Annotated in this window: 49 protein-coding genes and 1 pseudogene (2 of these 50 running past the window's edge); 27 read left to right on the top strand and 23 right to left on the bottom strand. The window is 63.5% G+C overall.

What is annotated here, in order from left to right:
• A protein-coding gene (locus PF66_RS07305; protein WP_054062288.1) for a PQQ-dependent sugar dehydrogenase crosses the window boundary here: on the top strand, positions 1–827 show its 3' portion. It extends 322 nt beyond the left edge of the window; only the last 827 of its 1,149 coding nucleotides appear in the window; its start codon lies off the left edge, out of view; its stop codon occupies positions 825–827.
• On the opposite strand, the gene PF66_RS07300 is transcribed toward PF66_RS07305, so the two are convergent.
• Positions 806–1,912 carry a GNAT family N-acetyltransferase/peptidase C39 family protein gene (locus tag PF66_RS07300; protein ID WP_054059427.1) on the bottom strand — a complete coding sequence of 369 codons (1,107 nt, stop codon included), beginning with the start codon at positions 1,910–1,912 and terminating at the stop codon, positions 806–808. The two genes, PF66_RS07305 and PF66_RS07300, sit on opposite strands and share 22 nt — an antisense overlap.
• Before the next feature lie 89 nt (positions 1,913–2,001).
• On the opposite strand from PF66_RS07300, the gene PF66_RS07295 reads away from it, so the two are divergent.
• Entirely contained in the window at positions 2,002–3,588 is a 1,587-nt protein-coding gene (locus PF66_RS07295; protein ID WP_054062287.1) for a RimK family protein, read from the top strand.
• Positions 3,589–3,598: 10 nt separating this feature from the next.
• Positions 3,599–4,540, top strand: a complete 942-nt coding sequence (locus PF66_RS07290; RefSeq protein WP_054059429.1) for a magnesium transporter CorA family protein — start codon at positions 3,599–3,601, stop codon at positions 4,538–4,540.
• A gap of 18 nt (positions 4,541–4,558) precedes the next feature.
• On the opposite strand, the gene map is transcribed toward PF66_RS07290, so the two are convergent.
• Positions 4,559–5,347, bottom strand: a complete 789-nt coding sequence (gene map, locus PF66_RS07285; RefSeq protein ID WP_054062286.1) for a type I methionyl aminopeptidase — start codon at positions 5,345–5,347, stop codon at positions 4,559–4,561.
• Complete coding sequence (locus PF66_RS07280; RefSeq protein ID WP_054059431.1) at positions 5,347–5,547, bottom strand: ParD-like family protein; 201 nt, start codon at positions 5,545–5,547, stop codon at positions 5,347–5,349. The genes map and PF66_RS07280 overlap by 1 nt, the downstream gene beginning before the upstream one ends.
• A gap of 262 nt (positions 5,548–5,809) precedes the next feature.
• Here PF66_RS07280 and ilvA point away from each other — a divergent pair, with 262 nt between their 5' ends.
• Positions 5,810–6,850: a threonine ammonia-lyase, biosynthetic gene (gene ilvA / locus PF66_RS07275; RefSeq protein ID WP_081009806.1), complete on the top strand. Its 1,041-nt coding sequence runs from the start codon at positions 5,810–5,812 to the stop codon at positions 6,848–6,850.
• A 10-nt stretch (positions 6,851–6,860) separates the two neighbouring features.
• On the opposite strand, the gene PF66_RS07270 is transcribed toward ilvA, so the two are convergent.
• A complete protein-coding gene (locus PF66_RS07270; RefSeq protein ID WP_054062285.1) occupies positions 6,861–7,166 on the bottom strand; it encodes an NIPSNAP family protein in 306 nt (101 codons plus the stop codon).
• Positions 7,167–7,182: 16 nt separating this feature from the next.
• Complete coding sequence (gene eco / locus PF66_RS07265) at positions 7,183–7,665, bottom strand: serine protease inhibitor ecotin (protein WP_054059433.1); 483 nt, start codon at positions 7,663–7,665, stop codon at positions 7,183–7,185.
• A gap of 373 nt (positions 7,666–8,038) precedes the next feature.
• Here eco and PF66_RS07260 point away from each other — a divergent pair, with 373 nt between their 5' ends.
• Both PF66_RS07260 and pgm read left to right on the top strand, forming a co-directional pair.
• Positions 8,039–8,308: a DUF1652 domain-containing protein gene (locus PF66_RS07260; RefSeq protein ID WP_054062284.1), complete on the top strand. Its 270-nt coding sequence runs from the start codon at positions 8,039–8,041 to the stop codon at positions 8,306–8,308.
• 164 nt (positions 8,309–8,472) lie between these two features.
• A complete protein-coding gene (pgm, locus tag PF66_RS07255; RefSeq protein WP_054062283.1) occupies positions 8,473–10,119 on the top strand; it encodes a phosphoglucomutase (alpha-D-glucose-1,6-bisphosphate-dependent) in 1,647 nt (548 codons plus the stop codon).
• A gap of 128 nt (positions 10,120–10,247) precedes the next feature.
• Here the strand turns inward: pgm and PF66_RS07250 are convergent, their stop codons facing one another.
• Positions 10,248–10,946, bottom strand: coding sequence for a pirin family protein (locus PF66_RS07250; protein WP_054059436.1), 699 nt, complete (start codon positions 10,944–10,946; stop codon positions 10,248–10,250).
• A 268-nt stretch (positions 10,947–11,214) separates the two neighbouring features.
• Here PF66_RS07250 and PF66_RS07245 point away from each other — a divergent pair, with 268 nt between their 5' ends.
• A complete protein-coding gene (locus PF66_RS07245; RefSeq protein ID WP_054059437.1) occupies positions 11,215–13,677 on the top strand; it encodes a UvrD-helicase domain-containing protein in 2,463 nt (820 codons plus the stop codon).
• A 101-nt stretch (positions 13,678–13,778) separates the two neighbouring features.
• On the opposite strand, the gene PF66_RS07240 is transcribed toward PF66_RS07245, so the two are convergent.
• On the bottom strand, positions 13,779–14,069 hold the full coding sequence (locus PF66_RS07240; RefSeq protein ID WP_054059438.1) for a DUF1652 domain-containing protein: 291 nt from the start codon (positions 14,067–14,069) through the stop codon (positions 13,779–13,781).
• Positions 14,070–14,255: 186 nt separating this feature from the next.
• Between PF66_RS07240 and PF66_RS07235 the strand changes: the two genes are divergently transcribed.
• The 6 genes and pseudogenes from PF66_RS07235 to PF66_RS33840 all read left to right on the top strand — a co-directional run bounded on the left by PF66_RS07235 (position 14,256) and on the right by PF66_RS33840 (position 20,032).
• Complete coding sequence (locus PF66_RS07235) at positions 14,256–15,071, top strand: AraC family transcriptional regulator (RefSeq protein ID WP_054062282.1); 816 nt, start codon at positions 14,256–14,258, stop codon at positions 15,069–15,071.
• A gap of 49 nt (positions 15,072–15,120) precedes the next feature.
• Positions 15,121–16,527, top strand: a complete 1,407-nt coding sequence (locus PF66_RS07230; RefSeq protein ID WP_054062281.1) for an NAD(P)/FAD-dependent oxidoreductase — start codon at positions 15,121–15,123, stop codon at positions 16,525–16,527.
• Between the two features lie 44 nt (positions 16,528–16,571).
• Entirely contained in the window at positions 16,572–16,913 is a 342-nt protein-coding gene (locus PF66_RS07225) for a cupin domain-containing protein (RefSeq protein WP_054061403.1), read from the top strand.
• Between the two features lie 51 nt (positions 16,914–16,964).
• Complete coding sequence (locus PF66_RS07220) at positions 16,965–18,044, top strand: polyamine ABC transporter substrate-binding protein (RefSeq protein ID WP_054061404.1); 1,080 nt, start codon at positions 16,965–16,967, stop codon at positions 18,042–18,044.
• A 323-nt stretch (positions 18,045–18,367) separates the two neighbouring features.
• Positions 18,368–19,174, top strand: a pseudogene (locus PF66_RS33845) (MCP four helix bundle domain-containing protein); the annotation flags it as partial.
• Positions 19,169–20,032 carry a methyl-accepting chemotaxis protein gene (locus PF66_RS33840; protein ID WP_416773487.1) on the top strand — a complete coding sequence of 288 codons (864 nt, stop codon included), beginning with the start codon at positions 19,169–19,171 and terminating at the stop codon, positions 20,030–20,032. The pseudogene PF66_RS33845 and the gene PF66_RS33840, both read left to right, overlap by 6 nt.
• Positions 20,033–20,095: 63 nt before the next feature.
• Here PF66_RS33840 and PF66_RS07210 read toward each other — a convergent pair whose 3' ends face one another.
• From PF66_RS07210 to PF66_RS07195, 4 genes are all read right to left on the bottom strand, one after another.
• Positions 20,096–21,025 (bottom strand): alpha/beta hydrolase, encoded by a 930-nt coding sequence (locus PF66_RS07210; RefSeq protein WP_054062279.1) that lies wholly within the window; start codon positions 21,023–21,025, stop codon positions 20,096–20,098.
• The gene (locus PF66_RS07205) at positions 21,022–21,969 is read right to left on the bottom strand and encodes a choline ABC transporter substrate-binding protein (protein WP_425299797.1); all 948 of its coding nucleotides are present in this window, start codon (positions 21,967–21,969) and stop codon (positions 21,022–21,024) included. The genes PF66_RS07210 and PF66_RS07205 overlap by 4 nt, the downstream gene beginning before the upstream one ends.
• A gap of 151 nt (positions 21,970–22,120) precedes the next feature.
• On the bottom strand, positions 22,121–22,732 hold the full coding sequence (locus tag PF66_RS07200) for a LysE family translocator (protein ID WP_054059350.1): 612 nt from the start codon (positions 22,730–22,732) through the stop codon (positions 22,121–22,123).
• A 51-nt stretch (positions 22,733–22,783) separates the two neighbouring features.
• Positions 22,784–23,632, bottom strand: coding sequence for an AraC family transcriptional regulator (locus PF66_RS07195; RefSeq protein WP_054059349.1), 849 nt, complete (start codon positions 23,630–23,632; stop codon positions 22,784–22,786).
• Positions 23,633–24,139: 507 nt separating this feature from the next.
• Between PF66_RS07195 and PF66_RS07190 the strand changes: the two genes are divergently transcribed.
• The 10 genes from PF66_RS07190 to PF66_RS07145 all read left to right on the top strand — a co-directional run bounded on the left by PF66_RS07190 (position 24,140) and on the right by PF66_RS07145 (position 38,064).
• Positions 24,140–25,588, top strand: coding sequence for a serralysin family metalloprotease (locus PF66_RS07190; RefSeq protein WP_054062278.1), 1,449 nt, complete (start codon positions 24,140–24,142; stop codon positions 25,586–25,588).
• A 167-nt stretch (positions 25,589–25,755) separates the two neighbouring features.
• Complete coding sequence (locus PF66_RS07185) at positions 25,756–27,216, top strand: serralysin family metalloprotease (protein ID WP_054062277.1); 1,461 nt, start codon at positions 25,756–25,758, stop codon at positions 27,214–27,216.
• A 291-nt stretch (positions 27,217–27,507) separates the two neighbouring features.
• Positions 27,508–28,980: a serralysin family metalloprotease gene (locus PF66_RS07180; RefSeq protein WP_081009805.1), complete on the top strand. Its 1,473-nt coding sequence runs from the start codon at positions 27,508–27,510 to the stop codon at positions 28,978–28,980.
• 22 nt (positions 28,981–29,002) lie between these two features.
• Complete coding sequence (locus PF66_RS07175) at positions 29,003–30,361, top strand: serralysin family metalloprotease (RefSeq protein WP_152972977.1); 1,359 nt, start codon at positions 29,003–29,005, stop codon at positions 30,359–30,361.
• A 127-nt stretch (positions 30,362–30,488) separates the two neighbouring features.
• Entirely contained in the window at positions 30,489–30,797 is a 309-nt protein-coding gene (locus tag PF66_RS07170) for an AprI/Inh family metalloprotease inhibitor (protein WP_054062425.1), read from the top strand.
• Between the two features lie 120 nt (positions 30,798–30,917).
• On the top strand, positions 30,918–31,532 hold the full coding sequence (locus tag PF66_RS07165; protein ID WP_054059345.1) for a calcium-binding protein: 615 nt from the start codon (positions 30,918–30,920) through the stop codon (positions 31,530–31,532).
• Between the two features lie 162 nt (positions 31,533–31,694).
• A complete protein-coding gene (locus PF66_RS07160) occupies positions 31,695–33,491 on the top strand; it encodes a type I secretion system permease/ATPase (RefSeq protein WP_054062275.1) in 1,797 nt (598 codons plus the stop codon).
• Positions 33,488–34,816 carry an HlyD family type I secretion periplasmic adaptor subunit gene (locus PF66_RS07155; RefSeq protein ID WP_054062274.1) on the top strand — a complete coding sequence of 443 codons (1,329 nt, stop codon included), beginning with the start codon at positions 33,488–33,490 and terminating at the stop codon, positions 34,814–34,816. The genes PF66_RS07160 and PF66_RS07155 overlap by 4 nt, the downstream gene beginning before the upstream one ends.
• A gap of 1 nt (position 34,817) precedes the next feature.
• Complete coding sequence (locus tag PF66_RS07150) at positions 34,818–36,176, top strand: TolC family outer membrane protein (protein ID WP_054062273.1); 1,359 nt, start codon at positions 34,818–34,820, stop codon at positions 36,174–36,176.
• A 49-nt stretch (positions 36,177–36,225) separates the two neighbouring features.
• The gene (locus PF66_RS07145) at positions 36,226–38,064 is read left to right on the top strand and encodes a polyurethane esterase (RefSeq protein WP_054062272.1); all 1,839 of its coding nucleotides are present in this window, start codon (positions 36,226–36,228) and stop codon (positions 38,062–38,064) included.
• Positions 38,065–38,221: 157 nt separating this feature from the next.
• Here the strand turns inward: PF66_RS07145 and PF66_RS07140 are convergent, their stop codons facing one another.
• The 8 genes from PF66_RS07140 to arnC form a co-directional block, all read right to left on the bottom strand.
• Complete coding sequence (locus PF66_RS07140; RefSeq protein ID WP_054060841.1) at positions 38,222–39,817, bottom strand: ArnT family glycosyltransferase; 1,596 nt, start codon at positions 39,815–39,817, stop codon at positions 38,222–38,224.
• A gap of 181 nt (positions 39,818–39,998) precedes the next feature.
• Positions 39,999–41,360, bottom strand: a complete 1,362-nt coding sequence (locus PF66_RS07135; RefSeq protein WP_054060838.1) for a UDP-glucose dehydrogenase family protein — start codon at positions 41,358–41,360, stop codon at positions 39,999–40,001.
• Positions 41,357–41,764 carry a 4-amino-4-deoxy-L-arabinose-phosphoundecaprenol flippase subunit ArnF gene (arnF, locus tag PF66_RS07130; RefSeq protein ID WP_054062271.1) on the bottom strand — a complete coding sequence of 136 codons (408 nt, stop codon included), beginning with the start codon at positions 41,762–41,764 and terminating at the stop codon, positions 41,357–41,359. Before arnF ends, PF66_RS07135 begins: the two co-directional genes overlap by 4 nt.
• Positions 41,761–42,105: a 4-amino-4-deoxy-L-arabinose-phosphoundecaprenol flippase subunit ArnE gene (gene arnE / locus PF66_RS07125; protein WP_054060836.1), complete on the bottom strand. Its 345-nt coding sequence runs from the start codon at positions 42,103–42,105 to the stop codon at positions 41,761–41,763. Before arnE ends, arnF begins: the two co-directional genes overlap by 4 nt.
• Positions 42,102–43,751: a lipid IV(A) 4-amino-4-deoxy-L-arabinosyltransferase gene (gene arnT, locus PF66_RS07120; RefSeq protein ID WP_054062270.1), complete on the bottom strand. Its 1,650-nt coding sequence runs from the start codon at positions 43,749–43,751 to the stop codon at positions 42,102–42,104. Before arnT ends, arnE begins: the two co-directional genes overlap by 4 nt.
• Positions 43,748–44,632 (bottom strand): 4-deoxy-4-formamido-L-arabinose-phosphoundecaprenol deformylase, encoded by an 885-nt coding sequence (gene arnD, locus PF66_RS07115; protein ID WP_054062269.1) that lies wholly within the window; start codon positions 44,630–44,632, stop codon positions 43,748–43,750. Before arnD ends, arnT begins: the two co-directional genes overlap by 4 nt.
• Positions 44,632–46,623 (bottom strand): bifunctional UDP-4-amino-4-deoxy-L-arabinose formyltransferase/UDP-glucuronic acid oxidase ArnA, encoded by a 1,992-nt coding sequence (gene arnA / locus PF66_RS07110; protein ID WP_054062268.1) that lies wholly within the window; start codon positions 46,621–46,623, stop codon positions 44,632–44,634. Before arnA ends, arnD begins: the two co-directional genes overlap by 1 nt.
• On the bottom strand, positions 46,620–47,633 hold the full coding sequence (arnC, locus tag PF66_RS07105; RefSeq protein ID WP_054060832.1) for an undecaprenyl-phosphate 4-deoxy-4-formamido-L-arabinose transferase: 1,014 nt from the start codon (positions 47,631–47,633) through the stop codon (positions 46,620–46,622). The genes arnA and arnC overlap by 4 nt, the downstream gene beginning before the upstream one ends.
• Positions 47,634–48,134: 501 nt before the next feature.
• On the opposite strand from arnC, the gene PF66_RS07100 reads away from it, so the two are divergent.
• Together PF66_RS07100 and PF66_RS07095 are read left to right on the top strand one after the other, a co-directional pair.
• Positions 48,135–49,796, top strand: coding sequence for an MFS transporter (locus tag PF66_RS07100; protein WP_054062267.1), 1,662 nt, complete (start codon positions 48,135–48,137; stop codon positions 49,794–49,796).
• Positions 49,793–50,941, top strand: coding sequence for an HlyD family secretion protein (locus PF66_RS07095; protein WP_054060830.1), 1,149 nt, complete (start codon positions 49,793–49,795; stop codon positions 50,939–50,941). Before PF66_RS07100 ends, PF66_RS07095 begins: the two co-directional genes overlap by 4 nt.
• A gap of 156 nt (positions 50,942–51,097) precedes the next feature.
• Here the strand turns inward: PF66_RS07095 and PF66_RS07090 are convergent, their stop codons facing one another.
• The 3 genes from PF66_RS07090 to PF66_RS07080 are packed head-to-tail and all read right to left on the bottom strand — an operon-like array spanning position 51,098 to position 54,417.
• Positions 51,098–51,931, bottom strand: a complete 834-nt coding sequence (locus PF66_RS07090) for a metal-dependent hydrolase (protein ID WP_054062266.1) — start codon at positions 51,929–51,931, stop codon at positions 51,098–51,100.
• A gap of 33 nt (positions 51,932–51,964) precedes the next feature.
• Positions 51,965–52,867, bottom strand: a complete 903-nt coding sequence (locus PF66_RS07085) for an SDR family NAD(P)-dependent oxidoreductase (RefSeq protein WP_054062265.1) — start codon at positions 52,865–52,867, stop codon at positions 51,965–51,967.
• A complete protein-coding gene (locus PF66_RS07080; protein WP_054062264.1) occupies positions 52,864–54,417 on the bottom strand; it encodes a flavin-containing monooxygenase in 1,554 nt (517 codons plus the stop codon). Before PF66_RS07080 ends, PF66_RS07085 begins: the two co-directional genes overlap by 4 nt.
• 256 nt (positions 54,418–54,673) lie before the next feature.
• Between PF66_RS07080 and PF66_RS07075 the strand changes: the two genes are divergently transcribed.
• Positions 54,674–55,666, top strand: a complete 993-nt coding sequence (locus PF66_RS07075; protein WP_054062263.1) for an alpha/beta fold hydrolase — start codon at positions 54,674–54,676, stop codon at positions 55,664–55,666.
• An 8-nt stretch (positions 55,667–55,674) separates the two neighbouring features.
• Here PF66_RS07075 and PF66_RS32635 read toward each other — a convergent pair whose 3' ends face one another.
• On the bottom strand, positions 55,675–55,917 hold the full coding sequence (locus PF66_RS32635; protein WP_152972976.1) for a hypothetical protein: 243 nt from the start codon (positions 55,915–55,917) through the stop codon (positions 55,675–55,677).
• 21 nt (positions 55,918–55,938) lie between these two features.
• On the opposite strand from PF66_RS32635, the gene PF66_RS07070 reads away from it, so the two are divergent.
• Positions 55,939–56,931 carry the 5' portion of an alkane 1-monooxygenase gene (locus tag PF66_RS07070; protein ID WP_054062262.1) on the top strand. Its footprint extends 285 nt past the window's final position, so 993 of the gene's 1,278 nt are visible here — the first part of the coding sequence; it begins with the start codon at positions 55,939–55,941; the stop codon falls past the right edge of the window.

The following is a 56,931-nucleotide window of genomic DNA, read 5'->3' as shown; positions in this document are numbered from 1 at the left end:
ATCGCCTGGTCTATCTGTCCTATGCCGAAGGCGGCGGCGCAGGCGGGAAGGCCGGCACGGCGGTCGGGCGTGGGCGGCTGTCGGCGGATCTGAAGCAACTGGTCGACTTCAAGGTGATCTTCCGCCAGGAGCCCAAGCTTTCGGAGGGCAACCACTTCGGTTCGCGCCTGGTGTTCGACCGTGATGGCTACCTGTTCATCGCCCTCGGCGAAAACAACCAGCGCTCGACCGCCCAGGACCTGGACAAGCTGCAGGGCAAGGTAGTGCGGATCTTCCCCGATGGCCGGGTGCCCGACGACAACCCCTTCGTCGGCCAGCAGGGGGTACGCCCCGAGATCTGGTCCTTCGGCCACCGCAACCAGCAGGGCGCCGCCCTCAATCCCTGGACCGGTACCCTGTGGACCCATGAGCACGGGCCCCGTGGCGGCGACGAGATCAATATCATCGAGCGCGGCAAGAACTACGGCTGGCCGCTGGCGACCCATGGCATCAACTACTCGCTCCAGCCCATTCCCGAGGCCCAGGGCAAGACGGTCAAGGGCACCGTGCCTCCCCATCATGTCTGGGAAAAATCCCCGGGCCTGAGCGGCATGGCTTTCTATGACGGCGACCGTTTCCCGAAATGGCAGCACAACCTGTTCATCGGCGCGCTGGCCGCCGAGGAACTGATCCGCCTGCAGTTCGATGGCGACCAGGTGGTGCATGAGGAGCGCCTGTTGAGTGGGTTGAAGTCGCGCATACGCGATGTCCGCCAGGGGCCGGACGGCTATTTGTATGTACTGACCGATGCCGATGACGGCGCACTCTACAGGGTGGGCCTGGAGTAGAGGATCACCGCGGCCCGCAGCTTGCGGTGGCCGAAGGCGCTCATCTTGTCGAACTCGCCGTGGCTGACCGGCAGGTGCTGGCAGTCCAGCGGCTGGCGATGCTGGCTGTGGTCGACATCCGGGTCATGCAGGTAGACGAACTCCTCGTCGCAGTCGGTGACGATCACCCAGTGCGGTGCCTTGGAGCGGGTCAGGCGGTAGCTGCTGATCAACACCAGTGGCTTGCCGCCGGCCGCCAGCAGGCGGGGCAGGTCCAGGGTGCCAGCGAGCACCTGTTCGACATCGGTCGCTCGCAGTTCCTCTTCAAAGCCGTCATGCACCAGGCGCATGACGGCTTTTTTATGCGCATTGCGCACGCCGTCGAGCAGCAGGGGGCCATCGATGCTCACTTGCAGGCGTACCGCGAAACCGCGCCGCCAGGCCGCCAGCGCCAGGCCCTGGGGGCTGCAGCCGCCGTGGCCGGAGGTCATGAAGACGGTGGTCGCCTCGCGCCAGAGCTGTACCTCCTCGCGCCGAGTGGCCGGGCGTTCGGGCTGCAGGGCCGCCATCGCCATCAACAGGCAGGCCGGGCCGCAGGTGAACTCGGTGGTCTGGGCGTAGTAGGGCACCTGGGCCTCGCGCCTGGCCGGATGGTGCAGGATGCGCTTTTCCAGGCGCAGGGCATCGGCGTGGTCTTCGTAGTAGTCGTTGATCAGGCCGAAACGGCGATAGCCGTTGTGCTCGTACAGGGCGATCGCCGCGCCGTTGTCGGTGCGGACCTCCAGTCGCAGGTAGGCGCAATCGTGGTCCAGGGCGCAGGCTTCGCTGCGCTGCAGCAGTTGCCTGCCCAGGCCGATGCCGCGGGCGTGGGGCGCGATGGCGATGGAGTACAGGCGTGCCAGGGACGTCCCGCGATGGAACAGCAGCAGCGCATAGCCGGCCAGCCGAGCGTCGGCCTGCTGGGCGACGATCAGCCGGGCATGGGCGCGATTGATCATCCAGTGGAAGCTGCGCGCAGTCAGGCGGTCGCTGGTGAAACAGTGCTCCTCCAGTTGCAGCAGGGCGGGCAAGTCATCGGTTGTGGCAGGGCGAAAGACAAGATCCATATAACCACCGTAAAAGTTGCGTAACGAAACGGGACTTTCCCGAAACTTCGTGCTTAATAGAAAGTGTCTTGTTCAACGGATCTATCTCTATGTCAGCGGTGCAAGGTGATTGGCGCGAAGTATCCGATCAAAGTTTTCCGGTAGCAATATCCCCAGAAACTTATTTGTCCTTGTCGAATAATCTGGGCAGTCAGCTGGTTATTATTGTCGAACGCAAGGAAGACTGGGCTTCGTACTTTCCCTGCGAGGATATCGTCACGGCCCAGGAGTACCTCGAACAGTCCCGTGCCGGTGAGCCGGGCAAGCGCGTGCAGGTGATCAACCTGTGTCGCAGCTACAAGTACCTGGGGCACGGCTACTACTGCTCGTTGCTGGCCGAGGCGCGTGGGCATCGGGTCATTCCGTCGGTGAAGACCATCAGCGAGTTGGCCCGCAAATCCCTTTACGGGTTAGCCCTGGATGATCTGGACAAGACCCTGGACCGGGCATTGGGTGATCATCTTTATCGTGATACCGAAGGTTTTACCCTGACGCTGTATTTTGGCAGTACGGTTATCGAGCCCTTGCAGGAACTTGCCCGGCAATTGTTTGAAGTATTTCCCTGTCCTCTATTGCTGGTGGACTTCAAGAAGACCAATGGTTGGCATGTCGAAGGCGTAAAGGCCGGAACGCTGCACAAGTTGCGTGATGACCAGGAAGACCACTTTGCCCAGGCGCTAGACGGTTTCAGTCGCAGGATCTGGCGCCTGCCGCGCTCGCGTCGCCTGGCCCGCTACGACATGGCGATCCTGCATGATCCCCAGGAGGCCCTGCCGCCTTCCAATGCCCGTGCGCTGGAGAATTTCATCCGGGTCGGCAAGGGGTTGGGTATCGATGTCGAACTGATCGGCAGGAAGGACTACGGGCGGATCGCCGAATACGATGCCCTGCTGATCCGTGAGACCACCAGCGTCGACAACCACACCTACCGGTTCGCCAAGAAGGCCGAGAGCGAGGGCGTGGTGGTGATGGACGATCCGGCGTCGATCCTGCGCTGCACCAACAAGGTCTACCTGACCGACCTGCTCAAGAGCCATGGCCTGGGCATGCCGGCGACCGAGATCCTGTACAAGGAGCGACCGGAAGATTTCGAGCGGGTGGGGGAGCGTCTGGGCTTTCCGCTGGTATTGAAGATCCCCGACGGCTGTTTCTCCCGCGGTGTGATCAAGGTCGAGAGCCAGCAGGCCTTGCTGGAGGCGACCGCCGAACTGTTCGAGCATTCGGTGCTGTTGCTGGCCCAGGAATTTTTCTACACCGAGTACGACTGGCGCATCGGGGTGCTCAATCGCAAACCCATCTTCGCCTGCCAGTATTTCATGTCCAAGGGACACTGGCAGATCTACAACCACAAGGCCAAGGGCCAGGACGTCAACGGCGAATGCCGCACCCTGGCGATTCACGAGGCGCCGCGGGCAGTGGTCGACCTGGCGGTCAGAACGGCCAATCTGATCGGCGACGGGCTGTATGGGGTCGACCTCAAGCAGTCCGGCGACAAGGTGGTGGTGATCGAGGTCAACGACAACCCGAACCTGGATGCCGGGATCGAGGATGCCTACCTGCAGGATGACCTGTATGGGCTGGTGCTCGAGGAGTTCATCCGGCGCCTTGAGCTCAAGCGTCGCGGCCAGGCCTGGTAGGAGGGCGGCGATGATCAGGCGTTTCGAATTGCGGCAGGGGGCCTTGCAGGCTGTCGCGCACCTGGAGGCCGCGGTGATGTTGTTCTGCAACCCCGATGCGGTCGAGCGGGAACTGCTGCGCAGTCATTTCAAGCTCGACGAACATGCCCTGGCCTCGGCCCTGGACCCGGACGAGATCTCGCGTATCGAGTTCCACCCGGACAACCTGTTCCTGATCTGGAAGCGCCCGCTGAACTACTCGGGAGCGGACAGCCTGTCCTTCGAAGTGTCCTCCTGCGGCCTGCTGCTGTGCGAGGAGCGCCTGCTGGTGATCGCCACCGATGCCTCCCAGCTCGATGGCCTGGGCAGCCACAAGGCGCTGAACACGCCGCTCGACGTGCTGCTGGAGATGCTCTTCAACAACATCCACCACTATCTCGGGCACCTGAAGGTGATCAAGATGGTTGCCCGCGAGCTGCAGCAGAAGTTCTATGCCTCGATGGAAAACCGCCACCTGATCCAGATGTTCAATCTCAGCGAGAGCCTGATCTATTACATCAATGCCCTGCACAGCAACGGCGCGGTGCTGACGCGGCTGCGCAATCATGCGCAGAAGCAGGCCTTCGGCGAACAGGCGATCGGCCTGATCGACGACCTGATCATCGAGAACAACCAGTGCTACAAGCAGGCGGAAATCTACTCCAACGTGTTTTCCGCGCTGATCGATGCCCGTGGCAACCTGATGAACAACAGCACCAATGGCCTGTTGCGCAAGCTGACCCTGATCAACGTGGTATTCCTGCCGCTGAACCTGATCGCCAGCATCGGTGGCATGTCCGAATACAGCATGATGACCGCCGGCACGCCGTGGTGGGTATCCTACCCGTTGTTCCTGCTGGCGATGCTGGCGGGGGCGGGGTTGATGGTCGTGGGGCTCAATCGTCTGGCCGGGAAGGCTGACCGCGTCAGTTGATCGCGTTTGCGTGAGGTTTCACTGAGGTGTCGGACAATCCTGAAGTTCCGGTTGCAGGGTCAGCACCTCGAAGCCGTCACGGGTCACCGCCACGGTGTGCTCCCACTGCGCCGACAGGCTGCCGTCGCGGGTCACCACGGTCCAGCCGTCCTTCAGGCCACGAGTGCGTGGGCTGCCCTGGTTGAGCATCGGTTCGATGGTGAAGACCATGCCTTCGCGCAGCACCAGGCCGGTACCCGGTCGGCCGAAGTGCAGCACCTGCGGTTCCTCGTGCATCTGCCGGCCGATGCCGTGCCCGCAGTATTCGCGCACGACGCTGTAGCCATTGCCTTCGGCGTGTTTCTGGATGGCATGGCCGATATCGCCCAGGCGTGCGCCGGGGCGTACCACCCGGATACCTTCCCAGAGCGCCTCGAAGGTCTTGTCCACCAGACGCCGGGCCTTTGGGCTGACGGCGCCGATCAGGTACATCTTGCTGGAGTCGGCGATGAAACCGTTCTTTTCCAGGGTGATGTCGATATTGACGATATCGCCGTCGTGCAGGATCGCCCGGGCGTCGGGCATGCCGTGGCACACCACTTCGTTGATCGAGGTGTTGATGGAGTAGGGGTAGTCGTATTGGCCCTTGCTCGCCGGGCGGGCCAGCAACTCCTGGCGGATGAAGGTCTCGACCCGCCGGTCCAGTTCCAGGGTCGACAGGCCGGCGGTCACCAGGCCGTCGAGCATGCTGAAGACCTGCGCCAGCAGGCGCCCGGCCTCGCGCATCAGCGCCAGTTCGGTTTCGCTCTTGATCAGGCCGACGGACATCAGCTGCGCCCCCGGATGAGATCGTCCCGGTTCAGCAGCAGACGATTGACCAGCTCGTTGTAGCCCAGTTGCGGGTTGAGTTCAGCCAGCAGGCCGAGCTTGATCCAGAACTCGGCCTGGGCGTTGATCGAGCGGTCCATGGCGGCGCTGGCCATGCGGACCTGTTCATGCAGTTCATCGGAGATCTTGACGATACCCATGGGGTTCTCTTGAGGAAGTTGATATACGAAGCGTATATGTTTCGTATATCTCAGGCAAGCCACGGCGAATTTTCCCCATTGACTTGTCCATCGCTCCCGGATAGTTTCGGGCCATGACCTACGTCCACGTTCTGCCTCAGCCAAGCATTATTATCGCCATTCCTTATCCGGCGGGCTGAGCTGCACCTGTTTACCCAAACCCGCCTCCGAGGCGGGTTTGTCGTTTCTGCCTCCGAGGTCAAGTGCCAACCCGGAGAGCCAGATGAACACCGATACCGCCAGCCAACACGCCAACGTCGATGACGAACTGCTGGGCCGCTATGTCCGCAGGATTCTTGCGGCACCGGTCTACCATCAGGCGATCTGCACGCCCCTGCAACCGGCCCCGGCGTTGTCGGAGGCATTGGGCAACCAGGTGCTGCTCAAGCGCGAGGACTTGCAACCGACCTTTTCCTTCAAGATCCGTGGTGCCTACAACAAGCTGGTGCAACTGAGCGAAGCCCAGCGCAACTGCGGGGTGATCACCGCATCGGCGGGCAATCATGCCCAGGGCGTGGCCCTGGCGGCGCGTACCCTGGGGATCAAGGCGACGATCGTCATGCCCACCAGTACGCCCGAGCTCAAGGTGCAGGGGGTGCGCAGCCGTGCAGCCACGGCGGTACTGCACGGCGACAGCTTTCCCTTCGCCCTGGCGCATGCCTTGGCCCTGGCGCAGGAAAAAGGCTACACCTTCGTCTCGCCATTCGACGATCCCGAGGTGATTGCCGGCCAGGGCACGGTGGCGATGGAACTGCTCAACCAGCACCAGGGAACCCTGGACGCGATCTTCGTCCCGGTCGGTGGTGGTGGCCTGATCGCCGGGATCGCCGCCTACGTCAAATACCTGCGACCGCAGGTGCGGATCATCGGGGTCGAGTCGGAGCATTCCAATTGCTTGCAAAGGGCCTTGCAGGCCGGCGAGCGGGTGGTGTTGCCGCAGGTCGGGACCTTCGCCGACGGGGTGGCGGTGGCACAGATCGGTGCGTACGGCTTCGAGATCTGCCGGCGGCATGTCGACGAGGTGATTACGGTCAGCAACGACGAGTTGTGCAGCGCCATCCGTGACATCTATGACGATACCCGCTCCATCACCGAGCCGTCGGGCGCGCTGGCGGTGGCCGGGATCCGGAAGTACGTGGCGGGTAGTGGGGCCCGGGGGCAGACGCTGGTGGCGATCAACTCCGGTGCCAACATCAATTTCGACAGCCTGCGCCATGTGGTCGAGCGTGCGGCCCTGGTCAGGCCGCAGGCGGTGCCCGCCTGAGCGGGCTGGCTCAGGACAGCAATGGGCGCATGAAGCTGCGCTCGTAGCTGAGAATGAACTTCTTCTCCACCACCGAGGCGACCAGGGCCGTACTCTGCGGGTCGCTGAGGGCCGCCTGGCGATAACGTTCGTACTCGGCCAGCGAGCTGAAGCTGAACAGGCAATAGGCGATATTGCTCGCGCCCTCGCTGGGCAGGAAGTAGCCGTGGTGGGTACCGCCCAGGCGTTGGACGATACCGATCCAGGCCTTGGAATAGGCCTCGAACTCAGCCAGTTGATACGGATCGATGACGTATTTGACGTGGCAGGTGATCATCGGCAGGCTCTGCGGGTCATTCGCTGACGGCTTTCTTGATCAGCTTGGACGGGCTCCAGATCCGGTAGCGGATCTGCACATCGTCCGGCGCGTAGATCACCAGCGGCAGCTTGCTGTTGTAGCGCAGCATGTAGCCGTTGCCGACGACCGGAACGAAGTCCTTTTTCGGCTTGGTGCCGGGCGGGCAGGCCATCAGGGTGGAAACCGGGCCGCTGACACTTTCCAGGCGATAGTAGGCATAGCTCCAGCCTTCCAGGTTTTTCTCGTCGAGGTTGCCGGTCAGGCGTTTCTGGTTGCAGTCGACGGGCAGGACCTTGCCGGCGATGATCTCGACCCGGTGGTCGGAGTCCTTGGTCATTTTCGGCACACGGATGACCGTGCGAGTGAAGCCGTCTTCCGCCTTGGGGAAGGGCGCCAGGTCCGATTTGTCGGCGGCGACCGCACTGGCGGCTGTGGTCATGGCCAGCAGGAAAGTGGCGGCGATGGTCGTCGAATTCATGAGCTTTCTGTGCCCTGGGGTCAGGAGGGGGCGTGCCCTCGGTGGAAAGATACAACGCGGGTGGTCCGCACAGTTTTCACGGTGCAACCGCAAACAACTGGCGAAGATAAGGGCAAATGCCGCCTCGGCAAAGGTTTTTTCTTGCCGGCCGAATAGCGGCATTTCGCTATTAACTCGACCAGTGGTGCGCCTGTCGGACGAACAGCGCTCACGCATGGCGGGGAAACGGCCTAGTCTGTGCTGGTGCACCCGCCTTTCAGGATAGGACAGGGCGGTGGCGCTTGCAGGGCTTGTGATGTGTGAACCCTACGCGGGCGGTCGATGACCGTCCCGGCTTCGAAACTGGCAGTCTCATATAACGGAGAGAGTCGCCATGCTATCGCTATCGTCGCTTGAATTACGCAATATCATTGAAAGCAGCTTTCTGCCGACGCGCTGCCAGTGCAGTGTCGGGGCGGATGAATCCCTCACCGTCAAGGTGTTCGACAGGAAATCCGAGCGGGTGGACCTGATGGTCACCGGCATCTGCGCCTCGAAGCTCGATAGCAGCCGCGCCATTTCGGAGCTGATCGCCAAGCTGCGCCATGACCTGCAATACAGCCAGGGTGGCGGCCATCAGCAGGAGCGGGTGAGGGCGTCCTGACGCCGGATTCGCGCTGCACGACTCTCCCTCCCGCGCCCCCTTTGCCCGAAGGGGGTGCCTCTCATAAAAATCTTTCCCGCCACGGGATAGATAGCTTACCGGCGGTGTCGAACTGCCAGTAAACTGCGCGCTTTCCCCGTACCCTTCACTTCCAGAGGTTTTGCATGACACTCAGTCCTTTTGCGGGCAAACCGGCACCGGCACAGTTGCTGGTAGATATCCCGCGACTGGTATCGGCCTACTACACCGGCCAACCCGATGCGACGATCTCCACCCAGCGTGTCGCCTTCGGTACCTCAGGACATCGGGGCAGCTCGTTCGAGCTGAGTTTCAATGAATGGCACGTCCTGGCCATCAGCCAGGCCATCTGCCTGTATCGCCAGGCCCAGGGGATCGACGGTCCGCTGTTCGTCGGTATCGACACCCATGCACTGTCCACCCCGGCGGGAGCCAGTGCCCTGGAAGTGTTCGCCGCCAATGGCGTGGAAACCATGATCGCCCAGGGCGACGAGTACACCCCGACGCCGGCGGTGTCCCACGCGATCATCTGCTACAACCGCGGTCGCACCCGCGGCCTGGCGGACGGCGTGGTGATCACCCCGTCCCACAACCCGCCGGAAAGCGGCGGCTTCAAGTACAACCCGCCCAATGGCGGCCCGGCCGATACCCATATCACCAAGTGGATCGAGGCCAAGGCCAACGAACTGCTGGCCGACCAGCTGGCCGGGGTCAAGCGCATCAGCTACGCGCGCGCGCTCAAGGCCGCCACCACCCACCGCCATGACTACCTCAACAGCTATGTGGCGGACCTGGCCAATGTCATCGACATGGACGCCATCCGCAGTGCCAATCTGCGCCTGGGCGTCGACCCGCTGGGCGGCGCCGGCGTGCGCTACTGGTCGGCGATCGCCGATCACTACCAGTTGAACCTGGAGGTGGTGAACACCCAGGTCGATCCGACCTTCCGTTTCATGAGCGTCGACTGGGACGGCAAGATCCGCATGGACCCATCCTCCAGCCATGCCATGCAGGGCCTGATCGGCCTGAAGGAGCGTTTCGACGTCGCCTTCGCCTGCGATCCCGACCATGACCGCCATGGCATCGTCACCCCCTCTGGCGGCCTGTTGGCGCCGAACAACTACCTGGCGGTGTCCATCGACTACCTGTTCCAGAACCGTCCGCAATGGCGCGCCGAGGCGGCCGTGGGCAAGACCGTGGTCAGCAGCGGCCTGATCGACCGCGTGGCGGCGCGCCTGGGCCGTCGCCTGTACGAAGTGCCGGTGGGCTTCAAGTGGTTCGCCGACGGGCTGTTCGACGGCTCCCTGGGCTTTGGTGGCGAGGAGAGTGCCGGTGCGTCGTTCCTGCGCAAGGACGGCAGTGTCTGGTCCACCGACAAGGACGGCCTGATTCCGGGGCTCCTGGCGGCGGAGATGACCTCGCGCAGCGGTCGTGATCCGAGCCAGATCTTCCGTGGCCTGACCGACGAACTGGGCGAACCGTTCTCCGTGCGGGTCGATGCCGCTGCCACGCCGGCGCAGAAAGCGCTGCTGGGCAAGCTGTCGCCGCAGCAGGTGAGTTCGACCCAGTTGGCCGGGGAGCCGATTCGGCAGATTCTCAGTCATGCGCCGGGCAACGGGCAGGCGATTGGCGGTCTGAAGGTCATGACCGAGAACGGCTGGTTCGCCGCGCGGCCATCGGGCACCGAGGATATCTACAAGATCTACGCCGAGAGCTTTATCGGCGACGATCACCTCAAGCGCCTGGTGGAAGAGGCGCAGGTGCTGGTGGACGGGGCGATTTCCCCGGCCTGATGCCTGTGCCCGTTCGCGGCTGAATCCGGCCCCCACAGTGGATCGGGGCGCACACATATTTTGTGTACTGCACAGAACCTGTGGGCGTCGGATTCAGCCGCGAAAGCGTCGGTACAGTCACCGCCGCCTCAAGCCACATCCACCAGGATGATCTCGCTGTCCTGCACCGCGGTGACCCGCAGCACCTCTTCCTCGGCCACGGCCACGCCATCGCGGGCCTCGGCGCGCAGGCCGTTGACCTCGATCACCCCGGTGGCTGGCACCAGGTACGCGCGGCGAGCGCTGCCCAGAGGGTACTCGGCGCTTTCGCCAGCCTTGAGGTTGGCCGCCACCAGCCGTGCATCGGCGCGGATCCGCAAGCTCTGCTCATCACCCTCCCGGCCGCTGGCCAGGGTCACGAAGCCTTCGCCACGCTCGCCCTTGGGAAACGGCCGGGTGCCCCAGGAAGGCGCCGCACCGGCCTGTTGCGGGATGATCCAGATCTGGAAGATCTTGGTCGGTGTCGACTCCAGGTTGTACTCGCTGTGGGCGATGCCGGTGCCGGCACTCATGACCTGCACATCGCCGGCCTCGGTACGGCCCTTGTTGCCGAGGTTGTCCTCGTGGCTGATCGCGCCCTCACGCACATAGGTGATGATTTCCATGTCCCGGTGCGGATGGGTCGGGAAGCCGGTGCCGGGGGCGATCACGTCGTCGTTCCAGACCCGCAGGTTGCCCCAGTGCATGCGTTGCGGATCGTAGTACTCGGCGAACGAGAAGTGGTGGTGTGCGTTCAGCCAGCCATGATGGGCCCCGCCCAGGCTGTTGAAAGGTCGAAGTTGCAGCATGATTCTGCTCCTGTTCAGGTTCGTCGCGGGCTGGTGTCGCGATGACCGGTGGTTGATGGACTCATCATCGGTCAAAGCAATATCGATAAAAAGCGTAAATTGTTCTTCATAATGATCGATTTAATCGATTATTGGTCAGTGGCAGAGTGATGTCTGTTCTTTCACTTCGTCATCTAAATGCCTGATTGAAAAGCAATTGACTAGAACTGCTGGTCCAATCGGGCGACCATAGGCCTTTCGCCCGGACAGTCCCAGACCTGGAGTCAGCGTGTCGCAATACAGCCCCGAACCGCCTGCCGAACTTTCCTCCCTGGCCCAGTTGCCGCTGTTCAGGCGCCTGCTGGCCCGTCTGTTGGGCGGTGGCCTGAGCCGCCTGCGGGCGCAGCACGTGGCGTCCTGGTTGCAGGGCCAGGCGGACGGCTTTCGCAGCGGCCACAGCGCCGGTGTCGAGTACGGCTATCGGGAAGGGCACGCCGAGGGCCTGGAGCAAGGCCGCCAGGTTCTGCTGATCCGTGATACCCGTCCTGCGGAGCACCGGGCGCCCGGGGTCGATGACAACCTGTTCGACGACTGGCGCCTGCCGCTGAGCGGCGAGTTGAAGAAACGCATCAAGGCCGACGTCGCCCGACGGTTGCCTGCCCATGGGCAACCCAGCGCGGCGCAGTGGAAGATGATCTTCAGCGATACCCCGTCGACTGCGGTGATCGCCGGGGCTGGCGCGGGCAAGTCGACTTCGCTGGTGCTGCGCATCCTGTTGCTGACCCATTACCTGGGCTTCGAGCTCGACTCGCTGACCGTGGTGACCTTCACTCGCGAGTCGCGCAAGGATTTCATTGCCAAGCTGATCGAGGTCTTCGCCCTGTGGGGGCGCCCGCTCGGCCTGCGCGAGGCCAGGGAGGTGGTGCGCACTTTCCACTCGCGAATCCTGCCGATGGTTCGCGGCCTGCCGGGTTTCGGCCAGTTGCAGGCGTTCGAGAACCTGGGGACACGCACGGCCGGCGACGACGAAGCAAGCGACAGCAACCCGTTCGACCTGCGGATCAACGACGCCCAGCGCCAACACCTCAACGCCTGCTACCACCGCCTGCAGCGGGACAATCCGCGTTTTCGCGAGATTCTGGCGCCGCTGTACAAGCATGCCCTGCAGCTCAAGGAACTGGAGCAGGACCATCCTGACGTGCAGAAGCGCATGGCGGTGACCGAGCTGGCTTCCCGGCGCGATGAGGAACTGTGCGATACCATCGAGGACCTGTGGTTCCGCGCCGGTGCCTGGCCGATCAAGGGCATCGAACCGAACCGCGAGACCCTGGAGATCAACGGCTCGCCGTTCCATTGCCACGGCTACATCGAGCAGTTGGATGCCTGGGTGGTGCTGGGCTTCGACCCGCGCGAAAGTCCGCAGATCACCCGCCCGGGGTCGCGCCTGACGGTGCGTGCGGAGTGGGCGGTAAAGCGCACCCTGTTTCAAGCTTTCTGTCGTAAGCCATTGATATGGCTGGATAGTTATGAGTCGGCCAAGCGCGTACTGGCGTCCCTGGGCGATAATGCCAGTGCCGGCCCGGGATTCGACTACAAGGTCAAGGGTGAGCTGGCCTCGGCGCCGTTGCTCGACTGTTTCGTCATGGCGGCCGGGTTCATCGAGAACCTTGGCCTGGACGTCAGCGTGGCGGTCGGCCGGATGAGCTTTGCCAGGGATGATCCGGACCGGTTCTTCTTCGAAGCCCTGAGCCTGTTCTGGAAGGCCCTGGAAGCGCACCTGCTGGCGCAGTCGCCGCCGATCATGACCTACAACCGGATGTTCTCGCTGTTTGGTGAAAACAGCCCGGAAAACCAGGCGCTGCTCAGCGACGAGCTGCTGCGACCGCTGTCGCACCTGATGATCGACGAGTTCCAGGATGTCTCGCCGCAGATCGTTTCCTGGCTGCGCGCCAGCCTGCGGGAGATTCGCCGGCGCGGTCCGGCACTGCATGTCGGGCGTGGCGCCCAGCACTCCTCATTGCTGTGCGTGGGCGATGACTGGCAGTCGATCTACGGCTGGCGGGGCAGCTCGCCCAAGTACTTCATGGAGTTCGGCAAGGAGTTCCCATCGCCGTCGACCACGCGGGTGATGCTCAGCGACAACTTCCGCAGCCACCAGCACATCATCGATGCCGCCGAGCATATCGTGCGCGCGGCGCCGGCCATCCCCGGGAAGAAGGCCAAGGCTGCCGGCGAGCCCAGGGAAGGGGGGCCGGTGCAGGTGTTCGAGCGCGATGATGCGGAGTTGGGCAGGCGCCTGGCAGAGCACTATCGGAACGGCGACAGTATCTTGATGCTGTTTCGAAAAAGTAGCGATAAGTTGTTGATTGAAGAGCATATTCAGGCTGTAGTTAATGCTGATTCTAGCTTGCCCTTCGAGCAGCGGCGGCTCAAGCAACTGACCTACCACAGCGCCAAGGGCCTGCAGGCGGATGCGGTGTTTCTCCTGGGTGATTGCCTGCACCTGACGCGTTCGCCGTACAAGAACCAGGTCTACCGGATGGCCGGGCTGGGCCGGGACGGCGATGCCGAGCCGTATGACAGCGCCCAGAAGGACGAGATCCTGCGCCTGGCCTATGTGGGCATCACCCGGGCGGTGAAGCACTGCTACTGGTTTCTGGACGCTCCGGATGCCCAGGCGGCGAATGCGCCGAAGGCGTCCGATCGGATCGCGGCGGGCAAGGCGTTTTTTGCCGATTGGCGCGCCAGGTGAACGGTGGTGTCACTGACAAGGTAGGCACACCGGCACGGCTGTACCCCGTGGGAGCCGGCCTGCTGGCGATAGTTGTCGTTGAGGCGACAGCGTGTGACTGATCAGGCCAGGACCTGCAGGTTCTGGGGGGGTACAAAGGACTCCAGCTCGGCCTCGATCGCCTCGATGATGCGTTCCACATCGGCCGCATTCATCACTGTCGCACAGGGGATGCCGGCGATGGCGATCAGGGTCTCGCCGCTGGCCCGGTCGAACAGTCGGGCGACCATGCTGCCCGGCGCGTCCATGCTGGCTTCGAAACCCATCGGATGAAAATGCCAGCGCATCAGTTGGCAGGCATTGGGAAACGTGACCTTGCTGAAGAATTTGCTCATGTTGCCCACCTGTGTCATTGAGCGCTTCCTTGTGCTCGCGGGTAGGAACGGCAGGACCTCATGGTCCGACCTGGCCTTGTGTTAAAAAGCCGAGTGCTAAAAATAGCACCCGTCCATCACCCGCAGGGAGTTTTTTCGGCCTGTGGGGCGATTGTTTTCCTGTAACTTGATCGATGTCATGAAACCTTCACTTGCGAGCGCTCCATGTTCGACGACGATGACGGTCCACTGCAGACCCGGGCCACTGGCGAAATCGTCCTGCGCTACCACCTGCGCTGGAAACATCGCGACCTGGACGGCGTCATGGCCCTGTATCACCCGGATGTCCAGTACCACGATTTCTTCCAGAACCGCGTGATGGGCCTGGGCGAGTTGCGTGACTACGTACAGGCCAGCATGCCCCGCGATTGCGGTGAGGCGCTGGAACACAGTGACCGGATCCGTCTCGACGGCAACACGGCGTTCATCCAGTACAAGCTCACCCTGCGCGGTGGCGCGGGGCTGGTGTCGTTTCGTTCCAGCGAGGCGATCACCGTCCGTGACGGGCTGATCTGGCGCGTCAATGAATACGCCTCGCTGGTGCATGAGCAGGCCGCCAGCCCCGAGGCGAGCCCATTGCGTCCGGCGACCAGCCGCCTGGGCCTTTCGCCCCGGCAACTGAGCTTCATGGCGGACGACCTGCAGCAGTACTTCGAGCGCCAGCAACCCTATCTCGACCCCGGCCTCGACCTGCAACAGGTGGCCAGGGAGAGTGGCTACAGCCGTAACCAGATTTCCTACCTGCTCAACCAGGTGCTCGGCCAGAGCTTCTACCGTTATGTGAACCAGGCCCGCCTGCGGCATCTGCTCGCGGCGCTGGAGCAGGCCGGGCCGTCGGCGCGGATCGACGACCTGGCGTTCGCCGCCGGTTTCAACTCGCTGTCGGCCTTCTACAGCTGTTTCCGCCAGCACACCGGCCTGTCGCCCAAGGCCTATGTCCGGCAAATTTCCTTGCGTGCACGCGCGCAAGACACGCCTTGAGCAGCCGGACTAGCATCGCAGCCATCTGTTACAGGTTGCGGAGTGCTGCATGCCGGTCTGGCGAAATATCAGTTTATGGATGGATCAGCTCGATGAGCCGTTGACACCACGGCCCAGCCTGGAGCGGGACCTGGACGTCGATGTGGCGATCATCGGTGCCGGTTACACGGGGCTGTGGACCGCCTACTACCTCAAGCGCCAGGCCCCGCAGCTGAAGGTGGTGGTGGTCGAGGCGCAGACCGCCGGCTTCGGGGCCTCGGGGCGCAATGGCGGTTGGCTGATGGGCAACCTGCTGGGCGAGGATCGCCTGCTGGCCGGATTGTCGCCGCAGCAACGGCGCGACGCCTTCGAGCTGCTGCACGGCATTCCCGACGAGGTGAAAGCGGTCATCGATCAGGAGTCCATCGACTGCGATTATCGCAAGGGCGGGGTGCTCTACTGTGCCGCGCGTTATCCCGAGCAGGAACACAGCTTGCGGGCCTACCTGCAGGGCCTGCACCGCCAGGGCCTGGACGAAGCCGACTACACCTGGCTGAGCCCCAGCGAGCTGGCCCGGCAGATTCGCATCGCCCGGCCGTACGGGGCGATCTTCTCGCCGCACATGGCGACGATCCAGCCGGCCCGGCTGGCCCGCGGGCTGGCCCGTGCGGTGGAGCGGCTGGGGGTGCCGATCTACGAAAACACGCCGGTGACCGACTGGCGCCCCGGGGGGCTGCGCACCGCCAAGGCCCAGGTCCGCAGCCACTGGGTGGTGCCGGCCGTCGAGGGCTATTCGGTGACCCTGCCACCGCTGGGCCGCTACCAGTTACCGGTGCAGAGCCTGCTGGTGGCCACCGAACCGCTGCCGGCGGCCACCTGGGAGGAAATCGGCCTCGACCGCGGCCAGGCCTTCAGCGAAGGCAGCCGCCAGGTCACCTACGGCCAGCGCTCGGCCGACAATCGACTGGTCTTCGGTGCCCGCGGCGGTTATCGCTTCGCCGGCCGGCTGCGGCATGACTTCAACCTCAGCGGGCAGGAAATCGAGCTGCGTCGCTACCTGTTCGGTGAGCTGTTCCCGCAGTTGAAAAAGGTCCGTATCAGCCATTCCTGGGGCGGCAACCTGGGCATGTCGCGACGTTTCCGGCCGCACATGCTCTGCGATCGTGCCAACGGTATCGCGCTGTCCGGCGGCTATGGCGGGGAGGGCGTGGGGGCCAGTCACCTGGGCGGGCGCACCCTGGCCGACCTGATCCTGCGCGAGGATAGCGCGCGTGTCCGGCAGCCCTGGGTGATCCATGAAGGCGGGCTGGCCGCGCTCCGGGCCTGGGAGCCCGAGCCCTGCCGCTGGCTTGGCTACAACGCGATCGTGCGCAGTTTCGTCCACGAGGATCAGGTGCTGGCCAACCCCAATGCCGCCCCCTGGCGCCGCAAGCTGGCCAGCCGCCTGGCCGGTTTCATGGAAAGTTTCATGCAGTAGCCGGCGCTGGGGCGCCGGATCATTCATCCGCTGGAGTCCAATCCATGAGCATTACGCAATTCAAGAACACCGCCACGGTCGCCCTGGAGACCTCGACTCCGGTCGCGGTCCCCCTGGGCGAGCCGGTGTCGGTGACTTCGGTCACCTGCGTCGAGCGCAGCGACGGCGTCGAGACCGGCATCTGGGAATGCACCCCGGGGCGCTGGCGACGGCAGATCACCGCCCGGGAGTTCTGTCACTTCATCCAGGGCCGTTGCACCTTCACGCCAGATGAGGGCGAGCCCCTGCAAATAGAAGCCGGCGATGCCCTGATGCTGCCGGCCAACAGCACCGGCATCTGGGATATCCAGGAGACCGTGCGCAAGACCTATGTGCTGATTTTCTGATCCTCTGATCACTTGAGCCTGCCAATAACAACCATACCCAGGAATCGACTCATGATCCGCATGTCCCTTGCTCCCCTGATGCTGGTGGCGTCCTTCGTCCAGGCGGCCGAAACCGTCAAGATCTACAACTGGTCGGACTATATCGCCCCGGACACCACCAAGAACTTCCAGGCTGAAACCGGGATAGGTTTCAGCTACGACGTCTACGACAGCAACGAGACCCTGGATGGCAAGTTGATGACCGGCAAATCGGGTTATGACGTGGTGTTTCCTTCCAACCACTTCATGGCCCGGCAGATCCAGGGCGGCGCGCTGAAGAAGCTCGACAAGAGCCAGTTGCCGAACTGGAAGAACCTCAATCCGGTGCTGCTCAAGGCCCTGCAGGTCAACGATCCGGACAACGAACACGGTTTCCCCTATCTGTGGGGCAGCACCGGGATCGGCTACAACATCGACAAGGTCAAGGCGGTACTGGGGGACAATGCGCCGGTGGACTCCTGGGACCTGATATTCAAGCCGGAGAATATGCAGAAGTTGCACAAGTGTGGTGTAGCGATTCTCGACAATGGCCCCGAATTGTTGCCGGCGACACTCAACTACCTGGGCCTGCCGCACCACAGCAAGAACCCGGCGGACTACAAGAAGGCCGAGGCGCTGTTGATGAAAGTGCGGCCCTTTGTGGCGTACTTCCATTCATCCAAGTACACCACCGACCTGGCCAATGGCGATATCTGCGTGGCGGTGGGTTTTTCCGGCGATATCCTGCAGGCCGCCAGTCGCGCCCAGGAGGCGCACAATGGGGTCAGGATCGGTTATTCGATTCCCAGGGAGGGCGCGGCCATCTGGTTCGACATGGTTGCCATGCCGGCCGATGCGCCGGACGAGAAGGCCGGTTATGCCTTCATGAACTACCTGTTGCGGCCTGAAGTGATGGCCGGTATCAGCAACTACGTGAAGTATGCCAACGGCAACGCGGCGGCCGACAGCCTGGTCGACCCGGCCCTGAAGGCCGACACCAAGGTGTATCCGAGCCCGCAGATGATGGGCAAGCTGTTTGCCCTGGAGGCCATGCCGTTGAACATCGATCGGATTCGCACACGGCTGTGGAGCAGGATCAAGACGGGTGAATAACCACGGGGTTTTCCAGGATTGGTAGAAGGCGGGAGGCGAAGTGCATTCGCTTTCCGCCTTTTTCATTGTTTTCCCTTGGGTATTGGATCCAGTTTTATTTAAAGCGTTATAAAGTTACACTAGCTGAATCGATTTTTTAATATTAAACGGCCATCTTTTTGACGTCATAGATAAGAGTTCTCAACTAGTTGTAATTTCTGGAAGTATTTTTACTTTTCGCCCTGTATAAAACATAAAGTCCTGCCGATATTGCTGATGAGTCCATGTCGTTTTGCTGCATGGCGTTGAAACTATCCGGTGACAGAGCCCGATAGAGAGATGGCATGGATGCTGATCGCCTCATTGTTGAGAGAGAGCTTCCCATGTCCCTACGCAATATGAATATCGCCCCTCGGGCCTTTCTCGGTTTTGCATTCATTGCATTGCTGGTGATTGTGCTGGGAGTGTTTGCGCAAACCCGCATGACGGTGATCCGTCAGGCGTCCATCGACATGCAGACCAACCAGTTGCCCAGCGTGGGCTACCTGGGCAATGTGATCGAGGGTGTGCTGCGGATGCGCATCCTGTCCTTTCGGGTCCTGACCAATCGTGAACCGGCCGCTCTGCAGGAAGCCGAAACGCGCATCGCGTTCCTGGTGGACAAGGTTCGCAAGGATCAGAAAAGTTACGCCGACCTGCCTTCCCAGGGCGAGGAACTGGCCAAGTACCGGGAGTTTTCCGCGACCCTCGAGACCTACCTGCAGGATCAGACCCGCATGATGGAGCTGTCCCGGCAGAACAAGCTCGATGAGTTGCGCAACCTGATCAATACCCAGATCAAGGCGGGGACCGACCTGATGGGCGTGCAGCTCAATCAACTGGTGGAGATCAACAAGGCCGGGGCCAAGGCCGCCTCGGACGAGGCGGGCCGTCAGTATGACAATGCCAGCACCGGCATCATCAGCGTTTCGGTGATTGCCGCCCTGATGACGGTGCTGCTGGCCTGGTTGCTGACCCGCAGTATTGTCAGCCCCTTGAAGACCGCCGTCGAAACCGCCGAGATCATTGCCGGTGGCGACCTGACCAAGCCGATCCGGATCGACGGTACGGACGAGCCGGCGCGCCTGCTGACGGCCCTGTCGAGCATGCAGGACAACCTGCGCAAGACCATCGAGCAGATTTCCGGCTCGGCCACCCAACTGGCCTCGGCGGCAGAGGAACTCAGCGCGGTGACGGAAGAGGCCTCCCGTGGCCTGCAACAGCAGAACAACGAGATCGAACAGGCAGCCACCGCAGTCAACGAAATGACCAGCGCCGTGGAAGAGGTGGCACGTAACGCGGTCTCGACGTCCGAGGCGTCCCAGCAGTCCAACCACGCCGCCCGCGACGGGCGGGATCGGGTGGTGGAGACGGTGGAAGCGATCCAGACCATGACCCATGACGTGCAGAGCACTTCGGCGTTGATCGAGGGCCTGGCCGCCCAGGGCCGGGACATCGGCCAGGTGCTGGACGTGATCAGGGCGATTGCCGAGCAGACCAACCTGCTGGCGCTCAACGCCGCCATCGAGGCGGCCCGGGCCGGCGAAGCCGGGCGTGGTTTCGCGGTGGTGGCCGACGAGGTGCGGGCCCTGGCCCATCGGACCCAGCAGTCGACCCGCGAGATCGAGCAGATGGTGGCGGGGATCCAGAACGGCACCAGTGAAGCCGTGCAGTCGATGCAGCAGAGCAACCAGCGTACCCAGGATACTCTGGAGCGGGCACGGGCGGCGGGGGTTGCGCTGGAGCAGATCACCCAGTCGATCAACCTGATCAACGAGCGCAACCTGGTGATCGCCAGTGCCTCTGAGGAGCAGGCACAGGTCTCCCGCGAGGTCGACCGCAACCTGGTGAACATCCGTGACCTGGCCTCCCAGTCGGCAGCCGGCGCCAACCAGACCAGCGCTGCCAGCCATGAGTTGTCGCGCCTGGCGGTGGACCTGAAGGCGATGGTGGCCCGTTTCGTGATCTGACGTTGCCGGCCCTGTCTGTGGGGCCGGCTCCCGCTTAGGGTAGAGGTTTCGCGGGGCGCTCGCTCACAGGGTCAGATGGCGTCGCAACTGTGCCAGCAGCTTTTCATACAGCAGGTCCACCTCGGGCACCTGCCCCCGTGCCCGCAGGCAGCCGTGCACCAGGCCCAGGCCGACATGCAGGCTGGCGCTGCCGCCGGCCTTTTTCAGGCGCTCGAAATAGCAGACACCGTCGTCCCGCAGCGGGTCGTACTGCGCCACGGCGATGAACGCCGCGGCCAGGCCCTGGAAGTTCGTTGCCCGCAGTGGCATCGCATAGGCTTCAGGCCTGTCGCTGTCCGCCAGGTACCAGGCGTGATAGCTGCGTACATCGTCGCTGCTGAGCAACGGCGCGTCGGCGCACTCGCTACGTGAAGGCAGGCCGTCGCTGCCACCCAGTCCCGGATAGATCAGCGCCTGCAACAGCGGTTGCGGCTCGGCGGTATCGCGTAGCGCCAGGCACACGGCGGCGGCCAGGTTGCCGCCGGCACTGTCGCCGGCGATCGCCATGCGCCGCCGGTCCACCTGCCAGGTGCCGGCCTCGGCACGCAAGCCGCGCCAGACGGCCAGGCAATCGTCGAATGCGGCCGGGTAGGGGTGCTCGGGTGCCAACCGGTAGTCCACGGCAACCACCACGGCCTGGAGCCTGGAGGCCAGTTCGGCAGTGATGAAGTCGTGGGAGTCCAGATCACCCACCACCCAGCCACCCCCATGCAGATAGACCACGCAGGGCCAGCCATTGGCCGGGCGAGGTGAGGTCGGGCGGTACAGGCGTATCGGCACCTGGCCGATACGCTGCTCCCGGACTTCGATATCAGCCGGACGGGGCGGGGTGAAGGCCCGACACATCCGGCTGTAGCTGCGGCGCAGGCCCTGGATGCTGCTGTCCGGACAGGTGAAACCGAGCGTCTTGCTGACGAAGGCGCTCATGCCGGGGGAAAGGGGATAGTCGGTCATTGCGCTTTCAGGCTGGCCTGCACCGTTGCCACGCCATCCCGGCCGTCGATGCTGGTGACCCCCGCCAGCCAGCGCTTGAGGTCCTCGGGATGATCGCGCAGCCACTGCCGGGCGACATCCTGGGGAGCCTGGCGCTCCATGATCGGTACCATCAGCTGGCTTTCCTGGGCTGCGGTGAAGGTCAGGTTCTCCAGCAGCCGGTTCACGTTCGGGCAGCGTTGCGCATAGTCCGGGGCGGTCACGGTGGAGACGGTTGCGGCGCCTTCGTTGGGGCCGTAGACGTCCTCGCTGCCGGTCAGGTAGGCGATCTTCATGTTGATGTTCATCGGGTGCGGGGTCCAGCCGACGAAGACCACGAACTCCTTGCGGTTGATCGCCCGCTGCACCGCGGCCAGCATGCCGGCCTCTCCCGACTCCACCAGCTTGAAGCCCTTGAGCCCGAAATGGTCGGTGTCGATCATGGTCTTGATCGTGGTATTGGCGCCGCTGCCGGGTTCGATACCGTAGATCGTACCCTTGAGCTGGTCCCTGAACCTGGCGATATCACCGAAGGTCTTCAGTCCGGCGTCCGCCACGTACTGCGGTACCGCCAGGGTCGCCTGGGCGTCGGCCAGGCTGGGGCTGGCCATGACCTTGACCTGGTTGGCGCTGACGAAGGGCTCGATGTTCTTGTCCATCGCCGGCTTCCAGTAGCCGAGGAAGATGTCCAGGCGCTTGTCGCGGATGCCGGCGAAGATGATCTGCTGTACGGCGCTGGTCTGCTTGCTTTCATAGCCCAGGCCGTTGAGCAGCACATCGGCCACCGCACTGGTGGCGATCACGTCGGTCCAGTTGACCACGCCCATGCGCACGTTCTTGCAGGAAGCGTCTTCGGCCGCGAAGGCCGGGTTGCCGAGCAATGCGGTGGCGCCGAGGAGCAGACAACCGTTGAACAGTCTTTTCAGGTTCGGGGTTTTCATGAGCGCTGAGTCTCGCGGCAGGTCGTTATTGTCGTGGCCGGTGTCTTCTTGCACCGTTCGGCTAAGTTACGCAGCCATTGCCTGGCAAAAGCGCACCAGGGCGACCGGCTTTTGCACTGGGGCGACTCGGACTCCATCATGCCAGCACGCTCATCCATGCCGAGGCCAGCAACAGCAACGCCATGCCGCGATTGAAACGCCGCATCGCCAGGGGCGAGCGCAGCAGTCGGGCCGAGCCGGCACCGAGCACGGCCCACAGTCCCATGCACGGCAGTGATACCAGAAAGAACACCAGGGACAAGGAGGCGACATGTGCCTGGCGTTCGGCACCGTTGCCGGCGAACACGCCGACCACCGCCAGGGCCATCATCCATACCTTGGGGTTGATCAATTGCAGGCTGGCGGCGCCCAGCAGGCCGAGACGCCGTGCCTGAGTGGCGGTGGAGTCCACGGCGTTCACCGGGGCCGTGAAGATCTGCCAGGCCAACCGGCTCAGCCAGGCCAGCCCCAGCCATTGCATCAGGCTTTGCAGCGCGGGCAGGTCGCTCAGTGACTGGCCGATCCCGCTGCCCACCAGCAGCACGATCAACGCGGCTCCGGTACCCGCACCGAGGATGATCGGCAACGCCGCCGCCACGCCGTGACGGGCGCTGTTGCTCAGCACCAGGATATTGTTCGGCCCGGGGGTGACCGAGGCGACGAAGGCGAACAGCACGAAAGGAAGCAGGTTGGGGAAAGTGGACAGCATGAAGGGCGGCTCCGCGAATGAATCGATGCAACGATCTTCGCGGTTGCCGCCTCAGGCGTCTGGAAGGTTTGAGCAGCGCTTGCGGTAGGCTGCCGGCGTCAGGCCGTAGGCCCGGACGAACCAGCGTCCGAGATGGCTCTGGTCGGAGAAGCCGAGGGTCATCGCCACCGTGGCCGGTGGTTCGCCACGGGCCAGCAGTTGCCGCGCCCGGGCCAGGCGCAATTGCACCAGGTAGGCATGGGGTGGCAGGCCGTAGGCCGACTTGAAGGCCCGGGTCAGCCGGAAGCGGTCGACACCGGTCACCGCGGCCAGGTCATCCAGGCTGACATCCAGCTGCAGGTTGGCATGCAGGTATTCCCGGGCCCGCTGTGCCACCCGCGGCAGGCGTGGGTCCTCGCGGTAGCGGGTGCGCCAGTGCAGGTGGCGGGTGAGGGCGTCGAACATCTGGTCCAGGGCGCTTTGCTGGACGATCCGCAGCTCCGGGCTGTGCATCGCCTGGAACGCCGCGCTGGTGGCCTGGGCCAGGCGACTGTCGCCAGTCGCCAGCGGTGTGGCAAAGGACAACTGGCTGTTGGCGGGCGCTTCCTGGAACAATGCGCCCAGCTCACGCTCCAGCCAGTGGGGTTCCAGGTACAGCGTCCGGTAGGTGAAGCCGCCTTCGGTGGGCGCGTCGCCGTCGTGGATTTCCCCCGGTTCGAGCATGAACACATGGCCCGGCATGCTGTGAAAGCGGGTGCGCTGGCAATTGAATTGCTGCACGCCCTGTTCGGTGACACCGATCAGGTAGGTGTCGTGCCAGTGGGCGTCATAGGCGTGCCCCTTGAAGTGGGCACGGAGGGTTTCGATACCGGTATCGCGATCCTGAGTCAGGTCGATCCAGTTGTCGGCGTTGCTGGGCATGCTGTACCTGGAACATAGCTCAATCGTGCAGGATGACAGTAGGCACTGCCTGGCCAGGGCAAGTCTAGAACATCTGTGCAGCTGTCCGGGGCCTCGCGGGCATGCCATGGCGGGAATGCGGGGGCTGGACCGGTGGCGTTGAATAGTTGGATTGTCCTACAATAATAAAGGGTGAAAAATAGTAATAAGACCCATAAGTTAATAAATGACCCATTGGTCATTTAACGATGCACTTCGCTTATGCATTTTTCTCACTTGAATGTTCGCGATGTCCTGCTCATGGGGTTGGGAAACTTCTGTCAGAAAATATTTTCCCAGACATAGGCAATGTTTACGGGATCTTTCCGGATTTTGGCGTTTTGATATCAAAAAAAGCGCTGGACGGTTGATTTCAAAATGTGTCAGTTTCTCGCTGCCTTCAAAAAGGGCGAGTGATAGGATGATCTCGCCAAGGGATTGTCGCTATCGGACAAAAACTGTTTCACTTGTAAACAAGGAAGTGTGTTTATGTCGAAAGTCAAAGCGAAAGCTATTGTTTCGGTAGAGTCGGCGCTGGCGGCCAGCGGTACAAGTTCCGCCTTCAACCAGATCGATAGCTTCAGCCATCAGTATGACCGCGGTGGCAATCTCACGGTCAATGGCAAACCCTCCTACTCCGTCGATCAGGCCGCCACGCAACTGCTGCGTGACGGTGCCGCCTGGCATGATCTGAACGGCAGCGGCAAGATCGAGCTGACCTATACCTTCCTGACGTCCCCGACCTCGAATTTCAGCGGTCTGGGCGTTACCGGGTTCAGTCAGTTCAGTGCCTTGCAGAAGTCGCAGGCGGTATTGGCCATGCAGTCCTGGGCCGATGTCGCCAACGTGACCTTCACCGAGGCGGCGCGGGGCGGAGATGGTCACATGACCTTCGGTAACTACAGCGCCGGTCAGGAAGGTGCGGCGGCATTCGCCTTCCTGCCGGGGACCGAGCCTGGCTACGACGGCCAGTCCTGGTACCTGACCGGCAGCGGCTACAACGTCAACAAGACGCCGGGCCTGAACAACTACGGGCGCCAGACCCTGACCCACGAGATCGGCCATACCCTGGGCCTGTCCCACCCTGGCGACTACAACGCCGGCGAGGGCAACCCGAGCTACAAGGATGCGACCTACGGGCAGGACACCCGCGGCTACAGCATCATGAGCTACTGGAGCGAAAGCAACACCAGCCAGAACTTCAGCAAGGGCGGCGTCGAGGCCTATTCGTCCGGCCCGCTGATGGACGATATCGCGGCGATCCAGAAGCTCTACGGCGCCAACTACAGCACCCGTTCCGGGGATACCACCTACGGTTTCAACTCCAACGCCGGTCGTGACTACCTGAGCGCCACCTCGTCTTCGGACAAGCTGGTGTTTTCGGTCTGGGATGGCGGCGGCAATGACACCCTGGACTTCTCCGGCTTCACCCAGAACCAGAAGATCAACCTGCATGCAGGTTCCTTCTCGGATGTGGGCGGCATGGTCGGCAACGTCTCGATTGCCCAGGGCGTAACGGTGGAGAACGCCATCGGCGGTTCGGGCTACGACCTGCTGATCGGCAACGACGTCGCCAACGAACTGCGTGGCGGTGCCGGCAACGACATACTCTACGGGGCTGGCGGTGCGGACAAGCTGTGGGGCGGTGCCGGCAGCGACACCTTCGTATTCGGCGCGGTTTCCGATTCGACACCGAAGGCGGCCGACCGGATCATGGATTTCGTCAGTGGCCAGGACAAGATCGACCTGTCCGGGATCACCCATGGTACGGGCCTGAACTTCGTCAACGCGTTTACCGGGCATGCCGGCGATGCGGTACTGACCTACGCCGCGGGTACCAACCTCGGCACCCTGGCGGTCGACTTCTCCGGGCACGGTGTGGCGGACTTCCTGGTCACCACGGTGGGCCAGGCGGCGGTCACGGATATCGTGGCCTGAGTCGATGAAACGGGAGGTGGCGCCTGCGCCGCCTCCTCGAATCGCAAGGTGTCGGGTGAGCGCTATTTGCAGGATTCATCGGATAAGGGGCCGTCAAATGCGCACCCTCGTGGCCGAACATTGACGTGTTCGGGCACGTTTTCCCTGTCTCAAGGACTTGCATCAGAATGCCTCAGCCCATTACCAGAAACCTCGATAGAATCTTTAATTCGGTGCATCGGGATCCGCCCGAATGGGCATCGTCACAGACGCCCCTGTCGATTGATGGCAAGCCACTCTATTCCCAGGAGCAGGCGGTCAACCAGATCAACCGTAGCGGCAGGGTATTGAAGGACCGGGATGACGATCAGCAGATCGAGTTGACCTACAGTTTCCTGACGTCCGCCCCCAAGAACTTCAGCGGCCTGGGCGTCACCGGGTTCAGTCCGTTCAGTGCCCTGCAAAAAAAGCAGGCGGTCCTGGCCATGCAATCCTGGGCCGACGTCGCCAACGTGACGTTCACCGAGGCGAAGCCAGGCAAGGAGGGGCATCTGACCTTCGGCAACTACAGCGCCGGCAAGAAGGGGGCCGCATTCGCGTTCCAGCCGGGTTCCGGAGCCAGCAGCGATGGACAGTCCTGGTACAAGGCCGATGAAAGCAAGACGCCCGGGTTGGGTAACTACAGTCGCCAGACCCTGGTCCACGAGGTTGGCCATAACCTGGGCCTGAGCCACCCTGGAGACTACGACGCCGTCAAGGGCAGCCCAAGCTACAAGGATGCAAGCTATTGGCAGGACACGCGTGGCTACAGCGTCATGAGCTACTGGAGTGAAAGCAACACCGGCCAGAAATTCAACGGGGCCCATGCGTCCGGTCCGCTGATGGACGATATCGCGGCCATCCAGAAGCTCTATGGCGCCAACCACGCTACGCGCGCCGATGACAGCGTCTATGGCTTCAATTCCAACACCGGGCGCGATTTCCTCAGTGCCACCTCGTCTTCGGACAAGCTGGTGTTCACCGTCTGGGACGGTGGCGGCAATGACACCCTGGACTTCTCCGGTTTTACCCAGGACCAGAACATCAACCTCAACGCCGGCGCGTTTTCAAGCGTGGGCGGGCTGCTGGGCAATGTGTCGATCGCCAAGGGCGTTACCCTGGAAAACGCCGTGGGTGGCAGGGGCGACGATGTGATTATCGGTAATGCGGCGAACAATCGGCTCATGGGGGGGGCTGGTTGCGACGTCCTGTATGGGGATGCCGGCGATGACATCCTCGAGGGTGGCGACGGTAAAGACTGGTTGACCGGCGGTTCCGGTCGCGACGTCCTCTTGGGGGGTGCCGGGCCTGACTGGCTGCGTGGAGGGGAAGGGCGCGACCTCTTCGTGTTCACCCGGATATCGGATTCGACGCCAGAGGCCGCCGACTGGATCATGGATTTCGTCAGCGGCGAGGACCGGATCGACCTGACCGACATTACCCATGGTTCGGGCCTGAGCTTCGTCGAGGCCTTTACGGGGCAGGCCGGGCAGGCGGTACTGGGCCGTGCCCACGAGGGGACGTTGGAGGTCGACTTCTCTGGCGATGGTGTAGCCGATTTCCGGGTTACTACGCTGGGTGTGGTAAGAGTCACGGATATCATGGCGTAAGTTGATCAAACAGGGGAGCGTCTACGCTACTCCTGCAAGTCGAATGGAGAAGTTGCTGTTGCCTGGGTAAAGGGAAATCTCGAGGGGAAAGTCTGGATGATTTAACGGTCTTGTCGACTTTTCCTCCTGGGGCTGAGCACGCTTCAGATAGCATTTTCAAAAGTTGTACGAGGGATGGAAGAATGAGCGTTATTTGCAGGAGGCTTCGGACAGGGAAAAGTCCAATAGGCCGGCTTGTTATCGGTTAGTTACCGGTTCGAGCAAGTTTTTCCATGCCTCAAGGATTTCAGCATGACATCTACCAGCTCCAATAAAGTTCTCTCTGGACAGTTTCCGTCCGAGGTCCGGCAATATACTTTGGAATCTTCCGGAAAGTTTTCCCTGACCACGGATGAGGCCGCGATGCATCTCGCCCGTTACAATCAGCGTTGGGCGGATCAGGACGGTGACGGTCGAATCGACCTGACCTACCAGTTTCTCACCGCACCCAACCTGGCCTTCGTTGGAATGCGCCTGGATGGATTCAGTGAGTTCAATGCGCAGCAGAAGGCGCAGGCGAAACTGGCCATGCAGACCTGGGCGGATGTGACCAATGTGACCTTCACCGAGGCCCAGGCGGGTGGGGAGGGGCAAATGAGCTTTGGCAATTTCAGCGAGGGCATGCACGGTGCCACGGCATTCGCCTTCCTGCCCAACAGCCACCCCATCCTTGACGGCCAGTCCTGGTACCGGGTGCCCAGCGACGATACCTGGTCCGGATGGCTGCGTAGCCGGGCCTCCGGCGACGGGCCCAACCAGCTGCCGGTGATGGGCAGCGCTGGCCGATTCGCCCTGGTTCACGAAATCGGTCATACCCTGGGCCTGGACCACCCCGGTGACTACAACTCCCGGGAAGATATCTGGCTCGACTGGCTGTGGAATCGGATCAGCGGCGACGATGACTACGGGCTGAAGGCCGATGTGGTCGAGGATTCCGTCGGCTACACCCTGATGAGCTATTGGAGTGAAACCAATACCGGACAGGATTTCGCCAAGGACGACGCGTCTGTCTACCCTTCGGCGCCGCAGTTGCACGATATTGCGGCGATCCAGAAACTCTACGGCCCCAACTTCAGCACCCGCGCCGGTGACACCACCTATGGCTTCAACTCCAATACCGACCGCGATTACCTGACCGCCACCTCGTCCGCGGACAAGCTGGTGTTTTCGGTCTGGGATGGCGGTGGCAATGACACCCTGGACTTCTCCGGTTTCACCCAGGACCAGGAGATCAACCTGAATGAGGGGGCGTTTTCCGACGTGGGCGGCCTGCGTGGCAATGTTTCCATCGCCCATGGCGTGGCTATCGAGAACGCCATGGGCGGCTCGGGCAAGGACCTGCTGGTCGGCAACGAACTGGGCAACCAGTTGCGCGGTGGTGCCGGCGACGACGTTCTCAAGGGCGGCGGTGGCGCGGATGAACTATGGGGCGGTGCCGGCAGGGATACCTTCATGTTCTCCGCCGTCTCCGATTCGACGCCGCAGGCCTCTGACCGGATCATGGATTTCACCACGGGTCAGGACGAGATCAGCCTGGCCGGGATGACCCGCGGTTCGGGCCTGAACTTCGTCGGTGCCTTCAGTGGCAATGCCCGGGAGGCGGTACTGGCCTATGACGAGAGCACCCACCAGGGCACCCTGGCGATCGACTTCGCGGGGCGGGGCCTGGCGGATTTCCAGATCACCACGGTCGGTCGGATGGCCGTCACGGATATCGTGGCCTGATGCCCTGCCTTGAGGATTTTGCGTGACAACGATCAATTCCCCTATCACCAGCGGCAAGCCGAGCTATTCCGTGGACCAGGCGGCGCAGCAGCTCACCCGTAGCGGCCAGTCCTGGAAGGACAAGGACGGCAACGGCACCGTCGAGCTGACGTTCGCCTTCCCGGACACGCCGCCCTCGAACTTCGTCGAGCTCAAGGTCGACCACGGCCTCGGCGGCTTCGGCCAGTTCAGCGCGTTGCAGCAGGCGCAGGCGGTGCTGGCCCTGCAGTCCTGGGCGGATGTCGCCAACCTGAGCTTCACCGAGGCGCCGAGCGGTGGCGAAGGGCACCTGAGCTTTGGCAACTACGAGGTCGGCCCGGCGGGCAGCGCGGCGTTCGCCTATGCGCCAGGGTCCGATCCCGACTACGACGGCCAGTCGTGGTACCTGGTCAGTGACAGCTACGACCTCAACAGTGCACCCGGCCTGAACAACTATGGGCGCATGTCGCTGGTCCATGAGATCGGCCATACCCTGGGGCTGTCCCACCCCAGTGACTACGGGGCGAATGTGGACCAGCCGAGCTACCGGGATGCCGGCTACGTGCAGGACACGCTGGGTTACAGCATCATGAGCTACTTCAGTGAAAGCAACACCGGGCAGAACTTCGTCAAGAACGGCGCCGAACACTATTCATCCGCGCCGTTGCGCGACGATATCGCGGCGATCCAGAAGCTCTATGGGGCCAACTACAGTACCCGTGCCGATGACACCGTCTATGGTTTCAACTCCAACACCGGCCGTGACTACCTCAGTGCCCAGTCGTCTGCCGATGCCCTGGTGTTCTCGGTGTGGGATGGGGGTGGCAATGACACCCTGGACTTCTCCGGTTTCACCCAGGACCAGGAAATCAATCTGCGGGCCGGTTCGTTCTCCGATGTGGGTGGCCTGCGGGGCAATGTCTCGATTGCCCACGGCGTCACCCTCGAGAATGCCATTGGCGGTTCGGGCCACGATGTGCTGATCGGCAATGACGTGGCCAACGAACTGCGTGGCGGCGCCGGCAGCGATATCCTCCAGGGTGGCGGCGGTGCGGATCGCCTCTGGGGCGGCGAGGGCAACGACATCTTCGTGTTCGGCGCCATCACCGACTCGACGCCGCAGGCCTCTGATCGGATCATGGATTTTGTCAGCGGCCAGGACCAGATCGATCTGGGCAGGCTGACCCAGGGGGGCGGCCTGAGTTTCGTCGACGCATTTACCGGACGGGCTGGCGAGGCGGTGTTGAGTCGTGACGCCGACACCGACCAGGGCACTTTGGCCATCGACTTTTCCGGGCAGGGCCTGGCGGATTTCCAGGTTGTCACCGTAGGGCGGATGGCGGTCACGGATATTCTGGTCTGATGGTATGAAACCCACGAGCAAGGAACGCATGCAAGACCACCACCGGCCCGCCAGCGGGCCCATCACTCGAAAACGCAGGGGGGCCTGGCTGCTGGCCCTGTCACTCACTTTCATGGGAGAAGCCGTCATGGCCAGTAGTTTGGTGTTACCCAGCCGCGAATCGCTCGCGGGCCAATGGCAGTTGTCCAGCAGCTCGAGCCCGGCGCGGACCTGCGTGCTGGAGCTGGCGGCCCAGCCGCCCATGCTGACGGGCGACCTGGAGTGCGCCACCGAGCTGCTCGGCGAGCGCCCCAGCGGCTGGGAGCCGACTCCGGATGGCCTGTGGCTGTTCGATCAGCAGGGCAGCGGCCTGGTGCACCTGAACCGGGATGGCGCGGGTTATTCGGTGTCACGCCAGCAAGGTGAGCTGACCCTCGGCAGAAAGAGCCGCGACTGAGTTTCGGCAAGCGCGGGTGACCGCCTGCCCAGGACAGCCGTACACAAGAGTCCGCCCGATACGACCTTTCGTTGGCGAAGCGCTCTTGTTGCTTTACCTATTGATTTTTAAGGAAATGATATGTCTTTGTTTACCCTCAATCCCGTTTCTCCCAGGCAGGATGTGCCTGACCCGCTTGTCAACTTCAACGGCACGACCGGCAACGACTACATCGTCGGTAATGCCCAGGACAATCGTATCGTCGGCGGCGGTGGTCATGACTTGTTGCTCGGGGGTACTGGCAACGACACGCTGAGGGCGGGCAATAAGGCCAGTTCCCTCTACGGGGGCGCCGGTGACGACCTCCTGATCGGCGGCCGCGGTTCCGACCACCTCAATGGTGGCGACGGCGAAGATCGTCTCAATGGCCGGGCCGGCGACGACATCCTCGTCGGGGGCCCCGGGCTTGACTGGCTGGTGGGCGGCCCCGGTCGGGATACCTTCCTGTATCGCGATATCAGCGACTCGATCCCGGAGAGTGCCGACTGGATCGTCGACTTCGTCAGCGGCAAGGACAAGATCGATCTGAGTGCTCTCACCCACGGCTCGGGCCTGACCTATGTCGAGAAGTTCACCGGGCAGTCCCGTGAGGCGGTGCTGGGGTATGACCTGACGGTCGACTTCGATGGGGACGGCGTGGCCGATTTCCGGGTCATGACCGTCGGGCAGGCGGTGCAGACGGATATCGTCGCCTGAGTCTGGGAAAGGAGGCAGCCTGATGGCTGCCTCTGTCCGTTGGATGGCGAATCCATCGCCAGGGGAAAAGGGCCGTTGCATGTTTTGAATCAACTTCAGTGACAGGGCAGAGATCCTTGCGGGTCTCACGAATTTCTAGAATCAAAAAATCAGGGACGATAAATGAAATCGTTGAAGATGATTTCGGGTACACCCTTGTTCCGCGTACTGGGTGACTACAAGAGCATATTGATCAGCGTCGGTTGTTTCACCGCCCTGATCAATCTGCTGATGCTGGTCCCGTCGATCTACATGCTGCAGGTTTACGACCGGGTACTGACGTCGCAGAACGAAACCACCCTGGTGATGCTGACGCTGATGGTGGTGGGCTTCTTCGCCTTCATCGGGGTGCTTGAAACCATCCGCAGTTTCATCGTGATCCGCATCGGCAGCCAGCTCGAACGGCAGTTCAACCTGCGGGTGTACAAGGCGGCCTTCGAACGCAACCTGTTTCGCGGCGAGGGGCATGCCGGCCAGGCCCTGGGCGACCTGACCCATATCCGCCAGTTTCTCACGGGGCCCGCGTTGTTCGCGTTCTTCGACGCGCCGTGGTTTCCCCTCTACCTGCTGGTGATCTTCCTGTTCAACCCGTGGCTCGGAGTGTTTGCCAGCGTGGGCGCGGTGCTGCTGATTGCGCTGGCCTGCCTCAACGAGTGGCTGACCCGCAAACCCCTGGCCGAAGCCAGTGGCTATTCGCAGAAATCCAGCCAGTTGGCCACCAGCCATTTGCACAATGCCGAAACCATCCAGGCCATGGGCATGCTCGGGGCCCTGCGTCGACGCTGGTTCCAGGTGCATTCGCGGTTTCTCGCGCGGCAGAACCAGGCCAGCGATACCGGCGCGCTGGTGACTTCGCTGAGCAAGTCGCTGCGCCTGTGCCTGCAATCGCTGGTGCTGGGGCTGGGCGCCTTGCTGGTGATCAAGGGCGACATGAGCTCCGGGATGATGATCGCCGGCTCGATCCTGATGGGGCGCGTCCTGAGCCCCATCGACCAGTTGATCGCCGTCTGGAAGCAGTGGAGCGCGGCCAAGCTGGCCTACCGGCGGCTCGACGAACTGCTGCGCGAGTTTCCCCAGGGCGAGCCCGCCATGAGCCTGCCCGAGCCCAAGGGGCGGGTGGCGTTCGAGCAGGTCAGCGCAGGTCCCCCGGGGCGGCGCGGGGCCACCTTGCACCATGTCAGCTTTGCCATCGAGGCCGGTGAGGTGCTGGGCGTACTGGGCGCCTCGGGGTCGGGCAAGTCCACCCTGGCACGGGTGCTGGTGGGGGTCTGGCCAACCCTGGCGGGCGTGGTGCGCCTGGACGGCGCGGATATCCATCGCTGGGACCGCGATGAACTCGGCCCGCACATTGGCTACCTGCCGCAATCGATCGAACTGTTCAGTGGCACGGTGGCCGAGAACATCGCCCGTTTCAGCGAGGCCGACCCGCAAAAGGTGGTGGCTGCCGCGGTACAGGCCGGTGTTCATGAACTGATCCTGCGCCTGCCCCAGGGCTACGACACCCTGCTGGGCGACGATGGCTGCGGCCTGTCCGGTGGGCAGAAACAGCGGGTGGCCCTGGCCCGGGCGCTGTATGGCGGCCCCCGGCTGGTGATCCTCGACGAGCCGAACTCCAACCTCGACGCGGTCGGCGAGGCGGCGCTCACCGCGGCCATCGCCCAGCTCAAGGCCCAGGGCAGCAGTGTGATCCTGGTGACCCACCGGACCACGTCCCTGGCCCAGACCGACAAGCTGCTGGTGCTCAACGAGGGGCGGATGCAGGCCTTCGGGCCCAGCGCCGAGGTGCTCAAGGCCCTGGCCGGCAACGCGCAACCGGCGGCGGCCACGGTGGCCGAAGCCCCGCGCGAGCCATCCCCAACCCCAGCCGGGCTCAGCCTGAGCCGGCAATACGGTGCAGCGACACGCAGGAGCGGAGCATGAGCCAGGACAGCCTGATGCAACACGATGAACCCCACGAGCGCCAGGAGCGCGATGCCGGCTTCTTTGTCCGCGCCGGCTGGTGGCTGGCGCTGCTGGGCGCCGGCAGCTTCTTCGCCTGGGCGGCCCTGGCGCCGCTGGACCAGGGCATTGCGGTCCAAGGGACCGTGGTGGTCTCCGGCAAGCGCAAGGCGGTGCAGTCCCTCGGCGGAGGGGTGGTCGAGCGGATCCTGGTGCACGAAGGGCAGTTGGTCCGCCAGGGGCAGCCGCTGTTTCGCCTCGATCAGACCCAGCGCTCGGCCGATGTCCAGTCCCTGCGCGCGCAGTACCGGGTGGCCTGGGCCAGCCAGGCGCGCTGGCAGAGCGAGCGGGACAACCTGGCGCGGGTGAACTTCCCGGATGAGCTGACCGCCGATACCGACCCGCAACTGGGCCTGGTACTCGAAGGTCAGCGGCAGTTGTTCAGCAGCCGGCGCGAGGCGTTTGCCCGCGAACAGGCCGGCATTCGTGCCGCCATCGAGGGCGCTGGTGCGCAACTGGCCGGCATGCGTCGGGCCCGCGCCGACATGAACGCCCGCGCCGACTCCCTGCGGCGTCAACTGGACAATCTGCGGCCGTTGGCCGAGAACGGCTATATCCCGGCCAACCGCCTGCTGGAGTACGAGCGGCAACTGTCCCAGGTGCAGCAGGACCTGGCGCAGAACAGCGGTGAGAGCGGGCGGGTCGAGCAGGGCATTCTCGAGTCGCGATTGAAGCTTTCGCAGCACGCCGAGGAATACCAGAAGGAGGTGCGCAGCCAACTGGCCGAGGCCCAGCTCAAGACCCTGACCCTGGAACAGCAACTGACCTCGGCCCGTTTCGAACTGCAGCACAGCGAAATCAGCGCACCGGCCGAAGGTATCGCGGTGAACCTGGGAGTGCATACCGAAGGTGCGGTGGTGCGTGCCGGCGACACCCTGGTGGAGATCGTCCCGCAGGGCGAACGCCTGGAGGTGGAGGGGCGGTTGCCGGTCCACCTGGTGGACAAGGTCGGCACGGCATTGCCGGTGGACATCCTGTTCACCGCCTTCAACCAGAATCGCACGCCGCGGGTCAGCGGTGCGGTGAGCCTGATTTCCGCCGACCAGTTGCTCGATGAAAAAAGTGGTACGCCGTATTACGTACTGCGCAGTTCGGTCAGCGACCTGGCCCTGGAGAAACTCAACGGGCTGGTGATCAAGCCGGGCATGCCGGCGGAAATGTTCGTGCGCACCGGTGAGCGGTCGTTGCTCAACTATCTGTTCAAGCCCCTGATGGACCGTGCGGGTTCTGCGTTGACCGAGGAGTAGTATGTTGCGCCTGATGACCAAACCGCTGTGTGTGGCGGCTGCGTTGCTGTTGTTTTCCCTCGATTGCCAGGCCATGGGGCCGTTCCAGGTCTATGAGCAGGCGCTGCGCAACGACCCGGTGTTCCTCGGCGCGCTCAAGGAGCGCGATGCCGGCCAGGAAAACCGTGCCATCGGCCGCGCCGGCCTGCTGCCGCGGCTGTCCTACAACTACAACCAGGGCCGCAACGACTCTCGGGTCACCTACCTCAACGAACGCGGCAATTTCCATGAGGACCGCAACTACACCAGTTCCGGCTCGACCCTGACCCTGCAGCAGCCGCTGATCGACTACGAGGCCTATGCCAACTATCGCAAGGGCGTGGCCCAGGCGCTGTTTGCCGACGAGACCTTTCGCGGCAAGAGCCAGGAACTGCTGGTGAGGGTGCTGACCTACTACACCCAGGCGCTGTTCGCCGAGGACCAGATCCAGATCGCCAGGGCCCGGAAGAAGGCCCTCGACGAACAGTTCCAGCAGAACACGCAGCTGTTCCGTCAGGGCGAGGGCACCCGCACCGACATCCTCGAGTCGCAGGCGCGCTATGAACTGGCCACGGCCGAGGAGATCGAGGCCCGCGATGCGCAGGATGCGTCGTTGCGCGAGCTGGGGGCGCTGATCGGCGTGCCGACGGTCGACGTCGCCGAACTGGCGCCGCTGGCGCAGGGGTTCGAGTCGTTTCCACTGGAGCCGGCCAACTTCGCCACCTGGCATGAGCTGGCCCTGAGCAACAACCCGACGCTGGCTTCCCAGCGCCAGGCGGTGGAGGTGGCGCACTACGAAGTGGAGCGCAACCGCGCCGGGCACCTGCCCAAGCTCAATGCCTATGCCAGCCTGCGCAAGAGCGAGTCCGACAGCGGCAACACCTACAACCAGCGTTACGACACCAACACCGTCGGCTTCGAGGTCAGCGTGCCGTTGTTCGCCGGTGGCGGGGTGTCCGCCTCGGTTCGCCAGGCCAGTGCCAACCTGGAACAGGCCGAATACGAACTCGATGGCAAGACCCGCGAAACCCTGATCGAGCTGCGGCGCCAGTACAACGCCTGCCAGTCGGGGGCGAGCAAGCTGCGCGCCTACCGCAAGGCGCTGGCTTCGGCCGAGTCGCTGGTGCTCTCCACCCGGCAAAGCATCCTCGGCGGCGAGCGGGTCAACCTCGACCTGCTCAACGCCGAACAACAGCTCTACAGCACCCGTCGGGACATGGCGCAGGCGCGCTATGACTACCTGATGGCCTGGACCCGATTGCATTACTACGCCGGCACGCTGCGCGAAACCGACCTGGCCAGGGTCGATGAGGCGTTCGTGGCGCCGGCGGCCGTTCACTGACTTCCGTTGCAGGCTTTCTCGACAATTTCAACAACAGAGAGGCAATACCATGGGTGTTTTTGACTATGAAAATGCGGGTTCCACTGTCTCCAAGGCGCTGTACGCTGACGCGATGGCGATCACCTTGTATTCCTACCACAACATCGACAATGGCCTGGCTGTCGGTTACCAGCAGCACGGCTTCGGCCTCGGCCTGCCGGCGACGCTGGTCAAGGCGCTGATCGGTGGCACGGACGCCCAGGGCGTAATTCCCGGCGTGCCCTGGAACCCCGATTCGGAGAAGGCGGCGCTGGCGGCGGTGAAGGCGGCCGGCTGGACGCCGATCAGCGCCAGCCAGCTGGGTTACGCCGGCAAGACCGATGGCCGGGGTACCTTCTACGGCGAAAAGACCGGCTACACCACCGCTCAGGCGGAAGTGCTCGGCAAGTACGACGCCGAGGGCCACCTGACCTCCATCGGCATCGCCTTTCGCGGCACCAGCGGCCCGCGGGAAACCGTGATCACCGACACCATCGGTGATGCGATCAATGACCTGCTGGCGGCCATCGGCCCCAAGGACTACGCGAAAAACTACAGCGCCAATGCCTTCTCCGGCTTGCTCGACAGCGTCGCCGCCTTTGCCCGGGCCAACGGCCTGGGCGGCAAGGATGTGCTGGTCAGCGGGCACAGCCTGGGCGGGCTGGCGGTCAACAGCCTGGCGGACCTGAGTGCGGGCCAGTGGGGCGGTTTCTACAAGGATGCCAGCTACATCGCCTTCGCCTCGCCGACCCAGAGCGGCGCGGGCACCCATGTGTTGAACATCGGCTATGAAAACGATCCGGTGTTCCGGGCCCTCGACGGCTCCAGCCTGACCCTGGCGACCCTCGGCGTGCATGACGGTTACAAGGCTTCGGCGACCAACAACATCGTCAACTTCAACGACCACTACGCGTCCGATGCCTGGAACGCCATGCCGTTCTCCATCGGCAACATCGCCACCTGGCTGTCGCATCTGCCGACCGCCTATGGCAACGGCATGCAACGGATAGTCGATTCGTCGTTCTACGACCTGACCGGCAGGAACTCGACCATCGTCGTCAGCAACCTGTCGGATCCGGCGCGGGACAAGACCTGGGTGCAGGACCTCAACCGCAACGCCGAGGCCCATAGCGGCACCACCTTCATCATCGGCAGCGAGGCCAGCGACCTGCTCAAGGGCGGGCGCGGCAACGACTATCTCGAAGGGGGCGGCGGCGATGACACGTTCCGCGACGACGGCGGCTACAACATCATTCTCGGTGGCAAGGGCCATAACACCCTTGACCTGCAGAAGCCTCTCGACAGCGTCGAGATCGCCAATGACGGCCAGGGCACGCTGTATCTTCGCGATGCCCAGGGCGGGATCACCATTGCCAGGGATATCGGCACGCTGGTCAGCAGCGAACCGCACCTGGTGTTCCTGTCCCGGGACGTGGCCCACAAGGTCGCTGACCAGAGCCTGTCCGGCGGCCAGTATGTCGCTTCGCAGGTGGGCGGCGCCGGGGCGGACACCCTGACCGCGAAGGCTTCGGGTGAATGGTTGCTGGGCAATGGCGGCAACGATCACCTGATCGGCGCGGCCAATGGCGGCAATCTGTTCATCGGCGGGGCGGGCAATGACCTGATGGAGGCGCGGGGCGGGGGCAACACCTTTCTGTTCAACGGTGCCTTTGGCCAGGACCGCATCAGCGGCTTCCAGTCTTCGGACAAGCTGGTGTTCATGGGCTATGCCGATACCCAGGGGCACAACATTCTTGAACATGCCAAGGTGGTCGGCAATGACACCGTGCTCAGCTTTGGCGCTGATTCGGTGACCTTGGTGGGGGTTGGGCTGGATACGCTCAAAGGCGCCAGTGTGGTGATCGCCTGAGGGTAGTCGGCTGGTGTCGTCTGGCCGCCTGCGGCGGTTCGCGGGCAAGCCACGCTCCTACAGGATGGTGCCGTACGCCAATGCCGCGTTCGGTATCGATCCCCCGTAGGAGCCGGGCTTGCCCGCGAACCGCCAGGAGCGGCCAGGCGACTCCGTATCAGGGCTGTTTGAGCAGCACGAAATCATTCTTGTCGAACCGCCCACTCAACACCGGCACCAGCGCCCCGACCGGCGTACCCTGCAGCTTCTGGTAATCCTGCCTGTCCATCACCAGCCACGCCGGCCCGCTCACCGCCTGCAACTGCTGTGGCGTATCGGTGAACAGCGGTTGCAGATCCTCGTCCAGGTTGACCATGAACTTGATTGCCTTCGCGTCCTTGCCCATGGCGTGCAGCACCACGGGTGCCGGCGCCTGATGGATCAACTGTTGGGCTGCCCGGGTAAATGTCCGGGTGTCATAGGCCGTCCGCTCGACCGGCTCGACGACCAGGATGTAGCTCGCCCACATCGCCAATACCGCACAGGCCGCCAGGCCGATGGCACGCCAGCGGGTCTTGAACAGCATCATCACGGCGATGACCTGCAGGGCACCCACCAGCCAGGGGGCGATGCCCAGTGTCGGCAGTTCCTCGGGAAAGCGTCGATGCAGCAGGATCATCCCGCCGATCAGCAGCGCCGGCAGCAGCAGCCAGAGGCCCTGGATCAGCCCGCGCAGCCAGGCGAACAGCCGCCCCTGGCCTGCCTGGAACGCAAAGGCCGCGACGATGGCGATCATTGGCGCCATCGGCAGGATGTAGCGGGCCTTCTTCGCCTGCGGTACCGACAGCCCGAGCATCACGATCAGGCCGGCGGCCAGGCAGTAGAGCATCAATTGCAGCGCCGGCCCACGTTGCTGGCGACCACCGGCGAAGAGTGCCACCCCCCCCAGGACCGCCAGCGGATAGGCCAGGGCGTAGTTGCCGAACGAACTGCCGAAGTAATACAGCAGGCCACTGGAGCCTTCGCTGCCATCCATGCGGCCGGTGAACTGCATGCGGATCACTTCATGGAGGAAGACGCTGCCGCCATCCAGCCAGGCCAGCCATAGCAGTAGTGCGATACAGACCGCCAGCAGGCCCAGGGCCTGGAAGCCGAAGACGAACAGGCGTCGCCACTGGCCGCCCAGCAGGTAGTAGCTGCAGAGCATGCCGGTGGGGATCACCAGGCCGATCGGTCCGCGGATGGCGAAGCCCAGCACCAGCAGGGCGAGTATCCAGCCATGGCGTTTCGGTGCGGCGAAATGATCGGCGGTGTAGCCCAGGTAGAACACCGAGAAGCCGACGGCGGCCAGCAGCAGATCCAGCGAGACGGCACGTGTCTCGGTGATGAAGGTGTTGCTCAACAACAGCAGGGCGATGCTCAGCAGTGCCCAGCGCGGGGAGTGGGGGGCGACCAGCCGGTACATCAGCACCACGATCCAGGCCGCTGCCAGGGCACTGGGCAGCCACGCCGCCAGGGCATTGACGGTGCCGAAGGGCAGGGCGAACAGCCAGACCAGCACGGTCGAGAAGGCCGAGTAGTCGGGGTAGGGCTCGCCGTAGGTGGTCGGGAAGAAGCCCGGGCCGTGGCGCAACATTTCCTGGGCGAACAGGACGAAGCGCGAATCGAAGCCGATGGCCGCCTGCTGGTGAACCCCGGCGAGGAACAGCAGCAGGGCGAGCAGGCCCAGGCCCAGGGACTGACGATTGAGGGTGGCGCGGGAGGTCAATGTCACGGCGGAGTCCTTGTACAAGGCGGATGACACCGGGGGAAGGGAGATGGCGTATTCACGGGCAAGTCGGACCGCCGCACCGCCTGCTCCTGCAAGGTGGTGTCGTACAAGCGCCATGCACGACTCATCGCTGTAGGAGCGGCTGGTGTGGCATTCCGACTTGCCCGCGAAAGGGCCCGCCCGCCTAGATCACTACGTGGCGGGTCACCGGCAGTTCCAGGGACGCGCCGCGGCCGATCGCGAAGTAGGTGAAACCCTTGCGCTGCATGCGGTTGGCGTCATACAGGTTACGGCCGTCGAAGATCACCGGTGCCTTGAGGCGCTGCTTGATCCGCTCGAAGTCCGGCGCCTTGAACTGCTGCCACTCGGTGCAGATGATCAGGGCATCGGCACCGACCAGGGTCGCTTCCGGGGTACCCATCAGCGACAGGCCCGGTTCATCGGGATACAGGCGCTGGGTTTCCTGCATGGCTTCCGGGTCGAAGGCGCGGACCTGGGCACCGGCGGCCCATAGCGCTTCCATCAGCACCCGGCTTGGCGCATCGCGCATGTCGTCGGTGTTGGGCTTGAACGCCAGGCCCCAGAGGGCGAAGGTCTTGCCCTTGAGGTCGCCCTTGTAGAACGCATTGATGCGGTCGAACAGCTTGTGTTTCTGCCGTTCGTTGATCGCCTCCACCGCCTGCAGCAGGTCGCTGGAGCAGTTGGCTTCCTGGGCGCTGTGGATCAGGGCGCGCATGTCCTTGGGGAAGCACGAGCCGCCGTAGCCACAGCCCGGGTAGATGAAGTGGTAGCCGATGCGCTGGTCGGCGCCGATGCCCATGCGCACGGCCTCGATGTCGGCGCCCAGGTGTTCGGCCAGTTCGGCGATCTGGTTGATGAAGCTGATCTTGGTCGCCAGCATGCAGTTGGCGGCGTACTTGGTCAGTTCGGCGCTGCGCAGGTCCATGAACATGATGCGGTCATGGTTGCGGTTGAACGGTGCGTACAGGTCGCGCATCACCTCGCGCACTTCCTCGCGTTCGCAGCCGATGATGATGCGGTCCGGCCGGCGGCAGTCTTCGACCGCCGAGCCTTCCTTGAGGAATTCCGGGTTCGAGACGATATCGAACTGCAGGCTGCGGCCGGCTTTGCTCAGACCGGCCTCGATGTGGGCGCGCAGGGTGTCGCCGGTGCCGACCGGCACGGTGGACTTTTCCACCAGGATCAGCGGTTCGAAGCGATGGCGGATCACGGCGTCACCCACCGACAGCACGTACTTGAGGTCGGCCGAACCATCCTCGTCCGATGGCGTGCCGACGGCGATGAACAGCACCTGGCCGTGCTCGATGGCCAGCTTTTCATCGCTGGTGAAGTGCAGGCGGCCACTTTCCAGATTGCTCTTGACCATGGTCTCCAGCCCTGGTTCGAAGATCGGGATATGACCCTTGCGCAGCAAGTCGATCTTGTTCTGGTCAACGTCCATGCACACGACGTCATGACCGACTTCGGCCAGAACAGTCGCCTGTACCAGGCCTACATAACCGCTACCAATTACGCTGATTTTCATACGGAGTCTCTAGGACGGGGTATACGTGGAGAATTGATCGTAAGGACACCGAGGATGACCAACGCCACCCCCAGGGTCTTGGATAGGCTGAAGCTTTCGTTGAAGAACGGCAGGCTGGCGGCCAGCAGGTAGACCAGTGCATAGCTGACACTGAGCAGCGAGTAGGCGCGGCCCAGCGGCAAGTCACGCAGGGCCATCAGCCAGCAGAGCATCGACAGCGCATAGGCGAGGATCGAAGCCGCTACGACGGCCAGGGCGACCAGCGAGACGTTGCCGGTCATCAGCGCGTCCAGCCACTGGCTTGGCTCGGGCAGGCGCGTCATGCTCCAGCGCATGCCCAGTTGGGCGCTGCTGACCAGCACCACGCTAGCGCTGGCGAAGGTGAAACCGCGTGCCAGGCTCATAGATGCAACCCCAGCAGCACCACGCCGGCCATGATCAGGGCGACGCCCAGCCAGTGGCGGCGGTCGATCGATTCCTTGAACAGGTAGTGCGCCACCAGGGTGATCAGCACGAAGTTGAGGCTGAGCATCGGATAGGCGATCCCGACCTCCAGCCGCTGCAGTACCAGCAACCACACCAGCAGGCCGAGGCCGAGGCTGGCCAGGGCCAGCCACAACCAGGGCGAACGCAGCTTGTCGAGTGCGCCCGGGGAGGTTTCACGCCAGCCTTCGACGGCGAACTTCTGGGCCACCTGGCCCAGGCACGTCAGCAGGCAGGCGCCGAGGAGGAGAACCAGGGTCATGGAGCGCTCTGCGGGAAGATCAGGATCACGATATTGCCTTCGTCGTAACGCTTGAAGTCCTTGGGCAACCGGTCGATTTCGCGCAACTCTTCCTCGTCCTTGACGCGCATCACCACACCCACCTGGCCTTCACGCCGGGCCTGCTCCATCCAGTTCTGGATCTGGTCCATGTCCTGGGTACGGTGCTCGGCCTCCGGATAGGAGAGGCCGTATTTCACCTCGCCCTGGGTGTTGTAGAGGGTGATGTCGGTACGTTTCACCCGCCAGGCCAGGGCCGAGGCGGCGCCCAGGTCGTTGCTCAGCAGATGACGGCTCCTGGCCAGTTCCTGCTCGTGGTCGGCGATGAACTGGTCGGGCATCTTGTTGTGCACGATCACGCTCGGCATCGCCGCCGGCAGCAGGGCGATCAGCAGGCCCATGCCCAGTGCCGGCAGCGCCCACAATTGCAGCGGCTTGAACACGGTCAGGGCGTTGAACAGGATCCAGCCGACGATCACCACGCACAGCAGGGCCAGGTGCTGCGGCTCGTTGTCGTAGAACGGTTTCTTCAGTTGGAAGAACACCACGGCAGCCAGCGCCAGCAGGCCCAGCAGCAGGTTGAGCAGGCCATTGAGGCGCGACACCCTGGGCAGGCCCTGGTTGAGCCGCTCCATCAGCGAATGGCCCATCAGCAGCGCCAATGGCATCAGGCACGGCATGATGTAGGTCGGCAGCTTGCCGCGGCTGAGGCTGAAGAACGCCAGCGGCAGGAACAGCCACAGCAGCAGGAACGCGGTAATCCGCTGGCCCTTGCCTTTCCAGGCATCCTTGAGGGTGATCGGGAACAGCAGGGCCCAGGGCAGGCTGGAAACCACGATCAGCGGCAGGTAGAACCACCACGGCCGGGTGTGCTGGGCGTCTTCGGCGGCGAAGCGGCGGATATGCTCGTGCCAGAAGAAGAAACGCCAGTAGTCCGGTTCCTGCAGGTGCACGGCGATGACCCAGGGCAGGCTGACCAGCGCGGCGACCAGCACCGCCACCAGGCCATAACCCACCAGTTCGCGAAAACGCTTCTGCCAGATCATGTAGGGCAGGGCGATCAGTACCGGCAGCAGCAGGGCCAGGAACCCCTTGGTCATGAAGCCCCAGCCGCAGGCGAAGCCCAGGGCCGCCCAGGACAGCAGGCGGGCCTTGCGGGTCTGGCTGTCGATCGCCAGCCACAGGGCGACGAAGCTCAGGTTGACCCAGAAGGTGAATTGCGGATCGAGGTTGGCATAGCCGGCCTGGCCGGCGATCAACCCGAAGCTCATGAACAGCGCGGCGCTGGCGAAGCTCTTGCGCGGGTCGTTCCACAGGCGCCCGGCCAGCAGATACACCAGCAACACGCTCAGGCCCGTACTCATGGCCGAGGCGAAGCGCACGCCGAAGAAGTTCTGGCCGAAGATCGCCTGGCCGATGGCAATCATCCAGTAGCCGGCAATCGGCTTCTCGAAGTAGCGCAGCTCCATGAAGTGCGGTGCCGCCCAGTGGCCGCGCAGGAGCATTTCCTGGCCGATCTGCGCGTAGCGGGTTTCATCCGGAATCCACATGCCGTGGCTCATCAGCGGAGCCAGATAGAACAGCAGGAAAGCGAGGAACAGGAGTGGCAAAGCCCAGCGTCTGGTCATCCCTGCTGTACCCCCAGCCAGCCTTCACGGCCACTGAGGGTGCCACGCACCAGTCGACCTTCGGGCAGTCTGTCCAGCTGGGCTGGCAGCAGATTGACCAGGGGTTGAAACTCGATACTGCGTGCCTTGGCTTGCGCCAGCAGCTGACGAAACTCGTTTGCCATCAGAATCCCTTCTACTTCTGCATGGATGGTGTAGACATTCAGTTTCGCCGGGCTGAACCGGTCGAGTATGAATGCGTTGAAGTCTTTCGCGGCCAGGTCCGCACCGACGACTTCGTCGAAGGTCGGCAGGTCCACGGGGATTTGCGGGGTGCCCGGGCTACCGTCTGCCAGCCGTGGCAGGAATAGGCCGTGTCCCCGGCAATCGCTGTTGTAGCGAAAGCCGAAATGTTCTTTGGCTTGCACGACGCGCTCGTCCGCCCGCCAGCCGGCGGTGGCAGAGCATTCGACGGCTTGCCCGGTGATGTCGCTCAGGCAGTCGACGCCACGGCGGATCTGTTCGATCAGCTCGACTTCGCTCCAGCGTCCGGCATTGGCCTGCCAGCCGTGGTGATCCCAGGCGTGCAGGCCGACTTCGTGACCGGCGGCCAGGGTCTGGCGCATCAGATGCCCCAGGTCCCGACCGATCGGCTTGCCTGGCCAGGCGGTGCCGGCCAGGAGAATGTCCCAGCCGTACAGGCTGGCTGCCTTGGAGCGCAGCATCTTCAGCAGGAACTGCGGCTTGATGAGGCGCCACAGGTGGCGCCCCATGTTGTCCGGCCCGACACTGAAGAAGAACGTCGCCTTGACCTGGGCCTCGTCGAGCAGTTCCAGCAGTCGCGGCACACCGTCACGGGTGCCGCGATAGGTGTCCACATCGATACGAAGTCCAGCTTGCATCAGCGTTTTTCCGCGATTTCGAGCATGGCTTCCTTCAGGAAGAAGTCCAGGGTGTTACCGATGGTTTCGCTCATCTCGACGGTCGGCTCCCAGTTCAGCAGGCGCTTGGCGTTTTCGATGCTCGGCTTGCGGTGTTCCACGTCCTGGTAGCCGGCGCCGTAGAACGCCTTGCTCTCCACCTCGCGGAAACCGGCGAACGGAGGGAAGTTGCCGCGCAGCGGGTGCGCTTCGAACTGACGCAGCAGCTCTTCGCCCAGTTGGCGGATGCTGGCTTCGTTGTCCGGGTTGCCGATGTTGATGATCTGGCCGTTGCAGCAGTCGTTCTCGTTGTCGACGATACGCGCCAGCGCCTCGATGCCGTCGGCGATGTCGGTGAAGCAGCGCTTCTGCTCGCCGCCGTCGAACAGGCGGATCGGCGTGCCTTCCACCAGGTTCAGGATCAGCTGGGTGATGGCGCGGGAGCTGCCGATACGGGCCGAGTCCAGGCGGTCCAGGCGCGGGCCCATCCAGTTGAACGGACGGAACAGGGTGAAGTTCAGGCCCTTGGCGCCGTAGGCCCAGATCACGCGGTCCAGCAGCTGCTTGGAGACGGAGTAGATCCAGCGCTGCTTGCTGATCGGGCCGACGATCAGGTTCGAGGTGTCTTCGTCGAAGTTCTTGTCCTGGCACATGCCATAGACTTCGGAGGTCGACGGGAAGATCACGCGCTTGTTGTACTTGACGCAGTAGCGAACCAGTTTCAGGTTTTCCTCGAAGTCCAGTTCGAACACGCGCAGCGGGTTGCGGGTGTATTCGATCGGGGTGGCGATGGCCACCAGCGGCAGGACCACGTCGCACTTCTTGATGTGGTACTCGATCCACTCGGAGTGGATGCTGATGTCGCCTTCGACGAAGTGGAAGTTCGGGTGGCTGCGCAGGCGTTCGATGGCGTCGGAGCCGATGTCCAGGCCATAGACTTCGTACTTGTCGTCACGCAGCAGGCGCTCGGACAGGTGGTTGCCGATGAAACCGTTGACGCCCAGGATCAGCACGCGGGTCCGACGTTTCTTGCGGGCCGCTTCAGCGCCACGCAGCAGGGAGCCGTCGACCAGGCCCAGCTCGTTGGCCAGTTGCGGGCCGCTGAGGAACAGGCCGTTTTCATTGCGCTGGCCGGCGTTGATCACCAGCGAGTCCTCGCCGCAGGCGATGCGCAGCGGGTCGACGCTGATCACGCGGCCAGGCGCCTGGCCTTCGTTGCCCTTGACCACTTCGGCGCCCCAGACGATCAGCTTGTGCTCACCCACGGCGCAGAACGCACCCGGATAAGGCTTGGTCACGGCGCGAATCAGGTTGAACAGTTCTTCGGCAGGCTTGCTCCAGACCAGCTTGCCATCGGCGGCGGTACGGCGGCCGAAGTAGGTGGCCTTGGACTCGTCCTGGGCGGTTTCGCTCAGCTTGCCCTGGGCCAGTTGTGGCAGGGCGTCACGCAGCAGGCTGGCGGCGCTGTCACGCAGTTTGGCGTGCAGGCTCAGGGCGGTGTCGGAGCGCTCGATGGCGACGCGGTTCTGCGCCAGGATCGCACCGGCATCGGCACGCTTGACCATGCGGTGCAGGGTCACGCCGGTTTCGGTCTCGCCGTTGACCAGTACCCAGTTGGCGGGCGCGCGGCCGCGATAGCGTGGCAGCAGCGAGCCGTGCAGGTTGAACGCACCATTTTTGGCGGTGGCCAGCAGCGCTTCGCTCAGCAGGTTGCGGTAGTAGAAGGAGAAGATGAAATCCGGGTTCAGCTTGGCGATGCGCTCGATCCACAGCGGGTGGTTGGCGTCTTCCGGGGCATGCACCGGGATGCCCTTGAGGGCGCACAGCTGGGCTACCGAACCGTAGAAGGTGTTTTCCTTGGGATCGTCGGCATGGGTGAACACGGCAGCGATTTCATAACCTGCGTTCAGCAGGGCTTCGATGCCTGCGCAACCGATATCGTGATAGGCAAAGACAACAGCTTTCGGATTCATGGGGCAACCTGATTGACAGTAGTTGTAGAAGGGGTTTGCGCGGCAGTGCTGCTGGAAGAGGGCTGACTGCGCAGCACTTTCTCGATGAAGAAGCGTGGACGGGCGCGGACATCGCTGTACATGCGACCCAGGTACTCACCCAGCAGGCCCATGCCGATGAACTGGCCGCCGGTGAACACGAACAGCACGGCGAACAGCACGAAGGTACCGTCACCGGCCCATTCGGCGCCGAAAATCAGGCGCAGGAAGATCAGCAGCAAGGCGAACAGTGCGCCGAGGCCGGCCATGGCGAAACCGATGATGCTCAGCAGCCGCAGGGGCGTGGTGGTCATGCAGGTGACCAGGTCGAACATCAGGTTGATCAGGCGCATCGGGCTGTACTTGGAGTCGCCGTGCTCGCGCTCGGCGTGCTGCACCAGCACCTCGGTGGTGTGGCGGGCGAAGCTGTTGGCCAGGATCGGGATGAAGGTGCTGCGTTCGCGGCAGGCGAGCATGGCGTCGACGATGCTGCGGCGATAGGCGCGCAGCATGCAGCCGTAGTCGCTCATGGCAACGCCGGTGGAGCGCTGCACGGCCAGGTTGATCAGGCGCGACGGCCAGCGGCGGAAGGCCGAGTCCTGGCGGTTGTTGCGCACGGTACCGACCACGTCGTAGCCCAGCGCGGCCTGGGCCACCAGGCGCGGAATCTCTTCCGGCGGGTTCTGCAGGTCGGCGTCCAGGGTGATCACCACGTCACCGGTGGACTGCTCGAAACCGGCCATGATCGCTGCGTGCTGGCCATAGTTGCGGTTGAGGATCACGGCAACCACCGGGCTGCCTTCGCGCTCGGCGGCTTCCTGAAGGAGATCGGCGGAGCGATCACGGCTGCCGTCGTCAACCAGGATGATTTCCACGTCCTGGCTCAACTGCGCGCAGGCGGCTTCGGTACGGCGCAACAGCTCGGGCAAGCTCTGTTCTTCGTTGTAGACCGGTATGACGATCGACACGCGCTGAATCGGGTAAGGTTTCAAAGGCTTCTTTCCAGAAAGGTTTCAGTAATGCAAGCGATGATCTGTGTCATCGTGTGACAGGTCGGATTTCACCATGGGAAAGACGACTTGTACCAGTGTGTCGGGCAAAACCAGAACTGCTTGTAGGAAGATGCTAAACACACACGACGGACATCCGGCGATTAAAGCCTAAAACCGTGAAAGGTAAAGGAGTGATGTCGCGTTATCTTCATGATTTCCATCAATTCCCTGACTTGAGTCCTGGACAGGGGCTACGGTAAACGTAGAGATGTGAAAAGCCTATGAAAGATAGCTCAACATCGTGTCCTTTTTGACATACAGACAGGCTCTATTCAGGAATCCGGGGGGATGTGAAAACTTGTAACGTTCTGCGGCTTGCAATCGGTGATTTTTTGCTCAACCCACTGCAACCGCTTCGAGCATGGGAATTTTTCTGACAGGCTCCCGGCGCTGTACGAAAATAAGTAATCTCCAAGTCGCTCTTGTATTCGGGAATCCGGGATGAATCAGTACACGCCGCGCAACTGGCAGCCCCACGAACGCCCCAGTCTGCCCGGCTCACCCTCGACTCCACTGCATTCGACGCCCCGGCGCCTGGCCTATGCCATGGTCGGGCTGCTGGTAGCCCTGACCGGTGGCCTGGGCAATGCGCTGGTGGTGGCCAACCTGCCTTACCTGCAGGGCGCACTCGGCGCCACCACCGCGGAAATGGCCTGGCTGCCGGCGGCCTATGTGATGACCAATGTCTCGATGAACCTGCTGCTGGTGAAATTTCGCCAGCAGTTCGGTCTGCGGGCGTTCACCGAGGTGTTCCTGGTGCTCTACGCCCTGGTGACCTTCGGCCACCTGTTCGTCAACGACCTCAGTTCGGCTATTGCCGTGCGCGCGGCCCACGGCATGGTCGGCGCGGCCCTGAGCTCCCTCGGCCTTTACTACATGATCCAGGCGTTCCCGGCGAAATGGCGGCTCAAGGCCCTGGTGCTGGGGTTGGGCACCTCGCAGTTGGCATTGCCGCTGGCCCGGCTGTTTTCCGAGGACCTTTTGCAGATCGCCGAATGGCGTGGCCTGTACCTGTTCGAACTGGGCCTGGCGCTGGCGGCGCTGGGCTGCGTGCTCCTGCTCAAGCTGCCACCGGGCGACCGTTTCAGGACCTTCGAAAAGCTCGACTTTCTCACCTTCGCGATCCTCGCCACCGGTGTCGCGCTGCTGTGTGCGGTGCTGTCCCTGGGCCGCATCGACTGGTGGCTGGAGGCGCCGTGGATCGGCATCGCCAGCGCCGCGTCGATCGTGCTGATCCTGGCCGGGCTGGCGATCGAGCACAACCGCAGCAACCCGATGCTGATGACCCGCTGGCTGGGCAGCGGGGCGATGATCCGCCTGGCGCTGGCGGTGATCCTGATCCGCCTGGTGTTCTCCGAGCAGTCCACGGGGGCGGTGGGCTTCCTGCAGGCCCTGAACATGGGGAGCGAGCAGATGCGCAGCCTTTATCTGGTGATGCTGGTGGGCAGCATCGCCGGATTGGCGGTCAGTGCCCTGACCATTCATCCCGACCACCTGTTCATGCCGCTGATCATTTCCCTGGCGCTGATGGCGCTGGGTTCCTCCCTCGACAGCTTCTCGAACAACCTGACCCGTCCGGCCAACATGTACCTCAGCCAGTTCCTGCTGGCGTTCGGCGGTACCTTCTTCGTCGGTCCGACCATGGCCCTGGGCACCCGCAACGTGATCACCAACCCGCGCAACCTGGTGAGTTTTTCCGTGTTGTTCGGGATGTGCAACAACCTCGGCGGGCTGATCGGTTCGGCGCTGCTGGGAACCTTCCAGGTGGTGCGCGAGAAACTCCACTCCAGCGGCATCGTCGAGCACCTGGTGCTGAGCGACCCGCTGGTGGCCGCGCGGATACAGGGTTCCGCCGCCGGTTATGCCTCGACCATTTTCGATCCGGCGCTGCGTACCACCCAGGGCATGCGCGCGCTGGCCACGGCGGCGACCCGCGAGGCCAACGTGCTGGCCTATAACGATGTGTTCATGCTGATCGCGCTGATCGCGGTGCTGACCATGATCTGGATCTTCATCCGCAGCCTGTGGCTGATGAGCACCACGCGGCGGGTCGCCGGCAATCCTCCACCTTCCACCTCCAGCAGCGGTGCCACCCCACGATGAGCGAATCCGTCACCACCACCAATGCCATTGCCGCCACCGCCGAGGGCCAGACGCCTCCCGGGGCATCGTCGACCGAACCGCGCTCGTTGCGGGTGCGGATCATCTCGTCACTGGGCTTTGCCGCGATCGCCCTGGTCGGCGTGCTGATCGTGCTGTACGCCTGGCAACTGCCGCCGTTCAGCAGTGCCATCGAGAGCACCGAGAACGCGCTGGTTCGCGGCCAGGTGACGCTGATTGGCCCGCAGTTGAGCGGCTATGTGTTCGAGGTGCCGGTGCAGGACTTCCAGCACGTCAAGGCCGGCGACCTGCTGGTGCGCCTCGACGACCGCATCTACCAGCAACGCCTGGACCAGGCACTGGCCCAACTGGCGGTGCAGAAGGCTGCCCTGGCCAACAATCTGCAGCAACGGCGCAGTGCCGAGGCAACCATTGCCCAGCGGCGCGCCGCCCTGGAGAACAGCAAGGCGCAATCGCGCAAGAGCGAAGCCGACCTGGCCCGTAACCAGGCGTTGATCGCCGATGGCTCGGTATCACGCCGTGAGCTGGACGTGACCCGTGCCGACCGGGCCCAGACCCTGGCGGCCATCGCCCAGGCCGAGGCCGCGCTGGAGATTTCCCGGCAGGACCTGCAGACGGTGGTGGTCAACCGCGGGTCGCTGGAAGCGGCGGTGGCCAGTGCCGAGGCGGCGGTCGAGCTGGCGCGCATCGACCTGTCCAATACCCGGGTGGTGGCGCCCCGGGACGGGCAGTTGGGGCAGATCGGCGTGCGCCTGGGCGCCTATGTGAACTCCGGTGCGCAACTGATGGCGCTGGTGCCGGAGCGGCGCTGGGTCATCGCCAACCTGAAGGAAACGCAGATGGCCGGGGTGCGCGAAGGGCAGGCGGCGTCGTTCACCGTGGATGCCCTCGACCATCGCCGCTTTACCGGGCGGGTCCAGCGCATCGCGCCGGCCACGGGCTCGGAGTTCAGCCTGTTGCAGGCCGATAACGCCACCGGCAACTTCGTCAAGATCGCCCAGCGGGTGCCGGTGCGGATCACCGTCGATCCGGGCCAGGCCGAGGCCGAGCGGCTGCGGCCGGGGATGTCGGTGGTGGTGAGTATCGACACCGCCAGTGAGGTGAAGGCGGTGGAGGAGGCCTTCTGAGGTTGGGGTGCGCCTGTTCGCGGATGAACCGGACCGCCGGCTCCCACCGATTGACCGGGCTCATAGGGCCTGTGCTCAGCGCGAAGCGTTTGCGGGAGCAGGATTTATCCGCGAACAGGGCTCTAAAGGTGACAGCTGATTCCGGCGCCCACTCAACTATTGGGCAGGCTTGCCACCCTTGATGGCCTCCATCAACCCCTCGATGCGCTCCAGTTGCTCGCGGTTGTCATGGTCCCAGGGATGGAACCCCGGCTTGAAGTAGTCCAGCCACGGCAGCGCAATGCGCGGAAACACCCCGCGCCAGCCGAACAGATACTTGATCATCCGCCACCCGCCCCGCAGGTGATGGCCGGCCTTGCGGTCGGCGATCAGCAGGCGGACATGGAAGTCGAACACCACCAGCCAGAAAAAGAACGTGGTCGACAGCATCGCGCCGGTCCGCAGCAGGTAGCGCTTGGGCCCCGGCTTGATCACCGTGTTCCAGACATCGAAGGCCACCGACTTGTGTTCGGTTTCCTCCAGGGCGTGCCAGGTCCACATCTGCCGGTAGCCCTCGACCGAATCGCCGAAGCGGCTCGGGTCGCGTAGCAGCAGGTCGGCGAGCATCGCCGTGTAGTGTTCCAGGGCGATGGTGATCGCCAGGTTGAACGACGGCGCGAAGTGTTTCTTCTGGAAGTCGAGGATGGCCCGCAGGCGCCGGTCGAGCAGGTGCGCCGGCAGGCCGGCGTTCTGCAAAAGGTCGTTGTAGAGCAGGTGTTCACGGCTGTGCATGGCCTCCTGGCCGATGAAACCCTGGATCGCCTTGCGCAGTTGCGGGTCCTCTATGCGGTCGCGGTAGTGGCGCACGCTGTCCATGAAGAACAGCTCGCCGGAGGGGAACAGCAGGGACAGGGCGTTGAAGAAATGCGTGACCCAGGGGCCCTCGGCATGCCAGTCCTTGATGCGTTCGGCTGGCAGTTCGGGGTGGATGTCGCGACGGATTGGCAGCATGGCTGGCCCTCCTGAAATGTCGGTTGAGGGCGGTCAGATTCCGCCCGAGTCCTTGACGTCGTAGCCTGCGGCCCTGTTCTTGCGGCGGCCCAGGGGCGACAGGCGCCGGGTGAGGAACACCACCAGGGCCTGGTAGGCGCTGGGCAGCAGCCGGACGAACAGGTCCAGGGCGTGGGCGTCACGGCCGATCAGCACGCGGCGGCGGTTCTTGCGCACGCCCTGCAGGATCACCCTGGCGGCCTGTTCGGCACTGGTGATGAACAGCTTCTCGAAGTCGGCCCGGGCCTGTTGCTCGCTGTCGATCAGCAGGCCCTTGACGTTGTCGCTGATGCGGCTGGCGCGGGCGATATCGGTACGGATGCCGCCCGGGTGCACGCTGGTGGCCGAGACGCCGTAGTTCATCAGGTCGAGTTCCTGGCGCAGCGCTTCGGTAAAACCGCGCACGGCGAACTTGCTGGCGTTGTAGCCGCTCATGCCCGGCTGGGCGAACAGCCCGAACACGCTGGAGGTGTTGACGATATGCCCCTCGCCGGACTGCCTGAGGTAGGGCAGGAAGGCCTGGGTGCCATGCACCACGCCCCAGAAGTTGATGCCGACGATCCACTCCAGGTCTTCCAGGCTCATGCCCTCGATGGTGCTCGACAGCGCCACGCCGGCGTTGTTGAAGATCAGGTTGACCTGGCCATGTTCGGCGGCGGTGGCTGCGGCCCAGTCGAACATCGCCAGGCGATCGGCCACGTCGAGCACCTGCGAGCTCATGCGCAGGGGCAGCAGCGCCGCGGCGCGGGCCAGGTGCAATGTCTGTTCCAGGCCGGCGGCGTTCTTGTCGGCCAGCGCCAGGTGGCAACCCTCGCGGGCCAGGGCAATGGCCAGTGCGCGGCCCATGCCGGAAGCGGCGCCGGTGATGGCGGCGACCTTGCCGTCGAATGTCTTCATGAGTGGCTGCCTTGTGCGGGTTCGATGGCGGCGGGCGCGGCAGCGGCGGGGCGCTGATGGCTGTCGCCGAAGGTGAGGTAGTCGCGCAGCTCGAAGTGCCGCGTCGCCTGGCGGAAACGCCAGGTCGAGCCCGGCCAGAGCGTGGTGTTCTTGCCGGTGCGCGGGTCCAGGTACCAGCTGCGGCAACCGCCGGTGGACCAGATCGCCCGCTTGAGCTGCTGCTGCAGCCGGCTGTTGTACCGGCTTTCGACCTGGGGCCGGACCTCCAGGGCGCGGATCCGCTGGTCGCGCATCTGTTTCAGTGCCTGGAGGATGTAGTCGACCTGGGCCTCGATCATCAGGATCATCGAGTTGTGCCCCAGGCCCGTGTTGGGGCCGATGATCAGGAACAGGTTGGGGTAGCCGGGCAGGCAGGTGCCCAGGTAGGCGTGGGCACCCTCGGCCCAGGCGTCCATGATGTCCTCGCCGTTGCGGCCGATCAGCAGGCCACGGGGTAGCGGTTCGGTGGCCTGGAAACCGGTGCCGTAGATCAGGCAGTCGACCGGGTGGCGCACGCCATCGGCGGTGACCACGGCATCGGCCTCGATCCGCTGCACGTCCTGGGTCACCACCCTGACGTGGCTGCGGGTCAGCGCTGGGTAATAGTCGTTGGAGATCAGGATGCGCTTGCAGCCGATGGTGTAGTCGGGGGTCAGGGCCTGGCGCAGGGTCGGGGCCGCGACCTGCTTGTGCAGGTGGCGCAGGGCGACCTTCTGCACCAGTTTCATCAGCCTGGGTTGGCGGGCGAAGGCGATCACCCGGCTTTCGAGCAGCCAGTAGATGGCCGAACGGGCCAGGCGCTGGGTGAACGGCAGGTGCTTGAACAGCCAGCGCTCGGCGTCGGACAACGGGCGGTCGGGCTTGGGCAGGATCCACGGCGGGGTGCGCTGGAACAGGCTCAGGTGCGCCACCCGCGGGGCGATCTGCGGCACGAACTGGATGGCGCTGGCACCGGTACCGATCACCGCGACACGCTTGCCCTCCAGTGGGTACTGGTGATCCCAGTGCTGGGAATGAAAGCTCTTGCCGGCGAAATTCTCCAGCCCCGGAATATCCGGCAATGCCGGGCGGGACAGCCCGCCCATGCCGCTGATCAGCACCCGGGCGCTGACTTCGCGGCCATCGGAAAAGCTCAGGCGCCAGCGTTGCTGCGTCTCGTCGTACACGGCCTGCTGCAGCTCCATGTTGTAGCGCAGGTGCGGCGTCAGGCCAAAGTCCCGGGCGCAGCGCTCCAGGTAGGCGCGTATTTCCGCCTGGGGCGCGAACTGCCGGCTCCAGTGCGGGTTGGGTGCGAAGGAAAAGGAATAGACATGGGACTGCACATCGCAGGCGCAGCCCGGATAGTGGTTGTCCCGCCAGGTACCGCCGAGCGAGTCGGCGCGTTCGGCAATGAAGAAATCGGCCATCCCGGCCTCTTTCAGCTTGATGGCCATGCACAGCCCGGCAAAGCCGGAGCCGATGATCGCGATATCGACCGATTCGCGGCCTGGGGGTGACGAGTACGCATTCATGGTGTGTACCTCGATTGTGGCGACGCCTGACCGTCAGTTTCGTCGCTTGGGGAAAACCCGGTGTTGCACAATTAAATTATTTGTTTTAAAAATTAATTTAAATAATTTACCTGAAAATCTCACCTACGCTAGTGGTCTGTACGAATTGACCGACTCACCCGACCGATGGGAGTCGCGCAACAGGCGCCGGGAGATAGCCACGGCAGGAGCCAATACCGGTTCCTGGCCGGGTGCAGGGAGGCAGAGGGCTGAAGTCATGGGATGGGGCGTAGCAGCGGTGGCTTTTGTGCTGGGCAGTGTCGGACTCTGGGCCACCAGCAACCGGATCAATCGCCGGATCGAACAGGCCGTGCCGCCCGATGGGCGTTTTATCGAAGTCGACGGCGAGCGCCTTCACTATGTGGATGAAGGCAAGGGCCCGGTGCTGGTGATGATCCATGGCCTGAGCGGTTGCGGGCGCAACCTGACCCATTCGCTGTCGCCCCGGCTGTGCGAGCAGTTCCGCGTGATCACCCTGGATCGCCCCGGTTCCGGTTATTCGAGCCGCTCTCGCGGTGCGGGTGTCAGCATTACCGCGCAGGCCAGCCTGGTCGCCCGTTTCATCGAGATCCTGCACCTGGACCGGCCACTGGTCGTCGGGCACTCCCTGGGTGGCGCGCTGGCACTGGCCCTGGCGCTCGATCATCCACAGCGGGTGTCCGGGCTGGTGCTGGTGGCTCCCTTGACCCATCCGCAGCGCATGCTGCCCCTGGTGTTCCTGTCACTGGGGGTCAGGCCCGACTTCATCCGGCGCTGGTTCGCCCGGACCCTGGCGGCGCCCATGGCCATGCTCGGACGCGGCAGCCTGCTCAAGGCGGTGTTCGCGCCCGAACGGCCGCCGGCGGATTTCGCCGAGCGCGGCGGCGGCCTGCTGGGCATGCGCTCCGGCAACTTCTATTGCGCCTCCAGCGAGATCGCCACGGTCAACGACGATCTGCTGCGGATGGTCCGGCGCTATCCGCAGCTCGACCTGCCGGTGGGGCTGATCTACGGCGCGCAGGACGAGGTGCTGGACTATCGCCGGCACGGCGAGTCGATGGCGGGCCTGGTGCCCGGCATTCAAATGGACATTCTCGAGGGGCGAGGGCACATGCTGCCGGTGACGGCAGTTGAGCCGGTCGTGGCCATGGTGCGCGCTGTCGCCGCTCGGGCCAACGAGCAACAAGGTACCACCCGGCAACACGAAGCAGCGGCCGCCACGCTTTCCTGAGATGGGTTTCAGGTGTGCGAGCGGCGCCACGAACGACATTCGAAATGACGCCAAAAAAATAGTTGACGAGCTATCGAAATCGGGCTAGTTTTTTGAAAAAACGTTTTGAATGTTTTTTTTAAAAAATGCAATTGAGCGGTTAGAATAATGAAAATAACGCCTTTTGAAGCATTTTCTCTGTCTACTCCTGCCCGCTGCCTGGCGCAAGATTCGGCCCGCATCTGGGCTGCATCCGCCACAGCGCCGTCCATCAGCGTCGTCCGGAGGTTGCCATGAACTCCACTGTCGCTGCACCTGGCATCTGGACGGATGGCAAGCGTCACCTGTGGTGGCTCGGCGCCTTGCCCATGGCAACCCCGGTGCTGTCCGGCATCTTTGCCCTGGTCACCGGCGTTCAATCGCTGTGGTGGAGCGGGGTGGTGGTGATCTTCGGCCTGATCCCGATGATCGACGGCCTGCTCGGCGAAGACCGCAGCAACCCACCGGAAACCATCGTTCCTGACCTCGAAAAACAGACCTACTACCGCTGGATCATCTACGCCTGTGTCGCCCTGATGTGCCTTTCCGTGGTCACCACGGCCTGGATGGCCGCCGGTGGCATCGACTGGATCATCGGCGGTGGCCTGACGCAACTGGTCCAGGCCCATCACCTGCAGGGCGGCCTGGCCGGCCTGCTGGGCTACATCACCGAGCGGGCCCAGGTGCATGGCAGTATCGGCTGGTTCACCTACCTGGGCATGGCGATGTCCACCGGGGCGGCGACGGGTATCGCGATCAATATCGCCCACGAGCTGGGCCACAAGACCCGGCCGCTGGAGCAGTTCCTGGCCAAGGTGGCCCTGGCACCGACCTGCTATGGGCACTTCTTCGTCGAACACAATCGCGGTCACCACGTACGGGTGGCGACGCCGGAGGATCCGGCCAGTTCGCGCCTGGGCGAGAGTTTCTGGAGCTTCCTGCCCCGTTCGGTCTGGTTCAGCCTGCGTTCGGCCTGGCACCTGGAGCGCGAGCGCCTGCACAAGCAGGGCCTGCCGACCTTCCACTGGAAAAACACGGTGTTGACGGCCTGGCTGTTCAGTGTGGTGCTGTGGGGCGTGCTGATTGCCTGGTTGGGTGTGGCGGTGATTCCTTTCCTGATCATCCAGGGTATCTACGGGTTCTCGCTGCTGGAAGTGGTGAACTATGTGGAGCATTACGGCCTGTTGCGTCAGAAGTTGCCCAATGGTCGTTATGAACGTTGCTCGCCCCGGCACTCTTGGAACAGC

It is taken from the genome of Pseudomonas asplenii (genome assembly GCF_001293465.1).
GTDB lineage: Bacteria > Pseudomonadota > Gammaproteobacteria > Pseudomonadales > Pseudomonadaceae > Aquipseudomonas > Aquipseudomonas fuscovaginae_B.
Note: the sequence above shows the minus strand (reverse complement) of the source record. Positions and strands in the feature narration are given on the sequence as shown.

Excerpts from the sequence above, each read along its gene's own strand:
- PF66_RS07250 (WP_054059436.1), bottom strand. The coding sequence starts at position 10,946 with ATGCTGCAACTTCGACCTTTCAACAGCCTGGGCGGGGCCCATCATGGC.
- PF66_RS07145 (WP_054062272.1), top strand. The coding sequence starts at position 36,226 with ATGGGTGTTTTTGACTATGAAAATGCGGGTTCCACTGTCTCCAAGGCG.
- PF66_RS33840 (WP_416773487.1), top strand. The coding sequence starts at position 19,169 with ATGCAGGACAACCTGCGCAAGACCATCGAGCAGATTTCCGGCTCGGCC.
- PF66_RS07095 (WP_054060830.1), top strand. The coding sequence starts at position 49,793 with ATGAGCGAATCCGTCACCACCACCAATGCCATTGCCGCCACCGCCGAG.
- PF66_RS07160 (WP_054062275.1), top strand. The coding sequence starts at position 31,695 with ATGAAATCGTTGAAGATGATTTCGGGTACACCCTTGTTCCGCGTACTG.
- map (WP_054062286.1), bottom strand. The coding sequence starts at position 5,347 with ATGTCCGTCGGCCTGATCAAGAGCGAAACCGAACTGGCGCTGATGCGC.
- PF66_RS07185 (WP_054062277.1), top strand. The coding sequence starts at position 25,756 with ATGCCTCAGCCCATTACCAGAAACCTCGATAGAATCTTTAATTCGGTG.
- PF66_RS07155 (WP_054062274.1), top strand. The coding sequence starts at position 33,488 with ATGAGCCAGGACAGCCTGATGCAACACGATGAACCCCACGAGCGCCAG.
- PF66_RS07170 (WP_054062425.1), top strand. The coding sequence starts at position 30,489 with ATGGCCAGTAGTTTGGTGTTACCCAGCCGCGAATCGCTCGCGGGCCAA.
- PF66_RS07100 (WP_054062267.1), top strand. The coding sequence starts at position 48,135 with ATGAATCAGTACACGCCGCGCAACTGGCAGCCCCACGAACGCCCCAGT.
- eco (WP_054059433.1), bottom strand. The coding sequence starts at position 7,665 with ATGAATTCGACGACCATCGCCGCCACTTTCCTGCTGGCCATGACCACA.
- arnT (WP_054062270.1), bottom strand. The coding sequence starts at position 43,751 with ATGACCAGACGCTGGGCTTTGCCACTCCTGTTCCTCGCTTTCCTGCTG.
- arnF (WP_054062271.1), bottom strand. The coding sequence starts at position 41,764 with ATGAGCCTGGCACGCGGTTTCACCTTCGCCAGCGCTAGCGTGGTGCTG.
- PF66_RS07220 (WP_054061404.1), top strand. The coding sequence starts at position 16,965 with ATGATCCGCATGTCCCTTGCTCCCCTGATGCTGGTGGCGTCCTTCGTC.
- PF66_RS07240 (WP_054059438.1), bottom strand. The coding sequence starts at position 14,069 with ATGACACAGGTGGGCAACATGAGCAAATTCTTCAGCAAGGTCACGTTT.
- pgm (WP_054062283.1), top strand. The coding sequence starts at position 8,473 with ATGACACTCAGTCCTTTTGCGGGCAAACCGGCACCGGCACAGTTGCTG.
- PF66_RS07225 (WP_054061403.1), top strand. The coding sequence starts at position 16,572 with ATGAGCATTACGCAATTCAAGAACACCGCCACGGTCGCCCTGGAGACC.
- arnA (WP_054062268.1), bottom strand. The coding sequence starts at position 46,623 with ATGAATCCGAAAGCTGTTGTCTTTGCCTATCACGATATCGGTTGCGCA.
- ilvA (WP_081009806.1), top strand. The coding sequence starts at position 5,810 with ATGAACACCGATACCGCCAGCCAACACGCCAACGTCGATGACGAACTG.
- PF66_RS07190 (WP_054062278.1), top strand. The coding sequence starts at position 24,140 with ATGTCGAAAGTCAAAGCGAAAGCTATTGTTTCGGTAGAGTCGGCGCTG.
- PF66_RS07165 (WP_054059345.1), top strand. The coding sequence starts at position 30,918 with ATGTCTTTGTTTACCCTCAATCCCGTTTCTCCCAGGCAGGATGTGCCT.
- PF66_RS07270 (WP_054062285.1), bottom strand. The coding sequence starts at position 7,166 with ATGATCACCTGCCACGTCAAATACGTCATCGATCCGTATCAACTGGCT.
- PF66_RS07195 (WP_054059349.1), bottom strand. The coding sequence starts at position 23,632 with ATGCCCAGCAACGCCGACAACTGGATCGACCTGACTCAGGATCGCGAT.
- PF66_RS07180 (WP_081009805.1), top strand. The coding sequence starts at position 27,508 with ATGACATCTACCAGCTCCAATAAAGTTCTCTCTGGACAGTTTCCGTCC.
- arnE (WP_054060836.1), bottom strand. The coding sequence starts at position 42,105 with ATGACCCTGGTTCTCCTCCTCGGCGCCTGCCTGCTGACGTGCCTGGGC.
- PF66_RS07300 (WP_054059427.1), bottom strand. The coding sequence starts at position 1,912 with ATGGATCTTGTCTTTCGCCCTGCCACAACCGATGACTTGCCCGCCCTG.
- arnD (WP_054062269.1), bottom strand. The coding sequence starts at position 44,632 with ATGCAAGCTGGACTTCGTATCGATGTGGACACCTATCGCGGCACCCGT.
- PF66_RS07230 (WP_054062281.1), top strand. The coding sequence starts at position 15,121 with ATGCCGGTCTGGCGAAATATCAGTTTATGGATGGATCAGCTCGATGAG.
- PF66_RS07235 (WP_054062282.1), top strand. The coding sequence starts at position 14,256 with ATGTTCGACGACGATGACGGTCCACTGCAGACCCGGGCCACTGGCGAA.
- PF66_RS07085 (WP_054062265.1), bottom strand. The coding sequence starts at position 52,867 with ATGAAGACATTCGACGGCAAGGTCGCCGCCATCACCGGCGCCGCTTCC.
- PF66_RS07290 (WP_054059429.1), top strand. The coding sequence starts at position 3,599 with ATGATCAGGCGTTTCGAATTGCGGCAGGGGGCCTTGCAGGCTGTCGCG.
- PF66_RS07075 (WP_054062263.1), top strand. The coding sequence starts at position 54,674 with ATGGGATGGGGCGTAGCAGCGGTGGCTTTTGTGCTGGGCAGTGTCGGA.
- PF66_RS07200 (WP_054059350.1), bottom strand. The coding sequence starts at position 22,732 with ATGCTGTCCACTTTCCCCAACCTGCTTCCTTTCGTGCTGTTCGCCTTC.
- PF66_RS07090 (WP_054062266.1), bottom strand. The coding sequence starts at position 51,931 with ATGCTGCCAATCCGTCGCGACATCCACCCCGAACTGCCAGCCGAACGC.
- PF66_RS07135 (WP_054060838.1), bottom strand. The coding sequence starts at position 41,360 with ATGAAAATCAGCGTAATTGGTAGCGGTTATGTAGGCCTGGTACAGGCG.
- PF66_RS07150 (WP_054062273.1), top strand. The coding sequence starts at position 34,818 with ATGTTGCGCCTGATGACCAAACCGCTGTGTGTGGCGGCTGCGTTGCTG.
- PF66_RS07260 (WP_054062284.1), top strand. The coding sequence starts at position 8,039 with ATGCTATCGCTATCGTCGCTTGAATTACGCAATATCATTGAAAGCAGC.
- PF66_RS07280 (WP_054059431.1), bottom strand. The coding sequence starts at position 5,547 with ATGGGTATCGTCAAGATCTCCGATGAACTGCATGAACAGGTCCGCATG.
- PF66_RS07295 (WP_054062287.1), top strand. The coding sequence starts at position 2,002 with ATGTCAGCGGTGCAAGGTGATTGGCGCGAAGTATCCGATCAAAGTTTT.
- PF66_RS32635 (WP_152972976.1), bottom strand. The coding sequence starts at position 55,917 with ATGGACGGCGCTGTGGCGGATGCAGCCCAGATGCGGGCCGAATCTTGC.
- PF66_RS07080 (WP_054062264.1), bottom strand. The coding sequence starts at position 54,417 with ATGAATGCGTACTCGTCACCCCCAGGCCGCGAATCGGTCGATATCGCG.
- PF66_RS07210 (WP_054062279.1), bottom strand. The coding sequence starts at position 21,025 with ATGACCGACTATCCCCTTTCCCCCGGCATGAGCGCCTTCGTCAGCAAG.